General features: G+C 53.3%; 50 protein-coding genes and 1 tRNA gene (1 of these 51 running past the window's edge). 27 read left to right on the forward strand and 24 right to left on the reverse strand.

What is annotated here, in order from left to right; all coding sequences use genetic code 11:
- Positions 1–394: 394 nt before the first annotated feature.
- The gene (queA, locus tag RC85_RS08805; RefSeq protein WP_068261311.1) at positions 395–1,483 is read right to left on the reverse strand and encodes a tRNA preQ1(34) S-adenosylmethionine ribosyltransferase-isomerase QueA; all 1,089 of its coding nucleotides are present in this window, start codon (positions 1,481–1,483) and stop codon (positions 395–397) included.
- A gap of 117 nt (positions 1,484–1,600) precedes the next feature.
- Between queA and RC85_RS08810 the strand changes: the two genes are divergently transcribed.
- The 7 genes from RC85_RS08810 (at position 1,601) to RC85_RS08840 (ending at position 8,267) form a co-directional block, all read left to right on the forward strand.
- On the forward strand, positions 1,601–2,452 hold the full coding sequence (locus RC85_RS08810) for a hypothetical protein (protein WP_068261315.1): 852 nt from the start codon (positions 1,601–1,603) through the stop codon (positions 2,450–2,452).
- A gap of 146 nt (positions 2,453–2,598) precedes the next feature.
- The gene (locus RC85_RS08815) at positions 2,599–2,871 is read left to right on the forward strand and encodes a hypothetical protein (protein WP_068261317.1); all 273 of its coding nucleotides are present in this window, start codon (positions 2,599–2,601) and stop codon (positions 2,869–2,871) included.
- Positions 2,872–2,887: 16 nt separating this feature from the next.
- Complete coding sequence (locus tag RC85_RS08820) at positions 2,888–3,559, forward strand: histidine phosphatase family protein (RefSeq protein ID WP_068261319.1); 672 nt, start codon at positions 2,888–2,890, stop codon at positions 3,557–3,559.
- A gap of 191 nt (positions 3,560–3,750) precedes the next feature.
- The gene (locus RC85_RS08825; RefSeq protein ID WP_068261321.1) at positions 3,751–4,503 is read left to right on the forward strand and encodes a class I SAM-dependent methyltransferase; all 753 of its coding nucleotides are present in this window, start codon (positions 3,751–3,753) and stop codon (positions 4,501–4,503) included.
- Between the two features lie 15 nt (positions 4,504–4,518).
- A complete protein-coding gene (locus RC85_RS08830; protein ID WP_068261324.1) occupies positions 4,519–5,616 on the forward strand; it encodes a polysaccharide pyruvyl transferase family protein in 1,098 nt (365 codons plus the stop codon).
- 4 nt (positions 5,617–5,620) lie between these two features.
- Positions 5,621–6,565 carry a nitroreductase family protein gene (locus RC85_RS08835; RefSeq protein ID WP_068261326.1) on the forward strand — a complete coding sequence of 315 codons (945 nt, stop codon included), beginning with the start codon at positions 5,621–5,623 and terminating at the stop codon, positions 6,563–6,565.
- Between the two features lie 181 nt (positions 6,566–6,746).
- The gene (locus tag RC85_RS08840) at positions 6,747–8,267 is read left to right on the forward strand and encodes a lipopolysaccharide biosynthesis protein (RefSeq protein WP_068261329.1); all 1,521 of its coding nucleotides are present in this window, start codon (positions 6,747–6,749) and stop codon (positions 8,265–8,267) included.
- 5 nt (positions 8,268–8,272) lie between these two features.
- Here RC85_RS08840 and RC85_RS08845 read toward each other — a convergent pair whose 3' ends face one another.
- The 5 genes from RC85_RS08845 to RC85_RS08865 all read right to left on the reverse strand — a co-directional run bounded on the left by RC85_RS08845 (position 8,273) and on the right by RC85_RS08865 (position 14,375).
- Positions 8,273–9,466 (reverse strand): glycosyltransferase family 4 protein, encoded by a 1,194-nt coding sequence (locus tag RC85_RS08845; protein ID WP_149752638.1) that lies wholly within the window; start codon positions 9,464–9,466, stop codon positions 8,273–8,275.
- Between the two features lie 217 nt (positions 9,467–9,683).
- Positions 9,684–10,844, reverse strand: coding sequence for a glycosyltransferase (locus tag RC85_RS08850; protein ID WP_068261335.1), 1,161 nt, complete (start codon positions 10,842–10,844; stop codon positions 9,684–9,686).
- Positions 10,841–12,088, reverse strand: coding sequence for a hypothetical protein (locus RC85_RS08855; protein WP_149752639.1), 1,248 nt, complete (start codon positions 12,086–12,088; stop codon positions 10,841–10,843). The genes RC85_RS08850 and RC85_RS08855 overlap by 4 nt, the downstream gene beginning before the upstream one ends.
- Positions 12,089–12,204: 116 nt before the next feature.
- Positions 12,205–13,488: a purple acid phosphatase family protein gene (locus RC85_RS08860; RefSeq protein ID WP_235033201.1), complete on the reverse strand. Its 1,284-nt coding sequence runs from the start codon at positions 13,486–13,488 to the stop codon at positions 12,205–12,207.
- Positions 13,485–14,375 carry a hypothetical protein gene (locus tag RC85_RS08865; RefSeq protein WP_068261344.1) on the reverse strand — a complete coding sequence of 297 codons (891 nt, stop codon included), beginning with the start codon at positions 14,373–14,375 and terminating at the stop codon, positions 13,485–13,487. The genes RC85_RS08860 and RC85_RS08865 overlap by 4 nt, the downstream gene beginning before the upstream one ends.
- 1,241 nt (positions 14,376–15,616) lie before the next feature.
- Between RC85_RS08865 and RC85_RS08870 the strand changes: the two genes are divergently transcribed.
- Positions 15,617–18,610, forward strand: coding sequence for a thioredoxin family protein (locus RC85_RS08870; protein WP_084422497.1), 2,994 nt, complete (start codon positions 15,617–15,619; stop codon positions 18,608–18,610).
- A 456-nt stretch (positions 18,611–19,066) separates the two neighbouring features.
- On the opposite strand, the gene RC85_RS08880 is transcribed toward RC85_RS08870, so the two are convergent.
- Together RC85_RS08880 and csrA are read right to left on the reverse strand one after the other, a co-directional pair.
- A tRNA-Glu gene (locus RC85_RS08880) sits at positions 19,067–19,139 on the reverse strand.
- Positions 19,140–19,313: 174 nt separating this feature from the next.
- The gene (gene csrA, locus RC85_RS08885; protein ID WP_068261350.1) at positions 19,314–19,526 is read right to left on the reverse strand and encodes a carbon storage regulator CsrA; all 213 of its coding nucleotides are present in this window, start codon (positions 19,524–19,526) and stop codon (positions 19,314–19,316) included.
- Positions 19,527–20,255: 729 nt separating this feature from the next.
- On the opposite strand from csrA, the gene RC85_RS08890 reads away from it, so the two are divergent.
- Positions 20,256–20,771, forward strand: coding sequence for a DUF2203 domain-containing protein (locus RC85_RS08890; RefSeq protein ID WP_068261355.1), 516 nt, complete (start codon positions 20,256–20,258; stop codon positions 20,769–20,771).
- A gap of 122 nt (positions 20,772–20,893) precedes the next feature.
- Here RC85_RS08890 and RC85_RS08895 read toward each other — a convergent pair whose 3' ends face one another.
- From RC85_RS08895 to RC85_RS08910, 4 genes are all read right to left on the reverse strand, one after another.
- A complete protein-coding gene (locus RC85_RS08895; RefSeq protein WP_149752640.1) occupies positions 20,894–21,490 on the reverse strand; it encodes a hypothetical protein in 597 nt (198 codons plus the stop codon).
- 155 nt (positions 21,491–21,645) lie between these two features.
- Positions 21,646–22,215, reverse strand: coding sequence for an NfeD family protein (locus RC85_RS08900; protein WP_068261361.1), 570 nt, complete (start codon positions 22,213–22,215; stop codon positions 21,646–21,648).
- The gene (locus tag RC85_RS08905; RefSeq protein ID WP_084422498.1) at positions 22,212–24,533 is read right to left on the reverse strand and encodes an NfeD family protein; all 2,322 of its coding nucleotides are present in this window, start codon (positions 24,531–24,533) and stop codon (positions 22,212–22,214) included. The genes RC85_RS08900 and RC85_RS08905 overlap by 4 nt, the downstream gene beginning before the upstream one ends.
- 97 nt (positions 24,534–24,630) lie before the next feature.
- Positions 24,631–24,912 carry a hypothetical protein gene (locus RC85_RS08910; protein ID WP_068261364.1) on the reverse strand — a complete coding sequence of 94 codons (282 nt, stop codon included), beginning with the start codon at positions 24,910–24,912 and terminating at the stop codon, positions 24,631–24,633.
- A gap of 164 nt (positions 24,913–25,076) precedes the next feature.
- On the opposite strand from RC85_RS08910, the gene RC85_RS08915 reads away from it, so the two are divergent.
- The 3 genes from RC85_RS08915 (at position 25,077) to RC85_RS08925 (ending at position 29,506) form a co-directional block, all read left to right on the forward strand.
- Positions 25,077–28,007 carry a protein kinase domain-containing protein gene (locus RC85_RS08915; RefSeq protein WP_160148074.1) on the forward strand — a complete coding sequence of 977 codons (2,931 nt, stop codon included), beginning with the start codon at positions 25,077–25,079 and terminating at the stop codon, positions 28,005–28,007.
- 194 nt (positions 28,008–28,201) lie between these two features.
- The gene (locus RC85_RS08920; protein WP_068261443.1) at positions 28,202–29,125 is read left to right on the forward strand and encodes a M28 family peptidase; all 924 of its coding nucleotides are present in this window, start codon (positions 28,202–28,204) and stop codon (positions 29,123–29,125) included.
- Positions 29,126–29,158: 33 nt separating this feature from the next.
- Positions 29,159–29,506, forward strand: a complete 348-nt coding sequence (locus RC85_RS08925; protein ID WP_068261370.1) for a hypothetical protein — start codon at positions 29,159–29,161, stop codon at positions 29,504–29,506.
- Positions 29,507–30,288: 782 nt separating this feature from the next.
- Here RC85_RS08925 and RC85_RS08935 read toward each other — a convergent pair.
- The 3 genes from RC85_RS08935 to RC85_RS08945 form a co-directional block, all read right to left on the reverse strand.
- A complete protein-coding gene (locus tag RC85_RS08935; protein ID WP_068261446.1) occupies positions 30,289–31,188 on the reverse strand; it encodes a DUF1573 domain-containing protein in 900 nt (299 codons plus the stop codon).
- 270 nt (positions 31,189–31,458) lie between these two features.
- Entirely contained in the window at positions 31,459–32,115 is a 657-nt protein-coding gene (locus RC85_RS08940) for a Maf family protein (RefSeq protein WP_068261449.1), read from the reverse strand.
- A gap of 48 nt (positions 32,116–32,163) precedes the next feature.
- Positions 32,164–32,859, reverse strand: a complete 696-nt coding sequence (locus RC85_RS08945; protein WP_084422499.1) for a DUF3467 domain-containing protein — start codon at positions 32,857–32,859, stop codon at positions 32,164–32,166.
- Positions 32,860–33,106: 247 nt separating this feature from the next.
- On the opposite strand from RC85_RS08945, the gene RC85_RS08950 reads away from it, so the two are divergent.
- From RC85_RS08950 to RC85_RS08990, 8 genes are all read left to right on the forward strand, one after another.
- On the forward strand, positions 33,107–34,348 hold the full coding sequence (locus RC85_RS08950) for a DinB family protein (RefSeq protein WP_068261375.1): 1,242 nt from the start codon (positions 33,107–33,109) through the stop codon (positions 34,346–34,348).
- A gap of 330 nt (positions 34,349–34,678) precedes the next feature.
- The gene (locus RC85_RS08955; protein ID WP_149752643.1) at positions 34,679–34,978 is read left to right on the forward strand and encodes a hypothetical protein; all 300 of its coding nucleotides are present in this window, start codon (positions 34,679–34,681) and stop codon (positions 34,976–34,978) included.
- A gap of 492 nt (positions 34,979–35,470) precedes the next feature.
- Positions 35,471–35,899: a TadE family protein gene (locus RC85_RS08965; protein ID WP_068261383.1), complete on the forward strand. Its 429-nt coding sequence runs from the start codon at positions 35,471–35,473 to the stop codon at positions 35,897–35,899.
- 43 nt (positions 35,900–35,942) lie between these two features.
- Positions 35,943–37,118, forward strand: coding sequence for a vWA domain-containing protein (locus RC85_RS08970; RefSeq protein ID WP_084422500.1), 1,176 nt, complete (start codon positions 35,943–35,945; stop codon positions 37,116–37,118).
- Positions 37,119–37,140: 22 nt separating this feature from the next.
- Complete coding sequence (locus tag RC85_RS08975) at positions 37,141–37,605, forward strand: TadE/TadG family type IV pilus assembly protein (RefSeq protein ID WP_068261390.1); 465 nt, start codon at positions 37,141–37,143, stop codon at positions 37,603–37,605.
- 50 nt (positions 37,606–37,655) lie between these two features.
- Positions 37,656–38,783 (forward strand): phosphatidylinositol-specific phospholipase C1-like protein, encoded by a 1,128-nt coding sequence (locus RC85_RS08980; RefSeq protein ID WP_068261392.1) that lies wholly within the window; start codon positions 37,656–37,658, stop codon positions 38,781–38,783.
- A gap of 174 nt (positions 38,784–38,957) precedes the next feature.
- A complete protein-coding gene (locus RC85_RS08985; protein ID WP_068261395.1) occupies positions 38,958–39,620 on the forward strand; it encodes a carbonic anhydrase family protein in 663 nt (220 codons plus the stop codon).
- A 14-nt stretch (positions 39,621–39,634) separates the two neighbouring features.
- Entirely contained in the window at positions 39,635–41,257 is a 1,623-nt protein-coding gene (locus tag RC85_RS08990; protein WP_068261398.1) for a SulP family inorganic anion transporter, read from the forward strand.
- Positions 41,258–42,048: 791 nt separating this feature from the next.
- Here the strand turns inward: RC85_RS08990 and RC85_RS08995 are convergent.
- Together RC85_RS08995 and lnt are read right to left on the reverse strand one after the other, a co-directional pair.
- Entirely contained in the window at positions 42,049–43,158 is a 1,110-nt protein-coding gene (locus tag RC85_RS08995) for a tRNA-uridine aminocarboxypropyltransferase (protein ID WP_235033202.1), read from the reverse strand.
- A 5-nt stretch (positions 43,159–43,163) separates the two neighbouring features.
- Positions 43,164–44,846: an apolipoprotein N-acyltransferase gene (gene lnt, locus RC85_RS09000; protein ID WP_068261401.1), complete on the reverse strand. Its 1,683-nt coding sequence runs from the start codon at positions 44,844–44,846 to the stop codon at positions 43,164–43,166.
- A gap of 95 nt (positions 44,847–44,941) precedes the next feature.
- Here lnt and RC85_RS09005 point away from each other — a divergent pair, with 95 nt between their 5' ends.
- A complete protein-coding gene (locus tag RC85_RS09005; RefSeq protein WP_068261404.1) occupies positions 44,942–45,844 on the forward strand; it encodes an alpha/beta hydrolase in 903 nt (300 codons plus the stop codon).
- On the opposite strand, the gene RC85_RS09010 is transcribed toward RC85_RS09005, so the two are convergent.
- Entirely contained in the window at positions 45,841–46,260 is a 420-nt protein-coding gene (locus RC85_RS09010; protein ID WP_068261407.1) for an acyl-CoA thioesterase, read from the reverse strand. The genes RC85_RS09005 and RC85_RS09010 overlap by 4 nt on opposite strands.
- Before the next feature lie 161 nt (positions 46,261–46,421).
- Between RC85_RS09010 and RC85_RS09015 the strand changes: the two genes are divergently transcribed.
- Complete coding sequence (locus RC85_RS09015) at positions 46,422–46,925, forward strand: acetolactate synthase (RefSeq protein WP_068261410.1); 504 nt, start codon at positions 46,422–46,424, stop codon at positions 46,923–46,925.
- Between the two features lie 182 nt (positions 46,926–47,107).
- Here RC85_RS09015 and RC85_RS09020 read toward each other — a convergent pair whose 3' ends face one another.
- Positions 47,108–47,977: a DUF1571 domain-containing protein gene (locus tag RC85_RS09020; protein ID WP_068261455.1), complete on the reverse strand. Its 870-nt coding sequence runs from the start codon at positions 47,975–47,977 to the stop codon at positions 47,108–47,110.
- Between the two features lie 361 nt (positions 47,978–48,338).
- On the opposite strand from RC85_RS09020, the gene RC85_RS09025 reads away from it, so the two are divergent.
- The 4 genes from RC85_RS09025 to RC85_RS09040 all read left to right on the forward strand — a co-directional run bounded on the left by RC85_RS09025 (position 48,339) and on the right by RC85_RS09040 (position 51,735).
- Positions 48,339–49,022, forward strand: coding sequence for a hypothetical protein (locus tag RC85_RS09025; protein WP_068261413.1), 684 nt, complete (start codon positions 48,339–48,341; stop codon positions 49,020–49,022).
- Positions 49,023–49,225: 203 nt separating this feature from the next.
- Positions 49,226–49,618, forward strand: coding sequence for a flotillin-like FloA family protein (locus RC85_RS09030; RefSeq protein ID WP_238383113.1), 393 nt, complete (start codon positions 49,226–49,228; stop codon positions 49,616–49,618).
- A 645-nt stretch (positions 49,619–50,263) separates the two neighbouring features.
- Positions 50,264–50,698 carry an STAS domain-containing protein gene (locus tag RC85_RS09035; protein ID WP_068261418.1) on the forward strand — a complete coding sequence of 145 codons (435 nt, stop codon included), beginning with the start codon at positions 50,264–50,266 and terminating at the stop codon, positions 50,696–50,698.
- Positions 50,699–50,766: 68 nt separating this feature from the next.
- Positions 50,767–51,735 (forward strand): AAA family ATPase, encoded by a 969-nt coding sequence (locus RC85_RS09040; protein ID WP_068261421.1) that lies wholly within the window; start codon positions 50,767–50,769, stop codon positions 51,733–51,735.
- Between the two features lie 48 nt (positions 51,736–51,783).
- Here RC85_RS09040 and RC85_RS09045 read toward each other — a convergent pair whose 3' ends face one another.
- Together RC85_RS09045 and RC85_RS26725 are read right to left on the reverse strand one after the other, a co-directional pair.
- Positions 51,784–52,947 (reverse strand): hypothetical protein, encoded by a 1,164-nt coding sequence (locus tag RC85_RS09045; protein ID WP_068261424.1) that lies wholly within the window; start codon positions 52,945–52,947, stop codon positions 51,784–51,786.
- A gap of 56 nt (positions 52,948–53,003) precedes the next feature.
- Positions 53,004–53,168 carry a Lacal_2735 family protein gene (locus tag RC85_RS26725; protein ID WP_149752645.1) on the reverse strand — a complete coding sequence of 55 codons (165 nt, stop codon included), beginning with the start codon at positions 53,166–53,168 and terminating at the stop codon, positions 53,004–53,006.
- Between the two features lie 275 nt (positions 53,169–53,443).
- Here RC85_RS26725 and RC85_RS09050 point away from each other — a divergent pair, with 275 nt between their 5' ends.
- The gene (locus RC85_RS09050) at positions 53,444–53,743 is read left to right on the forward strand and encodes a hypothetical protein (RefSeq protein WP_235033203.1); all 300 of its coding nucleotides are present in this window, start codon (positions 53,444–53,446) and stop codon (positions 53,741–53,743) included.
- A 301-nt stretch (positions 53,744–54,044) separates the two neighbouring features.
- Here RC85_RS09050 and RC85_RS28215 read toward each other — a convergent pair whose 3' ends face one another.
- The 3 genes from RC85_RS28215 to RC85_RS09065 form a co-directional block, all read right to left on the reverse strand.
- Positions 54,045–55,910 carry an SEC-C metal-binding domain-containing protein gene (locus tag RC85_RS28215; RefSeq protein WP_202907964.1) on the reverse strand — a complete coding sequence of 622 codons (1,866 nt, stop codon included), beginning with the start codon at positions 55,908–55,910 and terminating at the stop codon, positions 54,045–54,047.
- Between the two features lie 211 nt (positions 55,911–56,121).
- Positions 56,122–57,138: a tetratricopeptide repeat protein gene (locus RC85_RS09060; protein WP_068261430.1), complete on the reverse strand. Its 1,017-nt coding sequence runs from the start codon at positions 57,136–57,138 to the stop codon at positions 56,122–56,124.
- 498 nt (positions 57,139–57,636) lie between these two features.
- Positions 57,637–57,671, reverse strand: partial view of a DUF1559 family PulG-like putative transporter gene (locus tag RC85_RS09065; RefSeq protein WP_068261433.1) — the 3' end only. Its footprint extends 967 nt past the window's final position; only the last 35 of its 1,002 coding nucleotides appear in the window; the start codon falls outside the window, past its right edge; its stop codon occupies positions 57,637–57,639.

The raw sequence follows: 57,671 nt of genomic DNA on the forward strand, positions 1-57,671 counted from the left end.
TCCGATCTGCCTACATGCTGGCGATCAGGGACTAAACAATCAGTATGGCATCACCGTTTTCATTTGCGACACAGTAGGCTTCCAAAGCCAAGTCGCATCGCTGATTAGAACAGTAAAAAGTAGGCCGTAGCGAGCCAAAGCGAGTTACGGCGGTGCGCAAATTGCCGTAACTCGCTTTGGCTCGCTACGGCCTACATGCTGGCGATCAGGGACTAAACAATCAGCATGGCATCACCGTTTTCAATTGCGACGCGGTAGGCTTCCAGAGCCAAGTCGCGGCCCTGATCAAAATCAGTAGAAAGTAGGCCGTAGCGAGCCAAAGCGAGTTACGGCGGTGCGAACATTGCCGTAACTCGCTATGACTCGCTACGGCCTACGTGCTGGCGATCAGGGACTAAACAATTAGCATGGCATCGCCGTAGCTGTAGAAACGGTATTCGTTTTCGATTGCGACGCGGTAGGCTTTCAATGCCAATTCGCGGCCTGCTAAAGCGCTGATTAAAACTAGCAGCGAACTCTTGGGCAGGTGGAAATTGGTCAGCAACCCGTCGATCGCATTGAATTTAAAACCGGGCTGAATGAACAAATTCGTTTCACCCGTCCATGGTTTCAGCACGCCGCCGCCCGCTGCGGCCGCACTCTCTAGCACCCTGACGCTGGTGGTGCCCACCGCAATCGTTCGGCCTCGCGTTCGCCGCGTCGTAATTTCCTGGACAGTCGGCTCATCAATCTGGCCCCACTCGCTGTGCATCTGATGCTCGTCCAACCTCTCCGTCGCGATCGGGCGAAAGGTGCCAATCCCGACGTGCAGCGTGACTTCGGCTGTGCCCACGCCGGCGGCGCGTACTTTTTCTAAAAGCGACTTCGTGAAGTGAAGGCCGGCTGTCGGTGCCGCGACGCTGCCATCGGACTTTGCGTAGACCGTTTGGTAATCCACCACATCCGCATCCACCATTTGTCCATCGCGAATGTAGGGCGGAATGGGGACTCGGCCAAAGCGGTGCAGCCAATCAGCGGGGCTGGCAAACGTTTCTTCCATGTCCTCTGGCGTGGATGGTTTGACCAGTAACTTGCCATCGTCGGTTCGCGTCACCACGGTCAACAACATGCCATCGCGAGCGTCACGGTCACGGACGGTAATGGTCTCGCCAGCTTGCAGCTTGCCGCGCGTCTTGGTCAGGATCTCCCACAGACCAGTTTCGTCGTCGCTGCGCAGGAACAAGCCCTGCCAACGCCCCCCCGTTTCGCTGCGGTAGCCAACCAACCGCGCTGGAATCACGCGGCTGTTATTCATGACCAACGTGTCACCTGCGGACAACAATTCAGGCAGGTCACGAATATGGTAATGGTCAATCGAACCCGTCGATCGATCGACCAACATCAACCGCGCGTCGGCACGATTGGACATTGGCGATTGCGCGATCAATTCAGGCGGTAGATCGTAGTCGTATTGGTCAATTTCATTTGCTTGTGATTCGGTCATGCAAGGATTGTAGCGAATCCACTATGCTTTCTTCCATCCCAGCGAAAACTTGATCTAAATCGACCGCCGAGAAGAGCCAGCACTAGCCGGGCACGAAATCTCTTTTGCGATGCATTCATGGACACCGACAACTTGACAAGCAACGCGATCGACAACGGTCAAACCGTTCTTCCTGACGATCCGACGCAAACGGAATCCCCCAGTGTTCCCGCCGGACCAGCAGGTTCCGGTCGTTGCCTTTTGTACGGTTGTTCGGCGGTTTTCATTACCGGCATTTTCCTGATTCTCTGCGCCGGCTTTGCGACCTACTTCTACTTCACTCGGCAGGTCGAAAGTTTTACTTCCGAGACACCGCAAATTTTGCCGTCCCAGGAATATGACGACAAGAAAATGGTCGAGCTAGAAACACGCGTGCAAGAGTTCGAGCGAATGCTTGATCCGCCGCAAGAAGAGCCTGCGGAGAAACCCGTGGCGCTTCCAACGCAGAAGGCCGTTGCCGATCAGCCCGAAGAAGTAACGGAACCGAAACCATCTGCTGCACCTATTCGAAAGCCCAAACGGTTGGTTTTGTCGGCGGCGGATTTGAACGCTTTGATTTCACGACATCCCCAATTCCGAAACAGGCTGTTCGTCAAGATTGACCAAGGCGTCATCTCGGGCGACGTCAGCTTACCGCTGGACGGTTTCGTTCCTGGCGGCGAAGGTCGATTCTTCAACGGCTCTGGCAAGTTCGACGTCGGTTTGAACGACGGTGAATTAGTCGTCCGCTTGATCGAGGCAATGGTCGCCGGTCAGCCGATACCGCCCGCAGTGATGTCAGGAATTCGCAAACAGAATCTAGCCGAAAGATTTCAGGATGACGCCAAGCTATCGCGTGCAATCCGAAGATTCGAGCGAATCGAAGTCGATGGCGATCGAATGATCCTGACGTTGAAAGGCCGTAAGCCTGCGGCCGCGAAACCGGAATGACAATCGTTGTCCCGGTGATCATTGTGATCATTTTTCGCAGAATCCAATGTTCTTCGTTTTGGTCACCGGTGGGACTAACCGCTTGATTGATCTAAGTTCGGTTTCAATCAATTTGTATCAGTCCGCCTAATGACTCGTATTTTCTTATGGCTAACAGCGATGACGCAAAACCGGAACCGCTTCGGCTGACATCCGGTTGCCTGTTTGCGACGCTCTCGGCGCTGGTGACGGCGTTGATGTTATTGGTCAATGGTTCGTTGGTGATGGCGGTGTTGACGGCGCTAACAAAGAACGATGTCCCGCTGGTATCAAATTTGAAGTTCAGTCAATTCTTACTGTTTACCATTCCAGTCGTGATGGCGATTGGTCAATGGATGATGATTGATTACGTTCGCACACGCCTACTGCACAAATCCTAGAAAACAACACGCCCCGATGCAGCTCTACCTGATCCGTCACGCCGAAAGCCAAAACAACGCTCGCCCTGTTCACAATCGTGTGGAGGATCCAACGATCACGCCCGTTGGTCATCTGCAAGCCGAGCACTTGGCGGGCTGGATGAAGAGCTTGAAATTCGATCACCTGATCACCAGCCCGTTCAAACGAACCTTGCAAACGACTCGCTACGTGTTCGACGTAACCGATCACACCGTCCATGTTTGGCATCACGTTTTTGAACAAGGCGGATGCTTCAAAGGTTTCGGACCTGATGCAAAAGAAGGCGCACCGGGGCTGGGCCGAACCAGCGTCGTCGATCACTTTCCCGCCGACCGCTGCATCGCCGACGAAACGATCAGCGAACAGGGTTGGTGGTTTGGCAAGCAACGCGAAACCCCGCAAGACCATTCCACTCGCGTGACGTCCGTGATCGACCGAATCAATCAAACCTTTGGCGATTCAGAGCAGGTGGTCACGATGGTGGTTCACGCCCAATTCGAGCGAGAACTGCTTCACCAACTCGTCCCGCACGCCAGCATCCCGCAGCTTGGTTTTATCAAAAACTGCAGCATCACCAAACTGAACAATGTTGGTAACAATTGGCAGCTTGACTGGTTCAACAGCATCACCCACATGCCAGCCAAACTGATCACCGGCAGTGAGATTTAGGGCCGTTTCTAACTCCTCCCTGCTTTTTGCAACCCCTCAAAAAGTTGACAATTGCTCTGTCAATGGCCAGCCTCTTCCGCTACTCAGTCAACCTGGTGTTAACGCGTGTCGATTGAACCGTGCCGTTCCACTGGAAGGCTTGCAATGAAGATCCTTCGACGCAATTACAAACCCGACGCTGTCGTAATGTGATGAAAAATGAAAACAACTGGAAGCCAACGAAGCTTGCTTACAAAAATGGCAAGACAATTCCGTCACGCGACTCCAGCGAGCTAGCTGTTTCTTCGCGGATGACGGTTTCGCAAGTCAGTGCCTGCTACAACCGTCATCTCGCTGATCACTGTCGCGGACGCTTGCTCGATCTTGGCTGCGGCAAGGCACCGTACTATGGCCTTTATCGGCCGCTCGTCGATGAGATTTGCTGCGTTGACTGGGAGAAATCTCCGCATGGCAACAGCCACATCGACAAGCATGCCGATTTAACACAGCCGCTACCACTTGAAAATCAAACCTTTGACACGATTCTGCTGTCGAGTGTTTTGGAGCACATTCCAACGCCGATGAATTTGTGGTTTGAAATGCATCGAGTGCTACGTCGGGATGGGAAAATCATTTTGAATGTGCCCTTCATGTACTGGCTTCATGAAACGCCGCATGATTATTACCGTTACACAGAATTCTCTTTAAGAAAGATGGCAGCAGACGCTGGGTTCCAAATTCTTGTTTTGGAGAGTACTGGCGGAGGGCCTGTCGTATTGGTCGATGTCCTCGGGAAAATGTTAGGCGGTGTGCCGTTTCTATCCGCAATCATCACCCAAACTGCTTATGTCAGTATGTCGCTTTTCCTGAAGACGAGGTTAGGTAAAAACTTGAATGCGCGCAGTGCGTATAAGATTCCAAACGGCTATTTCATGGTCGTGCAAAAGCTTCCTCAGAACGATTGAAAGACTTGAAGGCAAATGCGACGAATCATTACCCTTGCCCAGTGGATCCTTCCGAAAAGACTGTACGAGGGGCTTAGATTTCATTTCGGTCGCGTGTTTCGTTTTTCTGCGACGCGTAAGAAAATCTGCTCTTACGCCGGGCAAAAACACATTCTCTATGCACTGACCCCCACGCCAAAATTAGCGAACATCGGGGATCATGCACAAGTTGTGGCGATTGACGCATGGCTGAAAAAACACTTTCCGTCCTATGCCATTCTTGAGGTGGATAAAAATGAAGTGCTTCACTGCATGCCCGAAATTATTGATTCCACTGGCCCCGATGACCTGGTGTTTCTTCACAGCGGAGGAAACCTGGGCGACCGCGGAATGTATTCAGAGTCAGGTCGAAGGAAAATAATCCAAGGCTTGCCAAACAGCTTCGTTTTTAGCCTGCCGCAAACGATCCACTTCAGTGATTCGCTCACGGGGAACCGAGAACGAGAAACGAGCAAGAGGATTTACGCGACCCATCCGAATCTTGTGGTTTTAGGTCGCGACAAACGCAGCGGAGAACTCGCAAAAGAACTATTCCCGAAGGCAGAAAGCTTTTCGGTTCCCGATTTTGTGCTTTCACTTCCATGCAAAGAAATTGCCATAAAGCAAAACCGTGCACCACGAACGCTGATTTGTCTTCGTGAAGACCCGGAATCTGTGCTGAGCGACAAGGATAGGGAACAGCTTGTCCAGTCGATTGCTGGCGAGAAAGAGGTCTTTGATACGACCTTCGCGGAACCGATCCGGCGAGAGGAGCGATCGCTGAAACTCGAGAAAACTCTTGACTACTTTGCGTCATTCGATTCCGTCGTTACGGATCGTTACCACGGTCTTATTTTCTCAGTATTGTGCCAACGTCCAACCGTGGTGCTTGGAACAGTTGACCATAAGCTCACCTCAGCTTTTGATTGGTTCGATGCCATCCAAGGTTTAAGGTTTGCAGATTCGATTGACAAGGTTCCATTTCTGCTCGACGAAGTCAAGCAAGAAGGTTTCGGAAATGCACCGAACTGGAATGGCGAGTATTTTGACGTCCTCGCCAATCGGTTGAAACAAATCGCTGAAACAAACGGTTGAAAACATGCACCTAAAATCGCAACTTGGTCGTCTGATCAAACAATTGCCTGGCGGAAAAAAGTTGCACGCAACACTTAAAGCTAGGCTAGGAGGGGTGGACGACTATCTGAACTTGGATGGAAGGTCCAGTGACGAGCTGCTGTCCGTGGTTCGCCATGAAGCGCATCGCATCGAAAAATCGATCTACAACGACAACTTTGAATCCAAGAAAGAGGTCTACGAAAAGAAACGCGATACGATCGAAGACTGCTTCAAAATTCTGCGTCAGCGAGACTTTGATCTCGGCGAAGACCCGACCGCAGTTTGGGCTGAAAATTTAATCGCGTCATTCAACAATCTTGAAAACTATGTTTTGGACCATAGTCGCGAAGCCGCGCAGTATCGTCCAGAGAGAGCCGCCGCGTTTGCCGCGTTCGCTCGATCCCGTCGCAGTTGTCGCGTCTGGGCTGACGAGCAGCCGGACGATCAGGAGCTTGCCGAAATTGCTGGACACATGATCGATGCCGCTCGCTGGGCACCCACCTCAGGTAATCGTCAACCATGGCGATTTGTCGTTCTTTCAAAACCTGAACGCAAGGAACTTCTGCGTGGGATCAAAGAACAACACTGCATCTCGGCTCCGTTGCTAATCTGGGTGCTGATGGACAAGCGTCTCTATGGTGCCCTTGGCAATAATGAATGTTCGTTGTTTATCGATGCGGGTGCCGCGATCATGCAGATGGTGCTAGCGGCACATGATTGCGGCCTAGGCGTGTGCTGGAACCATTTTGCGCTCGACATGATTCGGTCCAGACCATCAAACATGGTGGTCTACGATCGATTGACTCGCGAACTGGGAGTGGACGATCACCTCGAATCAGTCGCAATTGTGGCCATTGGTCGTCCGAAATTCATTCCCCCGGAACCGCAACGAGTAAAGATCAGTGACCTTACGCTGGCCTGGGAGTAAATGTTATCTGCAAAGGGACTGTGAATGGTTTCTTGATTGGAAGTCGAACGAACGGCTATTGATAGTCGCCTTTTGCTCCGCGAAAGTCCGTCGGATCACACTTTGGCGGAGCGAAAGGTGACATCGATTCTCCGTTCGATTCTCCGCTCGATTCTAAGCAAAGCCCGGTACCGGAGATCTTTTGAGCGAGGAAATACTATCGCGTAGCGAGATTCAGGCTCGTTCGATACGTGGCGGCGGTTTCACGGCTGTCACCCAGGCTATTCGTTTGCTGGTTACGTTGTTGTCAGCAGCAGTTCTTGGCCGTCTGCTCGCTCCCGAAGACTTTGGGCTGGTGATGATGGTGACGGCCGTCACCGGCTTATTGTATCTGTTTCGCGATTTAGGCCTCTCGACTGCCACCATCCAGGATCGCCAAATTAGCTATCGGCAACTGGATTCAATGTTCTGGTTGACGGCTGTGGTCTCGCTTGGTTTGGCTACGTTGGTTGCTGCCAGTGCTCCACTGTTGGCCCGCTTTTATTCGGAACCGAAACTGATTCCCATCGCTCTGGTTTACTCAGTCGTGATGCTGATCGGTGGATTGTCACTGCAGCATGAATCGATGCTACGTCGGCAATTACGTCTTGAAGTTATTTCAGTATCACGAGTGGCGGCATTCACGCTTGGGCAGCTTATCGCCATTGGTTTCGCTGCAACAACTGGTTCCTATCTTTCGCTGTGCGCCGTACCGCTGGTCGAAGCAATGGGAGTGACAGGGTGTTTGTGGTTTGCAAGCTCATGGCGGCCACGGTGGCAGTTTCGATTTCCAGAAATCCTAGAGTTGATGAAATTCGGGACGACCTTATCGATTAGTTCCGCAATCAACTATTTCGCTCGACAAGCAGATAACTTACTGATTGGTCGTTTTCTTGGATCGCAATCACTCGGATACTACTGCACGGCTTACTCGTTGATGATGTTGCCGTTGCAACAAGTCGCTCATCCGCTTAGCAGTGTCGCGATCCCAAGCCTGTCTCGATTGCAAGATCAACCGTCATCCTATCGTCGCGCTTTCGAGGCGATTTCTGAACGGCTTTTAATCGTTACTGTTCCTGCGTGTATCATCCTGTTCCTTTTCGCCGACACGCTCATCATTGTGGTGCTTGGACCGAAGTGGGAACCATCGATTGAAATCTTTCGCTGGTTGGCGGTCGCAGGAATCCTGCAACCGCTATCGAACACGCTTGGATGGCTGCTGATTACTCAACGGCGACAACGCGACCTGTTGCGCTGGGGCGTGTTCGCCAGTACGGTTTCTATTCTATCGTTTGTCGTGGGTTTGCGTTGGGGCGCAGCGGGTGTCGCCGCCTCGTACGCGATTAGCGGAGTGCTGATACGGACGCCGGCGCTTGTTTGGTGGGCGTGTCGCGTCGGGCCGGTCGGTGTTCGCAGCGTGGTCACTTCCGCGATGCTGCCAACGATTTGCGGCCTGTTGGTCGGGCTCGGACTGTTTCCGCTCCTCTGGGTTGAACTATCTCACGCAGCGATCTGCGTCACAGTGCCACCGTTAGCGCTGGCGATATGGCTTGGTGTATTGAGTCGCAGTCAACGTGGTCGGTCGATCCTGGGCGACATCCTTGGCATGGCGCGTTCGGTCACGCATCGAACCGCCAAGCAATCAACGGTTCAACGACCAAGCCCGCAACGCGACGCCGCCTAGCATTCTCACTTCGACCGACAAATGCAGTCTTGCATCACCGATTGCAATCGCGATAGCTGAATCTCCAAAGAAGTTTCGGCAATGTGCTCTCGCCCGTGTTGCCCCATTAACTGGCGACGCTCTCCATCGCCCGCAAGTTCGTTCATCGCATTCGACATCCCAGCAACGTCATGTTCGTCAACCAACAGTCCGGTTTTTTGCTCGACGACCTGCGTCGGGATGCTGGCGTGGCGAGTCGCAACAATTGGCAGCCCAAAGGAAGCTGCTTCGGCAATCGCCACCGGCCATCCCTCGCGATCACCGTCGGGGCCAGTTACCGAATGTTGTACGAAAACATCAGCGTCACGCATTTCCGAAGCAACTATCTGGGAAGAGCACGCACCGAGCATTCGGACGCGATCACCGATTCCATGTCGATCGATGATGTTCTGACACACCTTTCGCATCGGACCATCGCCAACCATCGTCAACGTTGAATGGTGCACGTTTGGCATCTGTGCGAAGGCTTCCAAAGTCGCATCGGGCCTTTTCTTGTTGACCAGACGACCTACCGAAAGAAATTTGCACTGGTCGATGGCATGACCGGTCCGGTCCACTTCCGGCGGCATCGGCACTCCGCAGGGGATGACATGAATTTGATTTGACTTCGCCCCTAGCTCCAGCAGCGTTTCCTTCTGATATTCTGCCACCACGACGAGAGCATCAAACTGGTTCAGCATTTCGCGAAGACGCCGCGTGTAGCCTTTCTGCTTCAAACATGCGGTGACATCGTGCCCGTGGAAATGGGCGATCAGTGGCACGCTGTTGAACTTCATGATGGGCAACAAATGAATCGCCATCGGACCAAATTGAGCAAGACATACGGACGGACGATGTTGCTGGATCGTTTGATTCCACCATCGCGTTTCCGCAGGACTCATTTCCGCGCCGGAAACGACGGGATTGAATCGCCCCAGCAAACCTTTGTAACCCCAACGCAAAAGAGACGTTCTTGGGACGATCCAATTGCCTTTGACGACATGGATCGGAACAGCAGATTTATCGGAATCATTGTTCGCCAAGTGAAGCGTCGTGACGTGAACATCAAAGTCGTCCAGCGATGTTGCTTGCCTCCGCATCCAGACCTCGCTACCGCCTCCGTACGAATCGGTTGCGATCCAGGCAATCGGTCGGTCGTTGGAATTCGATAGATCGGCCATGATGGTTACGTCGTGAATTGGTTGACTGCTAGCCAAGACCAACTTTTCGTCAGTCCATGGCGATGTGGCTTTTTCAAAGATACTGTTTTTAACAACCGGTGAGGTTGCCCGCGACCTGCCCGTAGCTGATCCCGCCAGGGTTCAGTCGAGCTTAATGCCATCGTGGACTGAACCCTGGCGGGATCAGCTACGTTTTAAAAGCGACCTGTAAATTAGATCAATTCAGCTTCATGATCTGTTGATAGAACACTCGATATTGTGACGCTATTTCCTTGGTGCTAAATCGCTTTGCCTTTTCGATCATTGCTTCGCTGGCAAGTTTGCGACAATCTTCGATACACCGCGTGACTTCCGTGTCGCTCCACTGGTCCAGCACCCAACCGGTCGTGCCGTGGTTGATCAGTTCGGGAAGTCCGCCGCGTCGAAGACACAAAACGGGGACACCAACGCTGAATGCTTCCACCACACCACGCCCAAACGCCTCGACGCATCGCGATGGAATGATCAGCAAATCCAAGTTGACCAAAAATTCGCGGCTGTCCGACCAGCCCAAAAACTCGACCGGCAAACCTTCGCTTTTTCGCCGCAGATGGTCAACGAAATCGTCTTCGCCTGTGCCAGCAATCTGCAACCGCCACGGCGGATCCGTTTTTACATGGCGAAGTGTGTCCAACAAGGGGCCGATGCCCTTGTCAGGTTCGATGCGCCCCAGAATCCCAAGTCGAATTGGCCCCTCGCTTCGGATGCGGGCATCACCGGCGACGCCCTCGAACGGATTGCCAATCACCGTTGACTTTGCCGCCGGAAAGAATCGGTGTTTCAGATGCCGATCCAAAATGTCTTGGCTGATCCCGACCACACCATCGACGTTTGCGGAATGACGTCGCTTGGGCGACGACAGCCAGTCGGGTTTTCGGTCTCTGTCGCGTTTGGCGTCATACATGTTGGCACTGCGATGCAGCAGGCATTGGCTTCGCAACGTGTGAACAGTTTTGAATCGTTTCTGTTTAGCCCAGCTCCAAAACTTCGCGCCAAAATCTTCGATCGTGCTGGTGTGAACAAGGTCCGGATTTCGATCCAAAACCGCCGATTGGATCTCGGCTGCGATCACCGAACCAAAGCTTTGCGAAAGATGCCAACGGATTTTTTTCAAGGGCGATTGTTCACGCGATCGCATGGCCCAGTAAACGTTGGGGCAAGCGATTCGGTTAACGGCGATTCCGTTTTGCATCTGCAACCCGGGTTGCCCATCGGTCATCGTTAACACTGATACATCAACGTTCTGTTGCGATAAAGCTTCGGCCAGCAGTCGCGTTGAAATTTCGCCGCCACCCAGAGTATCAGGCGGGTAGGCCATCGCGCAAATCAGGACTTTCATAATGACGGTGCATACTGGGGCGGCTCAACAGAATCCAAATCCGTTCGCTCAGGTTGCTGTTCTTCTGTTTCGCTCGCCGGTTCTTCCAGCAACGTGATTTCTGGGGCCGCCATTGCAAGTGAAGCGATGAACCAATAGATCGCCTGAGTAGGTACCAGAATGAATGCTCCTTCCACGACTGCGACGATCAGATAGACCAGCATGCTGATTCGTGCCGTAATCTGAACCTTCGTGTTGCCTCCCGTTAAGACTGGAAACAGCCACACGATTGCCATTAAAACAACTCCGGCGGGGCCAAACGCCAACCACGCCGCCGCAGGCACACTTTCGCTGTCCCAACCGATTCGCACGCTGCTGATGACTTCCAAATCGTTCTGTAAATTCGTCACTCGACCGCCCAGATCCTTGTCCAGCAAAAAACTCTGTGGGTCTCGGCCGATCACATACGACGCAACGATCACAACAGCCAGCAAGAAAACCATTCCGCATGCAGCTTGGAAAACACGGCGGTAAGACCGTTCCGACATCGCTTTGATCAATTCAAGCAACACAAGTCCAGCCCACACTGATCGTGACAACGTTGCAACGCAAAGAGAGCGATACGCCATGCTGCCGCGAAACGATCCAATCGCAACCAACGGTCCCCACATCAGCAAGTTGATCCCGAGGATGTTGCCGTTGTTGTAGGTTGAGAACATCTTGATCACCGGACCGCGCAGATTGTGGCGGGTCGCGACCGTTGTGATGTCAGAACCGGTGGTCGTGATAAACGGAATTCCTAACACCGTTCCAGTCGCATTGTAGACCAAGAAGGAAACGAACCCGAACGCAAAGACTGGCACCATCGCCCATTTCAGAAACCGTAGCAGGCCTTCGATACCCAAAATCCGCAGCACCCAATGCGTCATCAAGATCGCCAGGATCGGCATCGCAATCGTGCTGACCAGGACCGACACCGCTGCGCCAACCGATCGCATTCCATAAATGCGGAACGATGCAATTTCCAACAGCGCCAACAAGCCGATCAGCACGCCAAGCCATGCATAGCGAGTGTGCAATTTGCGGCTTGGATGTCGCGTCAGGCAAACCAGTTCAAACACCGCCGCGATCCCGACCAACACATAGCTGAACGTTAACGGGATATTCCCAAGGTAGATTCCCGCTTTGGGAAAGCCAAACAGCACCAGCACGGTCAATGCCGCGTAACAGACTGCAAGACGACGATACATGCTCGATTCAATCACTCAGAGAACATCGAACGTTCCCGGTGGCTGCGTTCATCGAAAGCCAGTACTTAAAATGCATTCAAACCGGATGTCCAGTGTGACCGGCACGACCCGCACCGCTTAACATCCAAACACTAGTTCGCGACCAAAACCGGACTGCGTACCTGACGCGTAAACTCGTCGCGGACAGTTCCATCCAACAGGACGCATTTTCCGATCAACTGATCTTCCTGGAACGTTAACACAAAGATGTGATGCGCCTTGTCAGCCATCCCGGGTGATTGCAAATACCAGCGATCCGTTTTCGGTGTTCGCTGAGGCACGCCCAAACCGCCTTCGCCGATGTAGACAACACCGGTTGGATCTTGTTTGCCATTTCGTATCGGAACCGTTCGTTTGACGTTGTGCCCATCCGCTTCGCAGACCAAATCAACGTCATGTTTTTCAAAAAGCGGTGCCCAGACTTTCAATGCCGAACTTGGTGCTTTGACGGCGGGATAAATTGGGCGATGGTACTGAGCCAGCAGCCATCGATTTTCGGCCCGCGACGCTAACATTTCGCTATCGATCCACTTTGCTTGATCACCCGCCGCACTGATTTCAGAGTTCAGGGTCACAAAACGAACTTGCGGTCCGATGTTGACGGCGTAGTAGTTTTTGTCGCCGTCAGGAAAACCGAAAACTTGGTTGAACGGTTTGCCGCGGTCGTGGTTGCCTCGCGCGGGAATGATTGGCAACATCCGTCCGTCTTTCCCTGTGGTCGATTCATGATCGGAAAGCCAACGCAACCACTGGGCAACGTTTGAGCCCTTGACGATGTAGTCGCCGCCATGAGCAAACGCAAGAATGTCGTCTGACGGGTCATCATTTGCAAACGAATCGGACACCATCGTCGCAATCATCTCGTTGACTCTTAACCGATCTTTGTGACCGGTTCGCGAATCGCCACCATTGATCAGGCTGAACGGACGATCGTGGTCTGGCCCGGTTTCAAAGTAGAACCAGGGCGAATGATCGCCATCGCTATGCATCTGAACTTCATACTGCGTCGATGGCTTCAAGTCGGTTAGGCGGACATGGTGGTAATAAAACTCAGCCTGCCCGCCGGTGTAACGCCCGCTTTCCGCCATCGCGGTGCCTTCGATCACATTGCCTTCGTCCGCCTGAGCGTTTTCGTCGCCTGCTGCACCCTTGATGCGAAAGCGAAGCGTATGCTTGGAACCAGCGTCTCGCGTGCTCCAGGAAACTGTCGCTGTCGTCGCGGGGTCATCGGTCCAGGTGACTCGGCAGTGCGCCGGTTGAGTGCCCTTCAACGTCATTGCGGCAAAAAGTGGTGAACAATTCAGGATGACGTACAGCACGGATAAAACGGCAGTCGATCGCCACAACGACTTGAAAATGCAGTGTGATAGATTCATTTGTGAAGCGTATCCGAAGACGTTTTGTAGGAAAATTGGTAGGCGATTGCCAAGATCAAGGGGCATCCCCAGTTTGCTGAACGGATCAGTGTTTCAGGATAAGCGGGCACACCCAACGCCGTCATTCTACTCGCTGCGGTCAGCATTCCCCAGAACACCATGTAGATCGCAACGGCCCGCATTCGCGGAAACAGAATCAAAACGGCGACGATCAGGTCAACGATCCCAATGATCCACAAGATTTGTTCGACCGTGGCCTGCCCAATTCCAAAGTTTGCCCCATTCAAATCGGTCAACAGAACCAGATCAGCGAACGGCCCATGGATTTTCAGCGCCTTGTATCCGTGAACCGCAAACGTCGCCGCCGTCGCCATTTTCAGAATCAACAGTGTGACCCAAAGTCGAACCGGCTCGGTCGATTTTTTAACGCTCAGCAGAATCACCAACGCCATCGGCGCTGCGTAGCGAACGACATGTTCGCCCAGGCTAAGTTCGGCAAACACCCCGCCACGAAACATGTGCGCGATCGCGATGGAAAACATCCAAGCCGCAACAAAACCGGCCGCCACCCGCTGAAGTTGCCTGATCCTATCCCAACCCAAACGCAGCGTCGGCACCAGCACCACAATCCCGGCAACGAGACAACCGATCGCTCCGATATCATCGATACGTTGAGCAATGGTTTCTGGCCACGACCATTCAAAAAACAAAAGACCATAAATATCGCTCTCGATCTCAAACTCAGCAAACCAATACCGCCCCGCGACCCCAATGCACTGCAAGAAAACAATCACACGAAGAGCCGTCAACAGTTTGTTCGGAATCGGGCTTTCGGGAATCGGGCTGTCTGAATTCGGGCCAAGAGGTGGTTGTATTTTTGAAGACATGCCTGCGATGTTTCTAGTCGAAGATGAATCAACGAAAAAAGCCGACGCAGTTTGGATTGAAACAACGCCTCAAACGAGGCTAGCGAACTGCTTTCATTGTTTGAAGCCCAGAGCGTTTGCGCTCGCCGGATTCCCGTCACATGACAAGGGTTCGCAAATGATTCACGCGGCATAAGTTCCACGGCGTCACGCAATTCGGCTCACATGGCTTCCAAGATCAGACGATGTCGTTTTCATTCAACACCGTCGTTTCCCTCTGAAACCACGCCTCCATCATTGCGAGGTTGGCAGCGGGCGGGTGGGCCGCTAAAAGTTAGGATTGCAGCAGTTCTCGTTTGCGTAGGTTTCATTCTCATCGCGATGATGACTGCTTCCGCCGGGCTTGCCCCGGACGGAGCGGCAACTGGGAGCTACCTAACTGCAGATGTTATTCGAAAGCGTACTCTTACGTAGGCCTCCGTGGCGGGCTTGTCTCGGCGGAGCTAACGACTTGGCTACCCCAGCGCGATCGAGCGAAATTCGTTGATCCCGCCGGGGCAAGCCCGCAGCGGAAATTGATCGAGTTGCCTCCGACGATTCGAATCGCCGCATTGGACTGAAAGCAGAACAAATTCTGAATTTCTAAATACTAGGGTAATACCGTTACTTCTCGTTGAACGCCACCATCGAGCAGTAAGTTTGGAAGAGTTTAGGTAGAAAATTACTGGTAGAAAATGAACTCGCGGACAGAAAAAAAAGGACGCACACCTCGACGTCTTCTACCAGTAATTTTCTACCAGTAATTTTCTACCAGTAATTTTCCGATGACCTTCGCGTTTGATTGGTGGCGTTCAGCGAGAAGTATCTTAATACCAAAGATTTAGCGGCCCAGCGGGCGGGTGCATCCGACAACGAAGCTCAGTTCCTGCGGACGCCCTTGCTACTTGGTGTGAAACCAATGAATTTTGAAAACCAATGACGAAGCGTTTCCGTTTGGCAAACACTTCTTGCAGGTAACGAAACAACGCGGCACAGGAGACCGGTTTCGCTTTCTACCAGAAGTCCGGCGACGCGCGCGGGCAGTTAAAGTTTGACTGCGTTCTCTGGACAGTAGAAGCTCTTAGTCCTTACCGGGAATCGGATAATCCTTATTCGGAAATATCTGTCGTAGCTGGGGTCGCCGGGGTGACGCTTGGTAGCATTTGTGGAACGCTGTCCTTGGCTGCGTTACAATTCACCGCAAGTTTGACGAGCCACCTTAAATGAGAGTTGGATTGATGCACGGAACGTTCTCTTTCTGCAAAACCGCAATCGCCTTTGTTTGGTTTGCGACTTTATTGGTTGCCGCATCGATTGCCGATGGCGAAGACGTGGCGGTTGAGCAGATCAAGCCGATCACTATTACGGGGCGAGTCGTCGACTTGGAATCTGCTGGCGTCTCCGGCGCTGAAGTTTCGGTGCAGTATCGGCAAATCTCTGGCATGGCGGAGGCGACTGCGACGACGGATGCTTCGGGTGACTTTTCAGTGAGCGTTAAGAGTAAGCCAATCGCTTTTCGACAGTGGGAAATTGTTGCCACGACAGACGATGGTCGCGAGGTCGGCTTTTTTCGGTACGACCAGTCGGAAGAAACGAACGCAAATTCCGAAATCGAAATCCAAGTCGAACCGGGGCAGCCGCGCGCTGTTGAGGTGCTTGATGCGGAGGGCAATCCGGTGGTCGGTGCTCGGGTCGTTCTGCAGTTAGCCTACCCGCACTCGGTCGATGGGCAATTCACGGATGAAAACGGTCGGCTTGAACTAATCGTACCAGAGTCCGAGCGTGTTCAATCGGTCATCGCTTGGAAGGATGACGTTGGGTTCGACTACCAGGTGTACGCGCTCGACCGAAACCAACAAGCCGACCTCAAGACTCCTGTGCCCGAGTTTCCGGTTGCCGGTGAAACGCTGCGACTCGACGGCGCTGTTCCGGTCACGGTGAAGGTCGTTGATTCATCTGGGTTGCCGATCAAAGGCGTCCGTCTCTATCCATGGATACTGCGAAAAGAGACGGCCAATCGCGAGTTGAATTTGAGCTACTTCACAGACTCCGTTTCTCAAGTCACTGACACATCAGGGCAAACAACATTCGCATGGATGCCGACGTGGCAAACGTCCATCGTCACCATTTGGCCCAACGTCGAAGGATACACTCGAACTCGGGCCAACTACGAGCCAGCGGTCGATCAGGGCGAATTCACTGTCACACTGAATCAACTGGTCACGATCCAGGGAACGGTGTTTGACGATCAGGGCAAGCCAGCCGGTGGAATATCGGTGGGGGCCCGCGGCGATGGATATGGTTGGGATAATGGGCGTGGTCAAACGACGTCGAACGATGACGGGACTTACAAACTGCAGGTTACACCGGAGCAGGTCTATATGGTCACGGCGGCTGACGACGAACGGGTCACGGATGCCGTCCCGAGTTTCGCAGTGAATGTTGACGAACCCGTTGTCGGGATTGACCTGCGGCTCCGCAAACCAACCCGCTTGACCGGGCGACTCACCGAGGAACCGTCCGGCGATCCGATCCAGAACGAACGCGTGATCGTCTACCAATACGGCGACGACCTCAACTCCATCGAGGGAGCCACGATCGCCAATCCCGAAAACTCCAGTCGCTACATTCGCCCCATGTTGGTCAGAAACGCGCGAACCGATGACGAAGGACGATTCGAGTTTCGCTTGGGCGATGGTGCCTACGACATTCGTCCGCCACGCCAGGAGAAGACTGAGAAATTTGAGGTGTCTGGCGAGGAATCACTGACCATCGATGTCACCACTGAGATTCAAAAGAAGGTGAAGTTGACTGGCGTCGTGCGTGAGCACAAAGAAGACAGGCCGCTTGCTGGCGTTCGATTGTCAGGCGTTTCGCAGCGGTTCAATGGCGATGACTGGGAAGCTCTTTCGGACGAAGATGGTTCGTTTGCCGTGGAGAGGCTGGGGGAACCAGCGTACGTTCACGCGGTCAGCGCGGATAAGTCGCTGGGGGCGGTCGCCATTTTACCCGCCGATGAGAACACGCTTGAGATGCACCTCAAACCGACTGGATCCGCGTATGGCATCTTGCACGAAACCGATTCAGAAACGCCGGCGGCGCTGATAAAAATTCAATTCGGAATCCGGATCCCCGACGAAAACAATCAAACGTGGAGCAATCGGTTTGGCGGTTCTGTGGTCACCGACTCGGAAGGTCGATTTGAACTGGTCGGATTGGTCCCTGGTTGGGAATACGAGCTTCATTTGGAACCCGGACCTGACGGGACCATCCCAAGTCTGGACAGTGTCAACATTGATCCAGGCCAGCGAGTCGATATGGGAACGATGACTATTCCTGCACCGCGAAAGCCGTACGTTCCTCCGACATTGGACGAACGGATTGCCAAAGCGATGGGTGTGGACGCAACAGCGATGGATCGTTTCACGCGAGCGATCCCGCGCTGCAAATTGAACAAGCAGAAAATGCTGATGGTGATCGGCAAGCCCGATGATTCTCGCTTGCGACGGTTCATGCAGCTTCGATACGAGGACCGCGACTTCCGCAAAGTTCGGGATGAGTTTCTGATCATGGCTTTGTCAACCAACACTCCGGACAACGTCGCCAGTGTCGAGCAGCTTTTTGATGAATTGAACGTGGAAACAACGGACGCGTCCACCGATTTTTCGATCGTCTTGATTGATTCCGAAGGAGCCCTAATCTCAGACAACGCTGTCACGAATCTGCTTGAGGACGACGAACTGTCCAAAGACGTTGTGATCGAGTGGCTTCGATCTCACATCGGCCAACCCATCGACGCGAAGAAGCTGCTTGACGAGGCTCTCGCGCGAGCAAAGCAAGAAAACAAACGTGTGCTTGTTCAAGAAACGGCAACGTGGTGTGGCCCGTGTCACCTGCTGTCAAACTTCCTAAACGAAAACCGGCAATGGGAGACGGATTACCTTTGGATCAAGATGGACCATCGCTTCACCGGGGCTCGAAAAATCATGGCCGAACTACGCGGCGATGCGAGCGGCGGCGTTCCCTGGTACGCAATCTTGGATTCCGATGGCGAAAAACTTGCCACGTCCAATCATTTTGAAACCGGCAACAACATCGGTTTCCCTTCACGCAAAGACGGACAAGAGCATTTCAAACGAATGCTGCTTGACACTCGACTTTCGATGACCGAAGACCAAGTCGATGCCTTCGTCGCTCAGCTCAAGAAGAAAAAGTGATTCAACAAACGGCAATCCGGCAATCGGTTCTTTCGTCGGCCGTAGGCCGGCAACAAGCCGCTTCGGCGCTGTTCCGGCATGCCGTGTTGGCGCGGATTGCCGGAACCGCGTCGAAGACTCCTTGTTCCGGCCTACGTAACTTTCGTAGGCCGGCAACGAGCCGCTTCGGCGCTGTTCCGGCATGCCGTATTGGCGTGGATTGCCGGAACTGCGTCGAAGACTCCTTGTTCCGGCCTACGTAACTTTCGTAGGCCGGCAACGAGCCGCTTCGGCGCTGTTCCGGCATGCTGTGTTGGCGCGGATTGCCGGAACTGCGTCGAAGACTCCTTGTTCCGGCCTACAAAAACGCTACGGCCTACAAAACATTGGCGGATCAACTTGCGGGCATCTAGTCGTGATTCAACGAAAAAAGCCGACGTCGCTCTTGATTGAGCGACGTCGGCTTTTTGTCAGTGATGACCCCTACGGGACTCGAACCCGTGTTGCCGCCGTGAAAGGGCAGTGTCCTAGACCGCTAGACGAAGGGGCCGTCCAAGCGTTTCTTCGCGTCTCTACCATCAACAAAAGTGAGCATCGGCTCGTTGATGTTGTTGAAGTGAGCTTTTTACGAAGAGTTCGCCGATTCGTCAAGGGACCGATTGAAAGCTTCCCGATTTTGAAGATTCAACCTCGGTGTCGGCTAATGGGCGAACGTATTTTCGCCCTAAGATTCAATCGGAGAATCTGACTCGATCGATGAACCTTCTTCTGCCGCGGCGCGCTGAATCGCATCGTAGACTTCGCGGCGATGAACTGGCACTTCACGTGGGGCTTCGACGCCTAGGCGTACTTTGTCACCACGGATCTCCACCACAACGATCTTGATATCGTTGTTAATGACGATGCTCTCGTTCTTCTTTCTTGATAAAACTAACATTTTCCGTTCCTTTGATTAACCGGCCGCAGATTTCTTTGGGGGGTGTGTTTGCCTACAGTCCGATGTTTCGCAGGATCCTCTCGCCAACATGACGCGACTTCTAAATCCGTACTACACCGCTTCGTAGACCGGTTGACACAAGCGGACTCCATGCCGCTCGCGATTCCTAACTCCTGAACTCTAGGTCAAAAATAACAAGAGTCAAGCAAACTCGCCTTGACAAGTATCGATTCATGACCCTCGACGCCCGATTTTGGCTGTCCTCGGCAGCGAATTTGGCTCAAACGAACCGCCGAAATAGCTAGCAAACCATTGGTTTCCACAATTTCGCTCTCAAAATCGCGTGCCAAAGAACGATTTTCTGAGATTTTACTTTCTCAGCCCAGATTTTCGAGAATTTTTGGCGTTTTGATTTTTTTTTCAGAGCTGCGGGGTACTGTTACTCAATCAAAGAGAACATTTTGGTTGTGAGGTTCGTCATAATATCGGAAGCGAAGGATCAGACGAAAAAGACGGCATTCGCAATTTCACAATACTCCAATCATCCCCCCCACCTAATGCAGCACGGCTTGTCGGTTTAGTCGATTTCCAGACGGTACCGGTAGGCGGCTGCCTCGGAAGGCCTCGGGCTGAACAATCAGGCCCGGCCGCTTACGCGTCGCGGCTCACGAAATCGGCCAGCAATTCCCACCAGACACAACAACTTTTTAACTGAGTAAAGTAAGATTCATGGTTCGAGCGATCGAAAACAACGATGAACAACACAACGATGAGCAAAGCAGTGACGAGCAGCACAGTGTGATGCAAAGCTCATCGGGAAGAATGCTGTCCTATACACCCGCGCGAGCAACCAAAACTCTGCCGCTGGTAAGACGAGTCGTGAAGGACTTGTTGGGTCTTGCCGGTTCAATGAATGACCGACAGTTGCAACTGGATGGATTCAGCCAACTTGGCGACACCATCGATCAAGCGGCTTATCGCGAAGAACTCGACGATGTTGAAAAATCGCTGACGGCGGAGAAGGCGAAGTGGCAGCAGTGTGTCGGGGAATTAACCGCAATTGGAGTTTCGCACCACGTTCCCTTTGACGGAACGATTGATTTTCCGGCAATGTTAAATCGACGTCCGATTCGTTTATGCTGGCGTCCAGGCGACGAGGTTGTTGAATACTGGCACGAAGTAAACGAATCATCGGCTGACCGAAAAAAGATCGACTTCAAGATGCTGCCCACCCTCGCTTCTTGAGCGTAACGCGTTTTACCGCGTGAGTTGCCTTGGGGATTTGATCCAAGGCCAGGGTTCAGTCAAGCTTGACCCGATCGTGGACTGAACCCTTACGGGATCAGCTACGTTTTGTAAACAACCTCTTAGGTGTCTTCAAAGAGGCTTCCGTCAAACAAGTCATCTGCATCTTCTTTTTTGTCCGGTGAATCCGGCGCAGGCAACTTCGCTGCTTCTTTCAGATCATCGTTCGTTGGCTCTGGCTGGCTGGCGTCGTTGCCGCGTCTTCGCTTCAGCGCTTTGACTTCTTTTTCAAGACTATTGACTCGCACGATCAGGCGAAGCACGAGGCCTCGCAGGTCATCGTCAGTCATGCCCGGCAAGACGGTTGCAAGTTGTTTGACTTCATCTTCGTCGTCCATTTTGTCCGCGATCTTTTTCGCAACAACACGGTTCCTGAGAAGTCCTTTGACCTGCTCGATCTGTTCTTTGATATTCGGCAACAGCGGATGCTTCTCGCCCATCGTGGCCTCCGCGTTTCGTAGCACGCGAAGTTGATCCACCAGCTCGCGACCTCGCTCGGTCTTCGTCAATTCCTCCACCGAGAACTCTGACTTGACCTCGACGTCGGCTGTTTTTTTGTCATCGGGATACTTCATCCGTTCCTGTGCGACAGCATCGGTACAAACGAAGATGCCTGCGAAAAGAAACAGAAACGCTGCTGAGAAAGTCTTGGAAGTCACGTCAACCCTTTATGTTGTACTGTCAGAGATCACTCTCGCGTCAGGCTCCAGGCTAATCGATGATGAGATTATTAGCGAGAATTCAGCTCGTAAATTCAGCATTGGGGACGAAAAAACTGTTGAAAACGGTGCGTTTGCGTGGATTTCAACCGTCTCTACAGATCTTCCAGCGATTCCTCCAGGGCCGCTGGCGAACGAACGCTTGATTCCCGAGCCACCTCTGCAGCCAATTCTTCGTCGGAAATAAGACGTACATGAACCCGGCCTCCTTCGACGCCGGTGACCTTGACGGTTGATCCTGCATCGATCGGCATCCCGATGCTGACCGCGTCGGTTTTCTGGCCGTCGATGACCACCAAACCGCTGGGCAGCAGATTGGTTTTGGCGATTCCTCGGTGCCCCACAAGGTCTTCGATCGCGACGCCGCCGCGAGTTCGTCGGGCTGGGCCGCGGTCGTCAATTTGTCCAGGCCGACGATTTAGCATTCGCCGACCGATCGGCGTGTGAGGCCAAACTCGCACCAAGCTGGTCAACAGAATCGGTGTCGAAATCAACGTGACAAAAAGCATCGTTAAGCCGAATGCAAAGCTGTGCGAAAACGCGATCACGATTGAACTGATCACTGCCGCCGCTGCTGCCACACCCATTAACCCGCCGGTGGGCAAGAAAAACTCGGCGGTCAAAAACAGGTAGAACGCAACCAGCAATAGGATCGCGATGGTCATGGCGAGCTTGACTTTGATTCATCAAGTTCAACGATCACTTTGGTCGCGTGAACCTCGCAAACGCGAATCGGTTCACCGGTTCCGATCATCGAACCATCGCTGACCACCTGAACGATCTGGTCACCGATTCGGGCTTTACCCGATGGTCGCAGCGGAGTCGTTGCAACACCGGCCTGTCCCATCAAATCGCTGTAGTCGCCAAGCATCTCGCTTTGTTCAAGCCGCACCGCGTCGGGAGCCTCCATGACCAATCCGCTAAAAAACGGAACGTACGGAAAGAACCATCGCATCACAACGAAGCCGCCAATCATTCCGGCCGCCCCCGCCAGTGCTCCCCAAACTCCGCGTGTGAACAAACCAATTTGATAAACGTTTTGCGGAATCACAAACGTCTGACTCATCAACACAATTCCAAGCACCGTCAGCGAAAGCCCACCAACGCCGAAGACACCAAAGCCCGGAACGACAAACAACTCGATCGCAATGCAGATTAACCCAAGCGATAATGCCAACAGCTCAAGCCATTCTGCGGTTCCGTTCAGAAACTTCATCCAGAAAAACATTGCAAAGCAAATCATGGCAACGAAACCAGGCAGACTTAATCCGGGCGCATTGGCTTCCGCCGATAACGCGGCGAAGCCAATGAACAACAGCAAGAACGAAAGTCCAGTGCTGCGTCCAAGCCGTTCAACAAACCGAACCAGCGACCGTTCGGCGACCGGTGGCGGCGTGCCGGCGAGTCCAATTTGTCGCGACGCAGCGTCAAGCGAATCGACTTGCTGATCAGCCAAACCCAGCGAGATTGCTTCGGCGGCCGACAAGCCGTTTGCCAACTCAATCCGTTGACCACGTTCCCATTTCTGTGCTTCGGATTCCGGGTCATCACTCGCGTCCCACTCGGATTGCAGATCATCCGGCGACGCGTACCGAAGCCGTCCCGTTTTGCGATTGGTATAACGATAAACTTCCAGTTCTGGATTCAATAAACCGCGAATCAGTGCCGCGGGGCGATTGGTTTTCTTTGCGATCTCAGTAATCATCTCGTCATACTGTTTGATATCCTCGCCAAGCATCGTCGCTGCACCTTGACCACCGATGGTGGATTCCGGTTTCATGATCAGCGGCTTGCAGCTAAGAGCAATCAGCGCCGCGTCGCCACGTGCCTCACCACGAACAAAGCCCGCGATGGTCGAAATCGGTGGCGGAGGATCCGCGAACCAAGTCGCCAACGATGCACTGCTGCCCAGTGATCCGCCAATCGAATCGATGCTGATCATCCAGGCATCGACGTCGTCAGATGACAGCGTTGACGTCAGATTGCTTTGCCAACGCCGAGTCCGCGTGGGCGCGATCGATCCGGTGATTTCCAGCAGCACGGCTTTGGTCACGGTTCCGCTGCGACCTTGTCCCAACGGCAGGATCTCTGCCAGATCAAGTCGCTGGGCAACGTCGGTCATCGATGCAACCTTCGACGACGCAATTCGGCTGTCGCGAAGTTGGTCGGCGGTCATTCGTAGTGGCTGCCCGGGCAGACTCCACACTTCTTCGCCAAGCAGGTCGCCATCTCTGCGCAGCTCGGTCAATTCCTGGCCGGACGCGTAACCCTTTTCGCCACCGACTTTGGTGATCGCGGCAAGCTCTAACCCTGGATCCACTAGCGCCGAAACGATCGCGGGCGGAAACAGTCCGCGACGCCTGGCGATCGCCAAGTAATTTAGCTCAACGGTGTCGTCCAAAGCTCCTTCGCTGGAATCAGAACCTTGGATCACTGCGTCTGGTCCTACCAACAACAAATCCGATGCAATGATTGGCAATACTGAATGACCGCTGACTTGGCGATTGACCCAGGAAACAAGCCGAACCTTTCGCAACTGGTCGCCCGTCATCGCTCTGGCCAACCGAAACGCATCATCGAATTCGGTTTCGTCACCGAGGTCTTGGTTGCTGCCCGCCTCAACCGCTTCATTAAGCACGTAACGCATCACCACGGTGGCACGTCGATCATCGGGTGCTTGCTCGCCGGCGCTGACCAGCTTTTCGACGATTGACGTCGCGGCATCGGATGTCAACGGAATGGGAACATCGATGACGAACCCATTGATCGCTTCGGGTGAGACCTCAGCGGATGGCTTTGCTTTTGAATCCGCAGGCTGATCGGCATGCAACTTGGATATTCCAGCGACTTGCAGCATTGCAAAAAGCAATACGCACAACCGCAAGATTGCCGCTAACGACGCTTTGGAAAGCGAAGCTGCGGACCGATGATGGCTCGGCGTCTCTGCGTCACTGCGGCGCAGTTCAACTCGTTCTTCCTGCACTGACCTTGGCCTCGTAAAAACTCTGAAGAGGGTTGAATCCTACGTTGAGTATACGCTGGTCGGCCATGGATGCAGATGGTGGGCGAAATAGAGGGGATCAGTCGCCGACTAGCGAGTACAATCCGCCACCGTCGTTTTTGATTTTTCCGGTGCGGGCCAATTCCTTCCAGACCGCTTTGGGGAATTGGTCAGGCGGGCGGATGGCCACCACACTCGACTTTTGTCCAGATGACATCGGGCCGTAACCCAGGCTTGATTCATCGTCTAATCGCATCAGTTTGAGACGTTTTCGGAACGCCTTCATCGCCAAACGCAGCTCTTCCTTGGACGGCGGTTCCGGTTCAGGAGCGGTTTCGGCGGTGGGATCTTCGTCGGTCATGGCTGGAATCTTTGGGTTGAGTATTCTGGAAACGTGAATTGTCTCAGTCAGACCGCCTGCGTGCAATCATGGGCGTGGTCGCTGCCCTGTCGCCTTTTGCAACATTTCACCGTCTCGGATACATTCGGGAATCCCTGGGCCGCAGGCTGCGTACGGAAAAACCGATGAACTCTCCACCAGCATCCGACTCGCTTCTTCCCGATGAATCTGACGATTCCATCGACGAACCTGATTGTTACGAAACAATCATGGCAGCCTTGCATGACGAAGACGAAGGTGCGGTGTCAAAAGACGGCTTGACGCCAACCATCGACACGGGTGAAGAAATTTTAGACCAGACGCTTCAGGTCTCTGGCGATGGCACCGTTCCTCACACCACTCCTGGCCGAGTTCATTCAACCAACAAAGTCACCAGCGGTTCTGCATTGCCAGATCGGGTTGGCAAGTTTGCGATCAAGCGTGAACTTGGACGCGGCGCGTTCGGGGTTGTCTACCTGGGCTACGACGAAGAGCTGCAGCGAAACGTCGCGATCAAGGTTTCGTTGGTTTCTGATCCGACGCGGCAAGAGAAGCTGAAAACGGAGGCCTCCAAAGCGGCACAGATCGAAAGTTCGGGCATCGTCCCGGTCTACCACATCGGAACGACCGATCAGGGCTTGGTATTTATCGTCCACAAGTTTATCCCCGGCTGTTCGCTACGCGACGTGCTCAAGCAAGGTCCGATCTCGCCGTCGCGTGCCACCGCGTTGATGCGTGATCTTGCGATCGCAATGGCTCCGGCTCATCAACTAGATATTCTTCATCGCGATCTCAAACCCGACAATGTTCTGATTGATGAAAAAGGCAATGCTTGGATCGCGGACTTTGGGCTGGCAATTTCAGAGAACGAGCAAACTTCGCAGCGCCGGGAACTCGCCGGTACACCACCCTACATGTCGCCTGAACAGATTAAAGGTCGCATTGATTTCTTGGATCCGCGTTCGGACTTGTGGGCCTTCGGTGTCATGTATTACGAGCTGCTCTCGGGAAAGTTGCCGTTCCGAGGCAAGTGCCGAGCGTCGTTGACCGAGCAGATCTGCGAACGTGACCCACGTCCGTTGCAGCAGTATGCTCCCAAAATTCTGACAGACGAAATCAACCAAGTTTTCGCAAAGGCTTGTGCCAAACAGCCTTCGGATCGTTACTCGACGATGGTTGAATTTGCAGAAGCCTTGGATGACCTGCTTGATGTTGGGCTAAGCGACCAGAACATCCTCGGCGAATCGACCGAAGATCGTTTCGGCGATGACGACAGCGATTTTATGCCGATCCGATCGCGATCGAGTTCTCAATTGTCGCGTGGATCGCTTTCCCGAAAAAGTTACCGCAGCAACGACGCCAAGTTTTCTAGCAGCGAACTGTCGGTCGGTGGGCATCGCCAGAGCTTGTCGATGATGTTGCTGGGCGGATTGTTGGTTGCCTGCTCGATCGGGGCAGCATTGTTTTATGCAAAAGGTTTCGCTGAACCCGAACCAGCGCTGACCGCCGCGGCGAACATCGAATCGGTGATCCCGGAACTGAAACCATCTAAACCAGCGGAGGAAGCTGTCATCGGAGACGGCGATGAGGTAGATGAGCCGCCACTCGATCCTACAGAAATTGTTGATCCAATTCCCACTGCCCCAGAAACCACTGTCCCAGAACCTAGTGCCCCAGAACCTAAGCCGCTGCCGAGTGGATCAAAAAACGACCCGATGGTCGTCGTGGCCGACAGCACGGGATCGCATTTGACACTTGCCGCCGCAATCGCGGACGCTCCGCCCGATGGTTTTATCCAGTTGAAACCCGGTATCTACAAAGAATCCCTGTTGATCGATAAGCCGATTACGATCACCGGACCTCCGCATGCCGCGGGCGACGATTTCAAATGCATTTTGCGAAACGATACCGACACACTGATCCGAGTTGACAGTGAACAGGGTACTGTTTCACTTCGTGGAATCAGCATCGTTGGTAAAGGGACCAAGATGACCAACGAATTTAATGCCGTCGAAGTCGTCGCGGGCACGTTGATCATTCAAGACGTGGATTTGACCACCAGCAGTTTTAACTGCGTCAAGGTTCGCACCAACGCGATTTTCGGGGCACAAAATTGTCGGTTCTTTGACTCACGAAAAATCGCGGTCTCAGCCAAAAATCACGCTGAAGTGCAATTGGTTGATTGTCAGTTCCAAGGGTCCGGGGTTGAGTTGATTGGTGGCGGAGGCAAGGTTGCGGGTTGCGAGTTCTTTGGCGCACGTGGCGTTTGGTGCCAAGACAATGCGTCCGCCGTGCGGATTAGCGGATGCAAGTTCGACAACGGCACCTCTGATTCGGTCGCCGCTTTGCAGGGTGCGAAAGTGGTTTTGAAAGACTCGGAGTTTTTGCGTGGCAATAAAGCGATCCAAGTCATCGGTGGTGATGTTGTCGTGCAAGCTGGCTGTTTAATCAACGACTACACCGTCGCTGCGTTTGTCTCTTCTGGATCTTTGCAAATCGAATCGGCGGAGATCCTTGAATCTGGCAGTTCGGCTTTTCAGGTGGCGGGTTCTGCGAAGGTCAGTATCAAAAACTGCAAAATCGAAGGAGCATCGGCGTTTGGAATCGACATGGTTTCTGGATCACTGGAAGTCACCGGAGGCTCGATTGCGGGATGCCGCACGGGCTGCATTAATTTGGACGCTGCGGAAGATGACGCTGATGAAGATAAACCGGTCAATCCTCTGCAAGCATCTTTGGCCGACTGTACGCTTTCCAGTCCGAACGTCGGCATCGCGATTCGCAGCGGTGACGTTTCACTCGACAATGTCAAATTTGACAGCGGTGGCAAACAAGACGCAGGTATCGGAATGTTCGTCGATGGCAGTAAGATTGACCAGGAAACAAATCCAGTCATCGTTCGCATGGGTGACGCCATGACGTTTTCGGACGCATTGAAAATAAGCGTGTTTGCAAAAGGGAATGCGATACTCGATGTTCCCGAAAAAATGCAAATCAGTTTGCGAGACACTGCAAAATTATTGCCACCAGCAAGATACAAAGATCCAGCCAATACTACTGAGACCGAATCAGAATGAATTCAACGAAGGAAAGAGATCAACAGGATGTTAGCGATTCCCCACGTCAATCCAAATCGGCTGTATCGATGAAGCAGAAAAGCGAACCTGGAAATGAAAACCAGTTTCCATCGCAACAGCCGGCCAGGAAATCCAGCCTGTTTGTATTCGCTGCGACGGTTTTAATCCTCGGCGGGGCCGGGCTTATCGGCTGGATGGGCGGCTGGTTTGAAAAAGCCGGCCCGCGTGGTCAGCCACCGACCCTGAAGCCGATTCCATCACAATATGATCCCGATCGTGTGATGGGTTACATGCTTCGGCTGTGTGAATTTGGACCAAGACCGTCCGGCAGTCCAGCGATGAAGGCTCAGCAAGATTACTTGCAGGAATTTTTTGTCCAGCGTGGTGCCAATGTTTCTTTCCAGCGATTGGAAACACGACATCCCGAAACGGGATCGCCTGTTCCGCTGGCAAATTTGATCGCTTCCTGGGGGCCTGATCGGCCAAAACGTTTTTTGCTCTGCGCCCACTACGACACGCGGCCCTATCCGGACCAGGATCGCGACAACCCCAAGGGCGTTTTCATCGGTGCCAATGACGGTGCCAGTGGAACCGCCGCGCTGATGGAAATGTCGCATCAGTTTGCGTCGTTGCCAGCGGATATTGGTGTGGACGTTGTTCTGTTTGACGCCGAGGAATTTGTTTGGCAACAAGGTCGCGACGAGTACTTTTTAGGGTCCGGTTTCTTCGCGGAAAACTACAAAGCCAATCCTCCGGCGGTGCCGTATCAAAGCGGCGTGCTGCTAGACATGATCGGCGACCGTGAATTGCGAATTTACTACGAACAAAACAGTCTTCGTTATGCTCGCGACGTAACACGCAGCATTTGGAAAACGGCGCAGCGATTGGGCGTGCAGGCGTTTGTGCCACGCGCTCGCCATACAATTTCGGATGACCACATTCCGCTGAACCAGATTGCGAAAATCCCCACGACTGACCTGATCGATTTCGATTACCCTCGACCTGGCATCGGTGCCCCGTCTTATTGGCACACTGAAAAAGACATTCCCGAAAACTGCAGCGGCGAATCGATGGCTGCAGTGGTTTGGGTGGTCCATCAATGGATCTTATCGCAATGATGGAAGGCTCTGCATGATGGATGGTTCAACATGATGGATGGTTCGACTGGCGGCAGCCTCGTCTTGGCGATGACAATCATTGGCTTCGCAATTTGGCTACAGCGAAATGAGGAACACACCGATCAGAACGGTTCATCGGAATCGGAGCTCGATCGTGTTTATCACCGCGCCAGGTCAGCTTCGCGAAAGCGAACCAATCGATTGATCGGTTTTAGCGGCTTGCTAATTTTGGCGACCGCATTCATTAGCAACCCGATCGCGTGGATGTCGATCTGGTTGCTGGTGATGATCAGCCTATTGATCGTGATTGGATTGGCAGGAAAAGACGCCGTCCGCACCTACCGCTACCACCAAAAAAAGCTAGACGAAGTCCGTATGTAGACCGGGTCGTCGTCTAGGAACTGTCCAGAAACAAGTTCCGTACTTGGCGAAATCTTTCGTAGCTGGGCCCGCCAGGGTTCAGTCGGGTACAGCTCAACGCCGTGAAGGGTTTCCAAACCGTTTAACCGCGTGGGCATCGCCCCGAGGGTGCTTCGCACGGTCAGGGTGCTTCGCACGGGGGCGGGGTGCTTCGCACGGGGGCGGGGTGCTTCGTACGGGGATCGCGGTAGGGACGGCCATCGCTGGCCGTCCCTACCGCGATCCCCACGCGAAGTGTTTTCCCAACCCCGAAACCCGAGTCTGACCCCTCGCGAAGCGTTTTCCTACCGCGATCCCCACGCGAAGTGTTTTCCCAACCCCGAAACCCGAGTCTGTCCCCTCGCGAAGCGTTTTCACTAACTCCATAGGCGTTTGCTTGCGGTTCGCATCGATGACTACGCGAATCTGATCTAAGATCAGACAATGAACCGTGATAGCTTCGGCAAGCATTGGCCGCGCCGCTAGCCAATGAATACTTGAAGGTAAAACCAAGGCATCTACTTTGGCGGATGCCGTAACTCGCTGGGGCTCGCTACGGCCTACTTGATAGACGGTTTTCGTGAACGGATTGTAGGCCGTAGCGAGCCCCAGCGAGTTACGGCAATCCAGCAGGTGCTTCGCACGGGGTCTGACTCGGGTTTCGGGTTTTAGGGTCAAGCGATTTTCAATTCGCTTCACCCGATTCTTGATCGCCGGAAGTAGGCCGGAACAATCGGAGCGAAGTTCCGGCAATTGCGTTGGCGTTATTTGACTGTCCCGGTCACCACGCATGACGCCGATTTGTCGCCTTCCAAATCGGTGACAATTCGGACCTCTTGCGAGATCGAGTTGTCGGTTCCGTCGCCGATGTACCGCATCTTTACAATGTGGACCTTCTTGCTGCCGACGGGAACTTCAAACTCAAAACGTTTGTCGGCACAGAGGACATCAGCGACTTTGAACGGTTCTTTTCCGCGAACGACCAATTTCTTTTCGGCTTTGCCATCACGCGAAGTCGTTCCCAAGCTGACGGACGCGGGAAAAACGCTAACGGTTGGTTGGATGGTTCCTGAGATCGCCATTTCGGTTGTCGGGAAACTGCGATCGTTGCTGATCAAAGTCAATCGCTCGCGAATTTCGCCTTCGGCCATTTGGTCATCCATTTTGACGACCATCCGATAGCGGACCATTCCGGGCGTTCGTTGAACGGGTGACAAACGAGCTTTCAGATTGGAACAGTGACTACGTACATCGACAATTTCCCAGTTGGAATTTCCCGTGTGTGTAATGATCACTTCGCGTTCGCCTGATTCACCAGACCCCATTTCGCCAAACGAGACTTCGGGCGGATCAAAGGTGATGTCGGTGCGAATGAAACCGCTGACTTTTAACTGAACTTCGGCATAAGTCGGCCGATCAAAAACGACGGTCAGCGTGGCAGATTTCTGGCCGATGAACGTGCTGGTGTTAAACGTCGCCACCACTGCCGACTTTTCGTATGTTTTGACGGTATCTTTGGTCACCGTCGGCGTCGTGCAACCACAGCTCGTTCGTACCGCCGAAACATGCACGTCTTCTTCGTACAGATTGGTAAACTCGAAGTGAAACTCACTCTTGGTTCCACGTCCAACGATTCGAAAATCGTGAGACCGTTCCTTGAACATTTTTTCCGCCCAGGTTTGAGCGGAAGCGGCAGTCGAGTTCAGGCATACAAAACCCAACGCAATCAAAAGAGTGCATGCGAATCTGAAACTTGGAAATCGCAACATTCCTGCGTACCGTTTGCGAGTAATTTGTTAGTTGATACCGGTTAGTTGGTCCGTAGAAACCGAAACATAGCAGGGAACACTAAAAAACCAAACTGCTGGCCTGTTTCTTAGCTTGTGTTCCTGACGCCTTCTTGGAAGAGGCAGATCTGATTCGCCGCTACTGAATCAAATCAATTTGTCGGACGTTTCGGTTGAACCGGTATTGATGGTTTCGGCTAGTGAGTCAAAATTTTCCAGTAATTCCGCGAATCGCTCCATCGGAAGTCCAACAACGTTGCTTTCGCTGCCCTGATTGAGAATTTGAATCCAGTCATTTCCGTCTTGGTAGCCAAATGAGCCTGCCTTGCCCTCCCAAAGCGAGGTGTCCAAATATCCACTCAACATTTCATCGCTCAGCTCGTCCATCATTAATTCAGTGCCGACCACATCAACGACGCACTTTGCCTGCGTGACCGACCAAACGCAAATTCCGGTGAAGACATCATGTTGTCGTCCAGAAAGAGTTTGAAGCATTGCCTGGGCGTGGTCGCGATCGCGAGGCTTACCGAGAATTTGTCCTGAGCAAGACGCGACGGTGTCGGCGGCGACGATCAATCCACGATCGAATTTCTTCGCCACGTCAGCAGCTTTTCGGTATGCAAAGCGGCGGACCATCGCAGCGGCAGTTTCACCACGAACCGTTCCCGATTCCGCTTCATCGCTTGCGACTTGAACCGCGAAATCGTAGCCGGCCGCTTTCAACAATTCAGCACGTCTCGGCGAACCGCTTGCCAGAATCAAGGGTTCGTCAGTCGGAAGTTCCGCTCGCGGCAGATCTCGCATCAAAGGCAGCATGAGTTGATTCCTGGGGTTGCTTACGGCTGGCCAGATCTAAGTTTGGGACTCGTCTTCATCAGGATCATCCGAGCCCGGTGCTTGCGAATCGCCTAGTTGATCGGGATTGTCATCGTTCTTCGTTGGCGGCAATCCCAATCGTCGCTGTTCGAGTTGTTTGACAGCTCCCTTGAGCGATTCAAGCAGACGCGGAATCTGGCCAGCCGCGACGAACACTCTTGCGCTGACGGCGGATTGCGGGAAAAAACTGGTCAGGAAATCGAGACCAAATTCGCTAGCGCCGTGTCCGATCATGACTCCGTTGGCATAGACGCCGCTTAACACATCATCAGACATCTTTAGGTCGTCGTAGATTTCCTGCGGAGTCGGCCGTCGTTCTTGGTTTTGTCCGGGGGGATTCGCCGGTGGGGCAACCGGTTCACCGAATCGAGTTTTATAAAGATCCAGGTTCGTATTGAGTGCTTCAATAAACTGCGGCATCACGGGATGAGGAATCACGACGCGTTTGGCAAGCTTATGTGGTCGCCCGATCGTTTGCAGAAAGTCCACAATGAACTCACTTGGCCCCGTCATCACGATCGCACCGGTGCTGAAGCAACCATCACCGATATGGTCCGGCACTCGAGCTCTGATTGCATGATTCGGCTGGCCTGGATTGTTGCCTCGGTTGTCATCCGATGGCGGCCCAGGCGGATTAGGTTCAGGAGGATTCGTCGGAGGTTCCGATGACATGTCGATTGGGTCCAAAAGGCAAGGTCAGATGTCTTGTAACAAAGTCTAATGTCGATCGGAGTTTTGACGAAGCCGTCTAATCGGTGACTGCCGTCCAAATCGCTGAGTGCCGTCCAAATCGGTGAGTTCTGGGAAGTAGGCCATGTTTAGCAGAGCGAAATACGGAAAAACGTGACAGTTTCAACTGGCAGGCCCAGTGTGTAGAATCGATTGGATACCAACCTATGTCCTATCAAGGTTCCATTGCATGTTTCGCGTTATCGTTCTGTCGTCGCTGTTCGCTTCACTCTTGTTAACAGCCACCCTGAAGGCGAACACCGGTGATCCAATCGCGATTCAACGATGGCCGGGCGAAGAGTTGACGATTGAGACTTTTTCGGGGCTTCGTTTGCTGATTCAATCTGAAACCGGCGAACGACTGACCGATCAGAACGCCGACATCACGCTGTTGCCAGGCGAGACCTGTGATCATCACCTGTATCGAAAAGCCAACGAAGAGCATCCGATTTGGCAGCGGACTTCTTCGAAGCAAGGCGTTCCGCCGAACGCTGTGACTGTGCGAAGCGTTCGATTGTGTCCCGTCGATCAAACGACCGTGCTGTTCATTGAGGTTGACGGAATTTCGATTTTGATCGTTCCGCCTCGTTGGGTGGATGGTGAATCGGCCTACTCCAGCGAAGAAGTCGTTTCCGCTGATCTGTTAATCCTTCCAAGTACCGATCCCGAAAATCTTTCTTCGCCGAGCATTCAATCACTCGTTGCGGCTCTTAAACCACAATCGATTTTGCTAAGTGGGCTAGATATCGATGATGATTCTTTCGCTGAAGTCGCCGAAGCGATCTTTCCAAACGCAAAGCAACGTACGATTGAGCACAACGCTTTGGCGATTCGCCATCAAGAGGACTACCAGAAACAAAAGTCATCGATTGTTCGTCTCAGCAGCAAAGCCTGGGAAATGCCAGAAGAAATCGACGAACGTTTTCAGGCAATGGAAACAGCATGCGACTATTCCCAGCGTGTCCTAACGCAATTGTCGACCAATCGGATGAACTTCAAGCCTTCCAACGGTACCCACACGCCGCGATGGAACGCGGAACACATGATGGGGCGACAACTGAAATTCTTTTCCAAAATCTATTACTCGATCGATCCGATGATTCCAATCATGGATCTAAACCCGGCCCAGATGCCCGATGATTACGTGCCAGCACACCCGACTTGGGATGGAGCCGAAGAAGCACGGCAGATTAAGCGAGTCAGTCAGTTTTGCAGGCGATTCGCATACCTGCTTGATGGCATGTCGCTGGACGACAAACCGCCCGCGGTACGTTGGCCGACCTTGGGTGCGCTGCTGGAAAAGATGGAGAGTCATTATCAAGAACATACAGCAAACGTGGTGAAGAAATTCGAGCTGCCCGATTGGCCCGCCGAACAACCCAGCGTCCACGCAACCGCACCGCCCATCACCAAACCTGTTTTGGTTCCCTAGGAATTGTCCAGAAATAACTTCATCAGATTCGATTCCCCCCAAATCCCAACCCGAACGCGTAAGCGAGGGATTTACGCGTCAAACGAGATCCATCGCTTACGCGTTCGGGTTGGGAAATCGGGAAGTTATTTGGTGCCAATTTCGTAGTCGCGTTTTAGAAAGCGGGATTATTCCGACGGATCTATCCGGCACGCCTGCAACGATTCTGCGGAGCGAAGTATGGCGAAGGTTCGTCTAGCTGAGCATTCTTTGCGGCTTGGGCGAACAAGATGGCGTACGTTTCAACGTTGTCCGTATTCTCGCGAGCGAGTTGATTGAATGTTGTTCCGAATGATCCTTACTGTTTCGATGACGGTTGGTGTGCTGCAGTCCTACGCCGATGCCCAGAACACTCATCGTCAACATGTCAATCAATCCGCGATTCAATCGCGACGCGGACTGCCGATTGTTCATTACGGTTACGGCTACGTTTATGATCCGTATGCTCGCGGGACTTTCGAGATGCAAGACCCTTTGAAGGATCCTCTCTTTCAGGCACAGCACAAGTTCGACAGTCGATTCCCCGGTCGATATTCACCCAGTCAGAAACGTCGATATCAACAGAATGTTTGGCGGATGTTTCAGCGCTAAAGTGAATGTTAGGAACATGCGACTTTTTATAGTCGCCTTTCGCTCGGGACGTCGCATCAGTTACTGCGAGTTAGGCCCGGAGGGCCGGCAGCTCCCTGCCGGGTGCGCGAGCACCCGGATGGCTGCCCCGCATCAAAGTGAGATAGAACGCTGCCATCCGGGGATTTACATCCCCGGCAGAGAGCTTCCGTCCCGCCGGGACTATTCACCAGCGTTATGATCGCGGATCGATCAAGCTCGACTGAACCCTGGCGGGATCGGCTGCGGGCAGGTCGCGGGCAACCTCTGTAATCGTAAGCGGAAAGTGCGAAATCCGACTAATCGATACCAGCGGAATTCTCGCATCTTCGATCCTTCGCATTAGTGAACTTTTGATCTTCACCGATCGCAGACAATCCGTGATGCAACCTAGGTTTTCCATAAGGTCTCACTGCTGACTCTGCTAACAAACGTGGTTTGTAATCAGCTTGCAACCAACATCGATGATGTTCAATGATAAAGCTCACACGACGACAACAACGCAACCGAACCAACTTCTCGCACCAACGCCGCACGGGTGTTGCTGTTGTTGAATTGGCGATTTGTCTTCCCGTGATCGTCGTGATTCTGATGGGCACAATCGAAGCTTGCCGAATGATTCAGATCAAACAGGATCTGTCGGTCGTCGCCTACGAAGGTGCTCGAGTCGGTGTGATTCCGGGCTCCACCGCGGCGATTGTAAACTTCCAATGCAATCTGTTGTTACAGGATCGTGGAATCAATGGATACTCGGTCGCGTTAAGCAATGATCCGGCGACCATGGATCGCGGCGATCGATTTACGGTCACCGTTAACGCGGGTTGCAGCGAAAACTCTCTCGTCGGCGCATTGTTTTACAAGGGAAAAACGCTCACCGAATCGATGGTCATGCGGGCCGAATAGATCCATCGGATAATCACTTATCGATGAATGCAAAGAAATTCAAATGCAAATCAATACTTATCTAAAAACTAGCTGCTGCTTCACCAACCACATTGGATCAACCTTTTTTGTTGCCACTGCGTCTAGGCGTCGTGGAACCACGATGGTCACGGTGCTGGTGATGTTACCCGTGCTGTTCATTCTAGCGGCGATGGCGATCAACTTGTCGCACATTCAAGCTGTGAATACGAAAACACAGATGGTTACCGACGCCGCGACTCGCGCAGCCGGCAGCGTGTATGCATCGACCGAAGACAAAACAGCAGCGATCGCCGAGGCGCAATCGATTGCGGGTGCAAATTCAATTGAAGGCATCACGCTGTCGCTCGCACCAACAGACTTTCAATTTGGTGTCAGCACACGATCGGCTCCCAATCAGCCCTACACTTTCACGCCCGCGACGGTCGGCAATTCAGTTCGGCTGTCAACCAATTCGTTCGCCGCCGGTGCTGGCCCCGCATTGAAACCGGCATTCGGAGTCTACGGGCAAGACTCTGACATCCGCCCCGTCTGCAAAGCGACTCACACGCAAATGGCATTGGATGTCGCCATCGTTGTTGACCGAAGTGGTTCGATGAACTTTGCCGCTGACGAAGATTCCGAAGCTGGCTTGCCGCCGGCGACCGCACCAGCCGGTTGGTGGTATAGCGGCCCCGTGCCACCGAATAGCCGGTGGTTAAATTTGGTGGTCGCCGTCAAAGGATTTTGTGATGAACTGGCCGACACCGTCAAAATCGAAAAAGCAGCTCTTTGCAGTTACCACGCAGACACCGCCACCAATGTCATGCTGACGCGAAGCTATCAGTCGATTCGAAACGAGTTGGATTACATGAGCCAAAACTTTGATGGTTCATCGACGAACGTCGGCGACGGAATCCTTGAAGGCATCGCGGCAGTCGAAGACACATTGCGAAACCGAAAGTGGGCAACCAAAGTTATCGTGCTGATGAGCGACGGACGACACAACACGGGGACCGATCCCTTGACCGCTGTTGACCAAGCCGTCGCCAAATCGATCCCGATTTACACTGTCAGCTTCAGCGATGAAGCCGACATATTGTTGATGCAAGACATCGCCGACCTCACCGGCGGCACTCATTACCATGCATCCAACGCATCCGAACTGAACGCAGCGTTCCGTGAAATCGCACGCAACCTGCCCTCCCTGCTGACTCAATAGATACAAACCAAGTTTGCCAATCATGAATCCTTGCAAATTTTCATTACAACAACGACGACGACGACAAAACAAGAACCGTGGCGCAGCGACCGTTGAATTTGCGATCTCAATCACAATTTTGATTCTGTTCCTGTTCGCGTCCGTCGAATTTGCTCGCCTAAGTTTGGTCAATCACGCCGTCAAGCATTCGTCATACTTGGCTGCCCGCCGAGCCATGATTGTTGGGGCCAACGCCAGTGATGCTGAAGACGCTGCGATCAATCACCTTAATGCAATGGGTGTTTCTAGCGGCAACGTCACCGTGAACCCCGCCGTTATCAATGACGAGACTGAAATCGTGACCGTGACTGTTAGCGTGCCTGTTGCGGGGAACAGTTGGATTTCGCCTGCCTATTTTGGCGGCGATATGACCGGCCGCACCCGTATGCTTGCCGAGCGTTCGGCGGGTAAGATGGCGTCCACGGTTGAGACGGCGATTGCACCTTAGTTCGGTTCGGCAACGTCCTTGCTTTCCCAAGCTTTGTTACACGTGTGCCAATGACGAATCTCGATACCAGTCGATTCTTGGTACTCTGCGCCGCGATCATTTCCAGCGTCGCGCATCTGGTTTGCGCTACGCCTTGCTTGGGTCAATCGAAAGATGTTGATGTTAAGGAACCGCTGCGACTGAATCAAATTCAAGTCATCGGTACTCATAATTCATATCATCTTGCGCCGCCCAAGGCAGTTCTTGCAGCGATTCGTTTGACCGACAAAAAGTCGGCGGAAGCCTTGGACTATTCTCACAAGCCGATCCACTATCAGTTGGCGGAAATCGGTATTCGGCAACTGGAGTTTGATATTTATGCTGACCCAGACGGTGGACTGTTTGCGAATCCGGTTGCCTATCAACCGAATCGCAACAGTCAAATAGCTGACCCAAACGCCGGAGGGATTCTGGAAAAACCGGGCTTCAAGATTCTCCATTCACCGGATTTCGACTACCGAACAAACAACGCGACGTTGGTCGGGGCACTTCGCCAGGTTCATCAGTTCTCGAAACGCAACCCGAACCACGTTCCGATTTTGGTACTGCTGGAACTGAAGCACAAAGTGGTGGGGCCGTCGTTTCTGAAAACGATTCGCTTTGATGAAACGCTGTTGGATCAAGTTGATGCTGAAATCCGATCGGTCTTTGGTGAGAATGAAATGTTGACACCGGATCTAGTGCGAGGAGCATACGCAACACTGCGGGACGCGGTGAAAAAGCAAGGCTGGCCGACGCTTGAGGAATGTCGTGGTCGAGTTTGGTTCGCGTTGGACAACACTGCAGTCGAGCGAACGATGTACTTATCCGGGCATGAAAACTTGCAAGATCGAGTCATGTTTGTTTCATCGCCGATCGATCATCCCACCGCCGCGTTCGTCAAGATCAACGATCCTGTCAGACAGTTTGATCAGATTGTCAAAGCAGTGAAGTCAGGCTTTATCGTTCGCACTCGCGCTGATGCTGAAACTCGTCAAGCCAGAAACAACGACACTCGGCGTCGCGACAAAGCACTCGGCAGTGGTGCTCAGTACATCAGCACGGACTACCCCGAACCTGACCCGCGTTTGTCGCCGTACTGCGTTGAATTGCCGGGCAATGCGGAGTACCGAACCAATCCGGTGAGCGGGCTGCGATGATTGCGTCCCTGAATTTGCAGGCCGGAATCAGCAATGAATAAGCAACACGCAGGTCCGGCAATCGCAATATCGCCCTTGAATTGCCAATTGCAGGCTACTCACACAGAGCGTCACTTTTCCATAGAATGCTGCGACACAGATTCCTAACGTGTTCCCTCTTCTTGGAGCCAAGTGATGGCAAAACCTCTGTCAACCGACCGAGATGGATTGATTGAAGAAGTCCTGACGAAAGAACAGCAAGACAAACTGACTCCCGCTAGCGTGGTTGAAACGCTGAAGGAAGGCAACGCTCGTTTTGTTGCCGGTGAAGTCACGGTCCGGAACCACAAGGCTCAGATTCGCAAGGCGGCGGTAAGCCAGTTTCCTAAAGCAATCATTTTGTCTTGCGTCGATTCGCGAGTCCCGGTCGAAGACGTATTCGATCGCGGAATCGGTGACCTGTTTGTCGCTCGAGTCGCGGGTAATTTCGTCAATCCAGATATCTTGGGTTCGATGGAGTTTGCGTGTCACGTGTCCGGTGCCAAAGTGATTTTGGTGTTGGGGCATGAGCACTGCGGAGCGGTCAAGAGTGCGATCGACGACGTCAAACTTGGCAACATCACTGAAATGCTGGCCAAGGTGATGCCAGCAGTCAAGCAAACCGAAGGCTTTGACGACGACCGTAGCAGCAAGAATGCAGACTTTGTTCACGCGGTCACCGAGCGGAATGTGCGAATGACGATCGACCGAATTCGCGACGAAAGCGAGATCTTACGTCAGATGGAAGATGACGATGCGATTTTGATCGTTGGCGCTGTCTATGACATGGACGATGGCACTGTTTCGTTTCTCGATTAAGAAAGACCAGCAGGATGTTGGGTTACGAATTTAAGAATCTGAAGGGCGATATCAGCGGCGGACTGATCGCGGGCATCATTGCACTGCCGCTGGCGTTGGCCTTCGGCGTGCAATCGGGAATGGGTGCCGCGGCTGGCTTGTACGGTGCGATTGCCGTGGGGATTTTTGCCGCCATGTTCGGTGGCACGCCGACTCAAGCGTCCGGGCCGACCGGTCCGATGACCGTCGTTTCAGCCGCCATTGTCGTTTACGCGGTCCAAGCGGCCGGCGATCTGGAAAGCGGACTCGGCATCGTCTTGCTTTGTTTTTTAGCAGGCGGCGTCTTTCAAATCTTGCTGGGGTTTTTGGGCGTGGGAAAGTACATTCGTTACTTCCCGTACCCGGTCGTGTCTGGGTTCATGAGCGGCGTTGGTCTGATCATCATCATTCTGCAACTTTGGCCGTTGCTGGGCAGCAAGTCGCCCAAGTCAACGATCGAAGTGTTCACGAAAATTAGCGAGCCTTTGGCAACGATCAATGTGTGGGCCGTTGTCTTGGGCGTGCTAACGATCGCCGTCAATTACGGGTTCCCCCGGATCACCAAAAAGGTTCCGTCGGTATTGGTGGCGTTGTTGGTTGGAACGGGCGTCGCGATCGCGTTGAGGTTGGATGTTCCCGTGATTGGTGATATCCCAAGCGGTTTTCCACCACTGCGAATCAGTTCGTTTCTCTCTGTGTCTTCCGAACACTATGTGTTTATTCTTCAATCAGGAATGACGCTAGCGTTGCTGGGGTCGATCGATTCGTTGTTGACGTCGGTGATTGCTGACAACATCACCAAGGATCAACACAACAGTAAACGCGAATTGATTGGCCAGGGGATTGGCAACGTGGTGGCGTCTGTGTTTGGCGGGATCCCGGGTGCCGGTGCAACCAAAGGAACCGTGGTCGCGATCAATGCCGGCGCAAAGACTCGGCTTTCGGGCATCACTCATGGACTGTTTCAACTGTTGGCGTTGCTGGGGTTGGGGACGTTGGTTTCCTACATCCCGCTAAGTGTGCTGGCGGGTTTGCTGATTTCGGTCGGTTTTGCGATCATCGATTACCGATCGCTGGGACATTTGAAATACATCCCCAGAGCCGACGCGGTCGTCATGATCGTTGTCCTGATCTGGACCGTTTTCGGAAACCTGATCCACGCGGTTGCCGCAGGTGTGGTGCTGGCCAGTATTCTGTTCATGAAGCAATCGAGCGACCTGGCGGAATCTGCGTCAACGATTAAGAAGCTGGAACCTGAACCACCCTGGCCCGACGAAGAAGCAGTCGCTGATGATCCGTCGATCTACGTAAAGCATCTTTACGGCCCGCTGTTCTTTGGATTCACGTCCGGCTTTCGAACGTTATCCGAATCGTTGCCATCGAGCGCCAAGATTTTGGTTGTTCGGATGGAACGGGTGCCCAGTATTGATCAATCAGGTCTTTACACGCTCGAAGACACGCTGCTGCAATTGAACAAGGCCGGGAAGACCGTCACGCTGACCGGATTGCAAACCCAGCCCGAGGATATGCTGCGTCGCATCGGCATCATTCCGAACCTGGTTCCTGAAGATCAAGTGTTCAAAACGTTTGAATCGTTTGTCAAACGTGAACAATCTTGACGTAGCGGCGTATACTAAAGCCAGTGATCGACGACGACGCTGAAAATTTCAGCGTTTCACAATTCACTTCTGCGAGGGCTTGAGATGTATTCCAGTTGCTTATGTCGGTTTAGTATCTGTTTGGGCGTTGCTGTTCTTTTCGGAGTCACAGCGGTTCCCGCAGACGCGGCAAATCGAAATTCGTCATGGGGATGGGCAAAGCCGCTTCACGAAAAGCCCGGTAGTTTGCTGTACACGACCAACCGGGCTCGCAAGGGTCCATCGGCCACACGTTACCGTTCGAATCGCCAACCGGTGTACTACACGGTCCCCCGCAGCTCAACTATCCACGGCCGCGTTTCTCAACCCCAATACAGACCAAGGTTCTTCCGGGGTTTCCGCCGCTAAGCATTGCGTGGTTTCATGTCATTGTGAGCCGCTGGCCGTCAGGCACTCGGGAAATGCGGTGGGGTCCGGTAGGCCCGGCCGCTTACGCGTCGCGGCCCACTTTAATCGGCATCGCAACGGTAATGGTGAGCCGCGACGCGTGAGCGGCCGGGCCTACCGCATTGCCCGGTGAACCCAAAGATTGCGACGGCCAGCGGCTCACCATTACCGTTCGGATATTGAATTAATCCACAAGCCGGTCAGCACTCGCGGCCCCATGTTTGTCTGAGCCTCGATCGATCGGCGGCGTTGCCGCCGATCGATCGAGGCTCAGAGGGTTGTTTGTCGCACTGTTTCCGGGTGCTAACGCACCCGGCAAAGAGCTTCCGTCCCTCCGGGACTACTTTCAACGCCGTGAAGGGTTTCTAAATCGTTGTTGAAACCAAAAACTTGATCTGCCGAACAAGGTTAGCCAGCCTTCGATGAGCTCGGGGCGAAGCATCAACATCCTCGCAGTCGCTGAACAAGTCTGCCGGATAATCGATCTCGATCGCTTTTAAGTTAATGCTTGGCATGAAGTCGGCATTGCAACTGACCAACAGATTCGCTGTGCTTTGACGGTCAACGAAAAGGCAATCATCGGGGCGTAGAAAGGATTTCCATTGTTCGCGAAACGAACGGGTGGAAACGGCTGAAGCAACGCTTGCTTGGTCAATCGCCAAGTGCTGCAAGAAGGTTGGATCTTTCAATGCTTCGGATTGGATCAGGCATTCAAAACTCTCGCTGCCGTCCAAGCGAGTTGCCGTCCAGTAAACCGGTTGCAGTCGTTCTTGCCTGCAGTGTTTACGATCACCTCGTCGTCCGGGTTCGCGTTCACCGTAAGCGACAACGATCTTTGCTGGATCACCCGTCAAAACCTTTGGTATGTTCGCTGACCCTCGACGCCGCTTCTGGTTCTGACGCCAATTCGACGACTTGTTGCTCAGTTGATCACCGATCATGCGGTTGAACGCATCAGTTAACTTGTTCAGCCCAATCGTTTCTGGTTCGATCGATTGCAGAGCTGACACCGTCGCCTCCAATGTTGACAGAGCATGCTGATCAGGTTCACGGCGAATTCGATACTGTCCCGGCGACGTGGGGGCCAGGCGTACTTTGTTTAACGTCGCCAGTTTTGGCATATCCCGCAGCAAAGTTTTTGCTTGATGCCAGGTACCGTCGATCACGACCAATTGATCAGGCATCTGATCGGCGGAAAGCTGTGACAATTCGGGGGCATTCGGATCGGGGAACAGCAACGCAGCCTTCCCAGACAGCGTCTTGGTTTCAAATTGCTCGGCAAGTTCCTTGTTGTGATTGACCAACAATTCGCAGCGGCTTAGAGCCTGATGAACGATGCGTGCGGTATTGAAAGGATGAAATCGTTCGCGCCGATGCTGCAGAATCACCACCTCGGTACGATTGTCAATCGACGGAATCGAATCACAAAAACACAATCGGTGCGGGCGGAAACATTTCAGGCAGCGTGACGACAACTTGGCTAAGCTTTCGTTGATGTGAAGCGCTGACCAGGAACAAACGCCAAAACAATCGTCAGCAACCCGAGTAGACGCATCGGCCAATCACCAATCCGAGCGTAAAAGCTTGTACGCGTATTTTGAGTGGGCTTGGCAATGACCTGACCGTTTTCTCCGCGTTCCAAACGATCAACGATCGCCCCACGATCATCAACCCAAGCAGTGGGACCGTTGTTGGCCGAGGAAAGAATTGGGCGGCGCACACCCACTGCGACCAGTTGAACGCAGCGCAGATGATGTTCGATCAGACTGGAATCGTCGAACCATCCATCGTTGGTGACGGTGACGACGACGTCGGGCGAAGGTAAACCAGGCCAATGCACCTGAGCACCGGTGACTCGTTCGACTGCTGTTTCGATGCAGATATTTGGCGAAACCAGAGTGTCGCCAACCGGCATGCGACCGGGCTGTTCGCCGGTCGCCAACCCCATACCGGGCGGCATCAACGAATTGGCACCCGGAATCCAGGGTAAGATCGGAATGTACTCACCGAACATCACCAAGTGCATCTTCCCGTACCACGACGCGACGTTACCAGAGGAATCGACATGCAGCACGCCGCTGTAGGATTCTGGATTTTCCCCGAAGCTGATAACGCCACAGCCTGCGATGAAGGCGGGCGGTTTTTCCTGGATGTCGTTTTCGATTCCACCTTCGATCATCAATTCGCCCAAGTAGCGGGCACGCCGTTCGATGTACGCTTGCTGCTCTTTGATACTGGCCGCAAATTCGGCTGCCGGCATTTCTGCTTCCGCTGGCACGACCATATCGTCCGCGGCAACCATCCAAGCCGCTCCGCCGCTAAACATCGATTCGGGCCACACGACTGCATCGATTGTTTGCTCGCTGCGTTTGACTGCTTCGACGGCCTGTTTTGCGTAGGCTTCAAAAATTTCGAGTTCGCGTTCCTGGGATTGCAGATAATCGACTTCTTCGTTTCGTTGCAGCAGCAGGAACGTTGCCAACTCTTTGCCTGTTGGTTCCGCCAATCGATAGGACGCGTAACCAAGCGTTGCCACGACGTAGACAATGGCAATACCAATCGCCGTGATTGCAGACTTGCGATCGACCTTGCCTTTCCAAAAACTAAACACACAAACGACAGCCACGTTGACCACCATGACGACCCAGCCGACGCCGTAGGTACCGACCAGATCCGCGATTTGAATCATCGCTGGAACGTCGGCCATCGCGTGCCCGAGCATCAGCACGGAAATGCCCGACAGAAGGTAATTGCGAACCAGTTCGGTTGTCATCCAAGCCAAGGGCGCGGCTATTTGCAGGCCGATTTTTCGCTCAATTAATCGGCGTGCAAGCCAAATGAACAGCAGGTGATACACAGCGAGATAGGCGGACAATGCAAACCAACCGACATAGATTGCAGGGTGGGCGTGGCGAAGACCCTGCAGCGACACCATCCAATAAAGCGTCGAAACGGCGACAATGATCCACTTACCACGACGATCCAAGCGTCCGGTCATCAAAATGAGTTTCAGCCAAGGGACGATGGCAACCAACGCCAACGGCCACCACTGGGTCGGCGGCCCTGCCATCCAAAGCAACACGACTGAGGCGGCGCAGTGCAATGCAACCTGCCGATGGGGAATCACGTCGCCGCCGTTGGGATCCATTTTTGTTTCCAGCATGCCCTGCGTATGTTACAAAGTTGGATAGGATCGTATCTTCGCAGTATTGTTTTGGCGACTACCAGTCATTATGAAGCGTTACCCGAGGACTATTTGTGCGTATTTCGACGACCGTTTTCGCTTTGCTGATTTGCTGCTGGACTGAATCGTTTGCAGCAGAGCCTGTGCAGGATTCAGAGCCTGTTCAGGATTCCGTAGCTCTGAAAACCAACGTGATCTATGGGACTGTCGATTCGATCGAGATGAAAATGGATGTCGCGTTTCCGGATCTGGACAACACGCCATCTCGACCTTGCGTCGTGGTCATTCACGGTGGAGCTTGGCGAAAAGGCGACAAGGCCTCGCATCGTGTTGAGATCCTTCAATTGGCAAAACGCGGGTATGTCGCGGCAACGCTGGCGTATCGCTTTTGCCCTCAGCACCGTTTTCCTGCTCAAGTCCATGACGTCAAACAGGCGGTCCGGTTCTTAAGATCACAGGCCGAGCAGTTTGGAATCGATCCGGATCGTTTTGGTGCGGTCGGATATTCCGCCGGCGCTCACTTGGCGATGATGTTGGGCGTGACGGATTCGGATGACGGTTTAGAAGGCCGAGATATTTGGGCGGAGACGATCGATCAACCTAGCAAGGTGCAGGCCGTGGTTTCGTATTTTGGCCCGACCGATTTGACTCAGAACAACATTCCCGCGGTTTCGATTCCTCTGGTGGCCGACTTTATCGGCGGCTTGAAGATGGACTTGGGCGACGTCTACGCGAAGGCGTCACCCATTACCTACGTCGATTCGGCGGATGCACCGATGCTGTTGTTCCAGGGAACATCCGATCCGCTGGTGCCTTATCAACAAGGAATCCTGATGAGTGAAAAGCTTTCCAAAGCAGGGTTGGATGGGCGGATGGAATTGTTGTTTGGTGCTGGGCACGGTTGGGGCGGAGACCTGGCTGACGAAACCAGGCAAGAGGCTTGGCAGTTCTTCGACGCCCAATTACGAAAAAATTAGTTACGAAAGAAGCAATCAGGCAACCGCGTCGGCTTGCCTGTCTTGCCGATGCAGGCGATCGTTGAATCGGCTTCGACAATCGTTTGCCCATCACGATCGATCGCATAGTGATGCTGAATCCGCACCTTACCGATTTTGGTCACAGTCGTCGTTAACGTTAGCAGATCGTCGAATTCTGCGGCCGCTTGGTACCGCAGATTCATCTCGGTGACGACCAGCATGAAACCGTTGTCCTCCAGATCTTTGTAGCGTATCCCAGCCTCACGAAGCATTTCGATGCGGCCTCGTTCAAAGTACTTCAGGTAGTTGGAATGATGAACGCGTCGCTGGCCATCGGTTTCATAGTACGTCACTCGGAAGCTCTGTTTGAACTTCCACGAAGCGGGGTTGGTCGAGTCGGGAGTTTCTGGCGTCATCACGATCCAGTTAAGGGCGGGAATTGGGGGCGAGTTTTCGACTGGTTTGACCGCAGAGTATCGAAAAGCCTAGAATCTCGCTAACGCCGTTAGCCATCAAATGACTCGCAACCTTGTGTCGGCGACAAACCTACCGCGATATTGTCCACGAAAGAAAACTTATGAGTATTGGTGACGGATCAAGCACTGCCTTCCAAACGGCTCGTGGAGAAGATTATCCGGCACTTCGTCAGTTCACCATTTTCCTGGAAAACCGCGTCGGTCAATTGACGGAGGTGGTCAAACGTTTCGAGGGCACCGGCATTCGCATCTGTGCGATATCGATCGCCGATGCGACCGAGTGTGCGTTCGTACGATTCCTGCTCAGTGATGCTGACCGTGGACGCGAAATCCTAGAACGCAGCGGCCTGGGCATCATCGAAACCGACTTGGTCGGCGTTGAATTGCCCTCTGGCAATCAACCCTTGCTGTCGATTTGTTCGGCACTGCTGCAAGCCGAACTCAATATCACTCAAGCCTATTCATTGATTGTCCGCCCCAACGGAAAACCAGCGGTGGCGATCATGGTTGAAAACCCCGAATCGGCGATCAACACGCTTCGCGAAAAAGGATTCACGATCATCACCGAAGGTGACTTGAGCGACGATCCCACGCGCGAGAACTGATTCGTCGATGTTTCCAACGATAGTGGTCAGTCGCTGGCCGTAAGGCCTCGGGCTATCGCGGTAGGCCCGGCTTTAATCGACAGGCCGTGACGCACCCGGCAACGCGGTAGGCCCGGCCGCTTACGCGTCGCGGCTCACTTTATTCGATCGGTCGTGACGCACTCGGCAGAGGGCTTCCGCTACTACGAATGAAAATTGTAGTCAGCGTTGTACGGGTCAAAGTCTTTGTCGGTCAGCCCCACATTTACCTTCAAATCAAGGTAGTTGTATTCCTCGATCACTTCCAACGGTGCACCTGCTCGCTTGGGCCAATCGTAGGCGATGTAGCGAATCGGCAGCGAAAGTTGGTCGTCGATAAAGACCTGAGCCTGATAGAAATCGAGGCCTTCGACCTTGGTTGGGCTGGTGACTTGCAACACGGTACAGATGCGATCTTTGACGCGAGCGTTCTTACGGAACTCGCATTGCACGTCGGGCTGCTCACGCGCCTTTTGACCACGCTCAATCAGCTTGACGATCAAGTTTTCGACGCCAACTTCGGTCATCGGATAACGTTGCCCACGCATCGCCAACATGCCTGTTGGTGGAATCGTGACGGTTGGCAAAAAACGGCCTTTGAATCCGCCTTCGTGTGCGATCAAGTTACCTTCGTTTTGGTTTTCCACGTAAATGACTTCGCGGCCCTTCACGCTGGAAGGTTTCAGAAAACGAATGTAGACGCTGAGCGGTTGAGTGATCTGTCCGCCGGATTGTTTGCGGTTGCGAACCTTGACTTCCATGAATTCATGTTCGCCAAGCGTGTCGCCAATGCGTTCACGTTTGATCAGCGTTGCGGTGTAATCGTTCACGTTGGCTCGGCATCCGACCAAACTGGTGCGAGCCAGATCGAGGGCACGATCAAGCGGGTGTTGTGTGGTCGGGCGTGCTGCCATGCTGGAGGCGTTGGCGACGCGATGAACGGGTTCGGCCAGGCCGTTGTCTTGGGCACTGACGGTGGTGGCGGTAAACATCGATCCGGCTAGCAGAGCGAATTGTCGGCGATCGAGTTTCATCGTGAATGCATCCTTGCAGTAATGTTGCGCGCCAGCAAATTGACCTCTGCCGGCGAAGCGAGTTCGGCGTTCTTGCGTTATCGTCACGATCGTGACGCGCGAATCAAATGATTCTTTCCTCGATTGAGACGCTTCACCAATCGTTGCAGGGTGCCCAATCGGAAAAGCGTCGTCGAAACCGTGCTGTTTTGTTTCTCAGGCAGCGAGAACCACTCGTTCATAACAAGCCAAGAACAGCGGCAGCAAGGTGATTCTGACGGTTTCTCTCAATCACCGACCCCAATCGTGCCGATCAAGATAACCGGCAAGGTCTTCCTAGATTACCGAGCCCGCAATTTGCACGCTTCCAAGTGGACCCGCCATGCTGTCGATCTTCAACGTTATTCGCCGTTCGCACATCGTTCTATTGATGGGTGTCGCCTGCTTCGCGTGCGAACCAACTTGTCTGGGGCAAGAAACCGAGTGGTCGCCGTACCGTGAAACTGATCGTTCGCGTGAACAGATTTCTCGTCGTGTCCAGCAAAAGCAAATCAAGCTTCCGCCGCCGGTTCGTTTGGCCCAATTCCAAGAGCCGACGATTCAATCGATTCAGCCAGATGATTTCGGCCAACAGCACGTCGATCACTCGACCCTGCATCGCGAAGCCGTGTCCGGGTTTTCCGAGAGTGCTCCGGCGCATGCCGTCATTCGTCCTCCTGCGGCGCGAAACAATCAACGTTCGACTGCGTCGGGATCGCGATCACATTCATTGGCTCATCCTGGCGGCCATCACGCCGGAAACTCATCGCACTCAGACGGGCTTTTCCATCAAGACGACCGCCAGCATCTGCCAGGCCCGCCGCTGCACGGTCAACACTTGAAGTTTGCAAAGAAGAAATGGCCGCTCGGTCCGATGCAACCACGTCAAGCAAACATCCCAGGTGGCCGAGAACGACCGACTTGGAAACAGCCCTATTCCTACGGCTATTTTGGGTCCAGCAGCAATCGACACTGGGGCACCCATCATGGATACCGAGACCGTTACACGGAATACCGATACCGATAACGACTCATTGCTTGATTGCCGATTGGCTCTATCATCAGGGTGCGATCAAGTTCCAAAGCTATTGGTTTTCTTTCACTCGCAATTCGCGAAATGAAGACATCGAAGTAGCACAACGTTTTTTCATGTTGCGGAACCGAAGGCCGGAACGGGCACGCTAATCGATTTGAGTTCAAAAGTAGGCCGAAGCGAGTGAAACCGTGCAAGTGACGCTGGGACTTGCCGTTCTGGCTCTCCTAGTCGTTTTGTTCCAGACGGTCCTGCTCACAAAGTGGGGATCCTGTTGGGGCCAGGCGTACATGTGCGGCGCTGATGTGTCGATGACCAGTCTGGTTGTGATGACGCTTCTAAAGCTCGACTATCGAATGATCGTGACCGCCAAGATCATGGTGCGGCAAGCAGGTTTGCCGATTGATCGTGACCGCGGAATCTCTACCGCGCGATTGCAAGCTCATGCACTGGCCGGCGGAGAACGGGGAATAAGTGTCGGCTTTCGCAGGGGACGTCGTCTTAATTACTGCCGGATTGGTGTCGTCACTCATCCCGAGGGAAGTCGAATAAATCAAGGCAAATTGTCTTTGATCGATCCGCGATCATAACGCTGGTGAATAGTCCCGGCGGGACGGAAGCTCTCTGCCGGGGATGCAAATCCCCGGATGGCAGCGCTATATCTCACTTTTTCTCTGTAACCAATTCTCTGGCTCGGTTTCGCGGCGTAGCCGCGAAACCGAGCCAGAGAATTGATGTGGGGCAGCCATCCGGGTGCTCGCGCACCCGGCAGGGAGCTGCCGGCCCGCCGGGCCTAAGCCATCACTCTATGCCGGAACAGTTAAGTAGGCCGGAACAAGGAGTCTTCGACGCAGTTCCGGCAATCCGCGCCATCACTCTAAGCCGACACTCTATGCCGGAACAGCGCCGAAGCGGCTCGTTGCCGGCCTACGTCCTGCGGCTTACCGAAGACTCGCTGTTGCTCGTTTCGGACACCCCAAGCTGGCACTCATCGCTGCTGCTGTGGCTACATGCTGGCGGTCAGCGAAACCACTCGTTCGCTATTGAGCCGGTAATGCTGTATACTTCAGCCTAACGAAACGAGATCCAATCGCGTTTCGTGTTCTGTGTCGACGCGATCTAATCAACATCGTTGCTAACGATTGCCTCTGATCCGACGTCGCACTTCTTTGATCGCCGCGTTCCTTCTGGACGACTGGCGAGTTGCTTTTTAAGAGAACAGGTAGGAAAAAGTTATGGCACAAGTACGCCATCGAACCTTTGAGATTTTTGACTTTGAACAGGAAGCCAGCGACGCGCTCGCGACCAAATCGGCTCGTGTCAACACCTACGCACTCGATCCCGATCTTTGGCGATTCCTGCAGCTTGACGTAACGATCAGGCCAACCGGCGTGACGCATGTGATGTTCAAGAATCCGACCATGGTTAACGCCGAATCAATCAGCGAATTGCGTAAAGACTTTGCTGATCTGGCAGAGCATTTGACCAACGGTAGTCGTGTGTTGTTGGATTTCGCGGGCGTAACCGAATTCGACCGCGATGCAGTGATCAAGATCGGCGAATTTCGTGTCGTGCTGCAAAACAAGGGCAGCCGCGTCGTGCTGTGCAATCTGGATACGGAAGCCCGAGCATCGTTTTTCCCCAACCTGATCAAGGATAACGCAAAATAGATCGCACTCGCTGGCGACTGCTACAATGCTGTTTTGCAGATTGAAAACGATCGCCGAGACAAAACACCTTGAATGCTCCAACAGAAAACGAATCGAAGCTCACTTCGGATGCCCAGCACACACTCGAAAAGCTTCTCGGCAATCTTCAAAGAGTCATTCGCGGCAAACCAGATTCACTGGAATTGCTGCTAAGTTGTTTGGCGGCGAAAGGGCACGCACTCCTTGAAGATGTTCCCGGAACCGGCAAAACGACGCTCGCCAAAACGCTGGCAATTTCGACGGGATGCGTGTTCAACCGTGTCCAGTTCACGCCCGACTTGCTTCCGTCGGACATCGTCGGTTCATCGATCTTGAATACGCGGGACAGCACGTTCAAATTCAACCGTGGACCGATCTTCGCCAACGTGTTGTTGGCAGACGAAATCAATCGCGCGTCACCGCGAACCCAATCGGCGTTGTTAGAAGCGATGGGGGAACAGCAGGTGACCGTTGACGGACAAACCTACCCGCTGGATTCACCGTTTCTTTGCATCGCGACTCAGAACCCGGTTGAATTTCATGGAACCTATCCGCTGCCCGAAGCACAGTTGGATCGTTTCATGGTTCGCTTGTCGCTTGGGTATGTTTCCGAAGAGGAAGAACTTCGCATCCTGCATGACCAGCGTTCGGCACATCCACTTGACGATTTGCAGGCAGTCGCCAATGCGGATGCCATCGTTCAAGTCCAGCAAGCGGTCGAACTGGTTGAGATCGAAGATTCGGTGATGCGATATTTGTTGAGCGTGATTACTGCGACGCGAAACCATGCCGCAGTTCAGTTGGGCGTTTCGACACGAGGCTCGTTGCAGTTCACGCGAATGGTTCGAGCATTGGCGTTGATGAAAGGACGCAGTTTCGTGATCCCCGACGACGTCAAAAAGCTAGCCGAACCCGTTCTCGCTCACCGATTGGTACTTGATACCCGAGCCCGTTACGCGGGAACCGAAAAAGCGGCACTGATTGGCGAGATCCTTCATCAATTGCCAGTCCCACGCTGATCTGTTGCGGTAATCTGTCGTGATAACCTGTCGTGACAAGCAAAGCCTTCAATCTGTCGGCAGCATCACCCACAATTCGGGACGACCGGCGTTGCAGTGGACCGCACGGACTAGCATCCCCATGCACGCCCACGATACGAACAATGTCATCCGCGCCGCATGCCAAGCGATTGGAAACGTGCTGGCCGATTCGTTTAGACGATTATCGACGCTTGGCACCGGATGAAAAATTGTCTCGATCAGCTTAGACCGCTTCGGTTCGTCATCCTGCAAACGATCGAGCGTCTTGATCGCCTCGGAAAACGTCTCCGGTGCAGCGCCCTGGTCTATCACTTTGCGGTCAATCGCATGGGATGCTTGGCGGCTAAGTGATGGCAATGTTAAAAGTCCAAGGAACGTCCACAGCGTGAATCCCAAGCACGTCATCGCAAGTTCACCAACGCTAGTCACGCCAGCGCCGGGCAACATCGCTGAGAGAACGAATCCGATAATCACCCAACCCAGCGCGAGCACCATTCCGCGCGAACGACTGCCGCTTTGGATCGCTTCCAGACGTCTCGCGATCGTTACTGCAACTTGTTCTGGACTCAACTTGCTGAGCGACGCTGACGGAACCACGATCGATTCCATTCCCGGCAAGCCAACAACGCCACCGGTGAAACCTGTATCGTGATGATCCAGCACCACAATCGGTTTTGGTTTCCACCCCCACTGTGCCGTCCGCTGAAGTGCAGCCGACATAACAGCATCATTCGTTGGATGATCGCCCGAATGTTTTGGCAACGACGCCGTTAGCCGACCAATTCGCAGTTGGAAAGCAACATGAAACAACCCAATGCAAAGCACGGCAAAGGAGGCACCGATCAATCCGAACGAGCGTCCCATCGCCAAGATCGTAACACCCGCGAACAGAAACAAAGTCGCTTGCACGACCACGCCGCGAAGCCAATTTGCCATGAACGCGGTTGCCGTGATCGTGTTGGGACGCGAACGGTTAGGAAGCAGGAAGCCGCCAAGCAGATCTAGCGGCAACATCAATGCGACTAAGCAACCCATCGCTGACATCAAACCAAGCAGGTCCGCGCCGCTCCAAACGTTGCTGCTGGGCAGCCACTCCAGCGGCAAGCCGGTCGCCAACAGAAAGGTGCTGATCAAGACAAGCGACCCGACGCCGGAAATGCCAAGCCACAACCGAGAACGCGCGTATGTCATCGCAATGACTCCGACGAATTAGAATTGACGAAAAGAATTTCTGACGCAATAAATTCTCAGCCCTTCTTTTCCAACTCGTCGAGTTGCTTGCCGATCTCTTCCGCTTCGGCCCGCTTCGCATCACTCTTCTTTCGATTAACCGTCGAAAGATCAAAAGACTCCTGCATCAGCTTGTTGTATTTCTCTTGCAGTTTCTCTTTACTGTTACCCGATCCGAACATCGCCTGATTCTCCGTCGAAATTTTTAGAAATGGTTTCGCTTGGATTGTGGCGACGCGTCAATGGCCAGCGAGACCGACCAGTTGGCTTGATAACTTGGCTTGACCGGAGTCCGCATCATTTTGCAGCGAAAAAAACGCGACGAATCGGCCGAATCGATCCATCTACGACGTTTTTTCGATCCTCGTCTGGTATCGAAACACAGTCTCGTATCGAAACACAGGTGATTAGGATACAGTTCGCGAACTCATTCTTTTTTTTATTGGCCGAGGAAATCATGTCAAAAGTTGATCAAGAAGCACCACAGAAAGTTGAAACCGCGGCCCAATCTGACCACACGGTAACGATCAAGACGCAAATTCTGGAAATTACCGGCAGACCACCGCGACTGCATCACGTCGAAGTGTGTCAGCATCACAACGGGAACTACCGTGTCAACGTTTGGGAGAATCTGGCACCAACCGGCGACTCCGAATACTCCACCACCGTTCACATTGGTGCATCGTACTACTTAAAAGTTTCCGACTCCGGCGAGATCCTCAGCAGCAATCCGCCGTTGGCCCAGCGCCGCTTCTAGTAGCCCATGTCAGCTCAATCATCGGTTAGGAGGTAGCGGAAGTCGCGTAGACTTTCGGCGTCCCCCTCGTAGCCGAAACTCTTGGCGAGTTCCGCTACCCGAAAATTGAGGTGACGCGGAATACTAGCAGCCTCAAGCAGAACTATTCGACAGCCGGTCAGCGACCCGACCAAGGAACTGTCCCGAAATAGCTTCCCGGTTTTCCCGTACCTGGTCCCGCCAGGGTTCAGTACCTGCTCAGTCCATCATTAGCTGTCCCCGACTGAACCCTGGCGGGCCCAGCTACGAAAAGGCACATCGACTACCCTTGTCTCATGCAACACTTCTTGTATTTCTTGCCACTGCCGCATGGGCACTGTGCGTTGCGTGGCGTGCGGTCGTCGCTTCGCGTCGTTGTTGTTGCAGCAGGTTTCGCAACTGGCTGCAAAGCTGGCTTCAAAGCTGGCCGGGGCAGACGTTGGCGGCTAGGTTTCTCTTTGTACGGATTTGACCCAAACATAACGCCTTCCGTAATCATCCTTTTGGCATTGCGATAGACTCGCGCCCGCTCCAACACCTGCTTCTTCGCGAACTCGGCATCTTGCGACATTCGGCGTAGGGTATCGAGCGGCATAAGATACTCGACATCTTCTCGCCCAAAGGCCTCTTCAAGAATTTGTTGATGCGACGTCGATGTGAAGAAAGCCAGTTGCTCGGCATAAGACGTTATCAACATCGATTCGCCATCGAGCGCCCGTCGAAGGCCAGCGACCAGAGCGTCGATCGCAAACTCGCGATCCAAGTTGCCTTGGTGGCAAGCTTGCATGTAAACCTCCACCATTTCGCGGCGATCTGCGGCGCTTCGATTGGCGTCCCAAATCCACTGTTCAACGAACTCGTATTGCGGCAATGGTGTCAGCGCGACTGCTTGCACGATCAAATCGAACTGATCCCCAAATAATGCCTCGCGATCGTCTTGGGGTAGCTGCATGATTTTTTGCAGCAGGTCCGTGGGCAGCGGCATCTGACCGGAAATCGTCAACACTAAACCAAGGTAAGCACCGGTTCCAACCCACGCTTCCGAATCGCGATCGTACCGATCGACCTCTTCACGAATCATCTCGATGATCGCAGTGTACATGTTTGCAAACGCGACATCGGCTGATTCAACAGCGTCTTGCGGAAAGTTGTCGTCGGTCGATTGCCGAATTTGATCCACTAAGTAGGGAATCGCCGATTCGGCAATCTGCGAACTTCGATTAGACCTATCGTTGACTCGATAAGTCGCATCGATGGGATCCAAATCTTCGCTACAGTAACTGAAGTACCAGGTGCTCAATTCACTTGCCGGATCGTTCCAGGTATCTTCGTTGACATCAATGAGACCGTGGAATCCCACGCTTTCCCAGTCCACAAGTCGGATATGGTCTGTGTCGATTTGCTCGCGAGCGAAGCTTGAACGGACGGCGACATCAATCGATTCGGTGTCGCCATCAGAAAGGTCCATCAATTCGCCTATGATCAGCGCCGACTGTAGATCGTATCGTTGATCGCTACGCTCTTCCAAACGATTAACAAATAGCTCCAACGCATCGAGTCGTTCTAGGTTCCCCATCGACACCGCCAATGTCATGCCGCGAAACAACGATCCCGCATTGAGATTGTTCAATTCAGGTTGATCCACCATTCGTTTGATCCAGCCAAGGACCTCAGACGCATTTTGGTCCTCAAAAAAACCAGCTACCAGACGAGGCATCGCCTCTGTCAACAAATCACCCAACAGAAAATCGATTGACTTTTCAGGTAGCATCAACAGGGATTCGATCAGGGCTTGATCTTCCTGCTTCGCGATCGGCACCAATAAACCAAAAGCGAAGAACACTGAATTCGGTTCGCTGCCCAGACCACCTCCAACGGACTCGACCGCCTTTCTGACCGTGGTCGCTAGCGGATCATGAATCGCGTCACCTCGCGAGTGCAGTTCGCGGATCAAACCGATCGGCAAAACCGACCTTGGGAAACGCCCAAGGTTGCGGATCAATTGCTCTGTCGTAATTTGTTCAACTGGCATGAATGACTGATAATCGCCGGTTAGCTTCAACATGTCTGGATTCGTGCGGATTAATTGGAAGGTTCCTGAATTGGAAGCATCAGAAACAATTTTGGTCGTAAAGAGAATACTGCCCAAGTCCCTCATCCGACAACGTCAATAGAAATTGCGGACTGACGTCGAGGTGCTGAGAAGCGAAAGCCATTGAGTCGATCCTAACGATGCAGGATCACTGATCTTCTGCCAAGCAACGTGCTCCTTTTTGATAGTCGCCTTTCGCTCCGCGAAAGCAGCGAATTCGCTACTTTCGCGGAGCGAAAGGCGACTATGAAAACGGACGTTACGCTGCTCAAGCCCAGCGGTCACGCCACTTTGGCTTTTCGCTGTGCCAAGGGACACCCGCCTCGAACATCGCCAGATAATACCGCATGTCCTCTTTCTGGTGCTCGTCGGTCACAAGCGTGATGGCCTTTTTCTGGACCGCGATCGCAGACCGAAAATCGCCAAGTTCTGCGTGAGCGGTAGCGAGATATTCCAGATTCTCTGCGTCACGATTGTCCGTCATCTCACACACTTCGTTGAGCAGTTCGACTGCACGCGAACCGTTGCGAACACGACGTTGCGGACACGTCGCCAAAAAAGAGCCGAGGACTGCACGGCGCATCAATGAATCGGGATCAAGTTCAAGAGCTCGTTCGTAGTCGGCGAGTGCTTTGGCGTATCGTCCTTTGCGGTTCCAGGCGATGCCGCGACTGTTGTGCGTGAGTGAATTCTTTGGGTTGTTGGGATCAAGCTTGATCGCTCGTGTAAAATCAGCGATCGCCTTGCGCAACTTGCCGAGACATACCCAGGTGTTGCCTCGATTGTGGAAAGTGTCCGCCGACTTGGAATCAAGTTGAATGGCAAGATCGAAATCCGCTATCGCGCTGCGGTAATCGCCAAGATCGTGCCAAGCGAGAGCTCGAAAACCACACGCCTTGGCATGCCGAGGGTCGCGACGTATGGCTTCATTGAAATCCTCAATCGCTTCGGCGAATGATCCCCGCATCCTGTAGGCACGACCGCGGTTGTAGTGAAAGTGGATCAGGAGTTCGCTTGTGGGACTGCGGCAGATCGCTGCCGTATAATCCGCAATCGCTAGGTCATGATCACCCTTTGCGCAAAACGCCAGCCCACGGTTGTTAAGGACTTTGACGAGGTCAGCGTCCCAAGACAAAGCCTTATCAAAGTCCGCGATTGCGTTGTTATATTCTTCCTTCTTCAGCCAAGCCCAGCCACGTCGGCTCAAAGCGTCAACATCATCCGGGCACGCTTCAAGCGTCTCAGTCGAATCCGCGATCATACGATCCAGTTTTTGTACGTTCATACCGGATGGATTGTACTTCAAGTTTACGCGGGCAACCTCTGGGCCGCTAAAAGTTTGGGGTTGCAGCAGTTCTCGTTTGCGCAGGTTTCATTCTCATCGCGATGGTCACTGCTTCCGCCGGGCTTGCCCCGCAGCGGAAATCGATCGAGGTGCCTCCGACGATTCGAATGGCCGCATTGGACTGAAAGCAGAACAATTCTGAATTTCAAAACACGATGTCATTACCAAAGATTTAGCGGTCCAGGTGAAACCCAACGCCATGAAGAGTTTTGGTCCAGGAAAACACGTGTTAAATCGTTTAGCCGCGTGGGCATCGCCCCGCGCGTTGTGCTGGAACCGAACTCGCGGGGCGATGCCCACGCGGTTAAACGGTTTGGAAATCCTTCACGGCGTTGGGTGGGACCATTGAAAATTCGGCCTGGATGCAACTTACAGAAACCTACACGGTGGCGTTCACCCAAAAGTGTCGAACTTTTTACCCTGGCTCCATTCTTACCATCACTCGATCACCTCATGCCCATGCCTTGTTCCCA

The sequence above is a fragment of the Rubripirellula obstinata genome, from assembly GCF_001642955.1.
Classification (GTDB): domain Bacteria; phylum Planctomycetota; class Planctomycetia; order Pirellulales; family Pirellulaceae; genus Rubripirellula; species Rubripirellula obstinata.

Bases quoted from the DNA above. Each gene is read 5' to 3' on its own strand.
- queA (WP_068261311.1), bottom strand. From the start codon at position 1,483: ATGACCGAATCACAAGCAAATGAAATTGACCAATACGACTACGATCTA.
- RC85_RS08810 (WP_068261315.1), top strand. From the start codon at position 1,601: ATGGACACCGACAACTTGACAAGCAACGCGATCGACAACGGTCAAACC.
- RC85_RS08815 (WP_068261317.1), top strand. From the start codon at position 2,599: ATGGCTAACAGCGATGACGCAAAACCGGAACCGCTTCGGCTGACATCC.
- RC85_RS08820 (WP_068261319.1), top strand. From the start codon at position 2,888: ATGCAGCTCTACCTGATCCGTCACGCCGAAAGCCAAAACAACGCTCGC.
- RC85_RS08825 (WP_068261321.1), top strand. From the start codon at position 3,751: ATGAAAAATGAAAACAACTGGAAGCCAACGAAGCTTGCTTACAAAAAT.
- RC85_RS08830 (WP_068261324.1), top strand. From the start codon at position 4,519: ATGCGACGAATCATTACCCTTGCCCAGTGGATCCTTCCGAAAAGACTG.
- RC85_RS08835 (WP_068261326.1), top strand. From the start codon at position 5,621: ATGCACCTAAAATCGCAACTTGGTCGTCTGATCAAACAATTGCCTGGC.
- RC85_RS08845 (WP_149752638.1), bottom strand. From the start codon at position 9,466: ATGGCCGATCTATCGAATTCCAACGACCGACCGATTGCCTGGATCGCA.
- RC85_RS08850 (WP_068261335.1), bottom strand. From the start codon at position 10,844: ATGAAAGTCCTGATTTGCGCGATGGCCTACCCGCCTGATACTCTGGGT.
- RC85_RS08860 (WP_235033201.1), bottom strand. From the start codon at position 13,488: ATGAATCTATCACACTGCATTTTCAAGTCGTTGTGGCGATCGACTGCC.
- RC85_RS08865 (WP_068261344.1), bottom strand. From the start codon at position 14,375: ATGTCTTCAAAAATACAACCACCTCTTGGCCCGAATTCAGACAGCCCG.
- RC85_RS08870 (WP_084422497.1), top strand. From the start codon at position 15,617: ATGAGAGTTGGATTGATGCACGGAACGTTCTCTTTCTGCAAAACCGCA.
- csrA (WP_068261350.1), bottom strand. From the start codon at position 19,526: ATGTTAGTTTTATCAAGAAAGAAGAACGAGAGCATCGTCATTAACAAC.
- RC85_RS08890 (WP_068261355.1), top strand. From the start codon at position 20,256: ATGGTTCGAGCGATCGAAAACAACGATGAACAACACAACGATGAGCAA.
- RC85_RS08900 (WP_068261361.1), bottom strand. From the start codon at position 22,215: ATGACCATCGCGATCCTATTGCTGGTTGCGTTCTACCTGTTTTTGACC.
- RC85_RS08910 (WP_068261364.1), bottom strand. From the start codon at position 24,912: ATGACCGACGAAGATCCCACCGCCGAAACCGCTCCTGAACCGGAACCG.
- RC85_RS08915 (WP_160148074.1), top strand. From the start codon at position 25,077: ATGAACTCTCCACCAGCATCCGACTCGCTTCTTCCCGATGAATCTGAC.
- RC85_RS08920 (WP_068261443.1), top strand. From the start codon at position 28,202: ATGGGCGGCTGGTTTGAAAAAGCCGGCCCGCGTGGTCAGCCACCGACC.
- RC85_RS08925 (WP_068261370.1), top strand. From the start codon at position 29,159: ATGGATGGTTCGACTGGCGGCAGCCTCGTCTTGGCGATGACAATCATT.
- RC85_RS08935 (WP_068261446.1), bottom strand. From the start codon at position 31,188: ATGTTCAAGGAACGGTCTCACGATTTTCGAATCGTTGGACGTGGAACC.
- RC85_RS08940 (WP_068261449.1), bottom strand. From the start codon at position 32,115: ATGCGAGATCTGCCGCGAGCGGAACTTCCGACTGACGAACCCTTGATT.
- RC85_RS08945 (WP_084422499.1), bottom strand. From the start codon at position 32,859: ATGTCATCGGAACCTCCGACGAATCCTCCTGAACCTAATCCGCCTGGG.
- RC85_RS08950 (WP_068261375.1), top strand. From the start codon at position 33,107: ATGTTTCGCGTTATCGTTCTGTCGTCGCTGTTCGCTTCACTCTTGTTA.
- RC85_RS08955 (WP_149752643.1), top strand. From the start codon at position 34,679: ATGATCCTTACTGTTTCGATGACGGTTGGTGTGCTGCAGTCCTACGCC.
- RC85_RS08965 (WP_068261383.1), top strand. From the start codon at position 35,471: ATGATAAAGCTCACACGACGACAACAACGCAACCGAACCAACTTCTCG.
- RC85_RS08970 (WP_084422500.1), top strand. From the start codon at position 35,943: ATGCAAATCAATACTTATCTAAAAACTAGCTGCTGCTTCACCAACCAC.
- RC85_RS08975 (WP_068261390.1), top strand. From the start codon at position 37,141: ATGAATCCTTGCAAATTTTCATTACAACAACGACGACGACGACAAAAC.
- RC85_RS08980 (WP_068261392.1), top strand. From the start codon at position 37,656: ATGACGAATCTCGATACCAGTCGATTCTTGGTACTCTGCGCCGCGATC.
- RC85_RS08985 (WP_068261395.1), top strand. From the start codon at position 38,958: ATGGCAAAACCTCTGTCAACCGACCGAGATGGATTGATTGAAGAAGTC.
- RC85_RS08990 (WP_068261398.1), top strand. From the start codon at position 39,635: ATGTTGGGTTACGAATTTAAGAATCTGAAGGGCGATATCAGCGGCGGA.
- lnt (WP_068261401.1), bottom strand. From the start codon at position 44,846: ATGCTGGAAACAAAAATGGATCCCAACGGCGGCGACGTGATTCCCCAT.
- RC85_RS09010 (WP_068261407.1), bottom strand. From the start codon at position 46,260: ATGACGCCAGAAACTCCCGACTCGACCAACCCCGCTTCGTGGAAGTTC.
- RC85_RS09015 (WP_068261410.1), top strand. From the start codon at position 46,422: ATGAGTATTGGTGACGGATCAAGCACTGCCTTCCAAACGGCTCGTGGA.
- RC85_RS09020 (WP_068261455.1), bottom strand. From the start codon at position 47,977: ATGAAACTCGATCGCCGACAATTCGCTCTGCTAGCCGGATCGATGTTT.
- RC85_RS09025 (WP_068261413.1), top strand. From the start codon at position 48,339: ATGCTGTCGATCTTCAACGTTATTCGCCGTTCGCACATCGTTCTATTG.
- RC85_RS09035 (WP_068261418.1), top strand. From the start codon at position 50,264: ATGGCACAAGTACGCCATCGAACCTTTGAGATTTTTGACTTTGAACAG.
- RC85_RS09045 (WP_068261424.1), bottom strand. From the start codon at position 52,947: ATGACATACGCGCGTTCTCGGTTGTGGCTTGGCATTTCCGGCGTCGGG.
- RC85_RS26725 (WP_149752645.1), bottom strand. From the start codon at position 53,168: ATGTTCGGATCGGGTAACAGTAAAGAGAAACTGCAAGAGAAATACAAC.
- RC85_RS09050 (WP_235033203.1), top strand. From the start codon at position 53,444: ATGTCAAAAGTTGATCAAGAAGCACCACAGAAAGTTGAAACCGCGGCC.
- RC85_RS09060 (WP_068261430.1), bottom strand. From the start codon at position 57,138: ATGAACGTACAAAAACTGGATCGTATGATCGCGGATTCGACTGAGACG.